At 71.9% G+C, this 57,671-nt stretch carries 48 protein-coding genes and 1 tRNA gene (2 of these 49 only partly in view); 23 read left to right on the forward strand and 26 right to left on the reverse strand.

From position 1 onward, the window contains the following. The 3 genes in view from BJY16_RS08180 to pknB are tightly spaced (at most 1 nt apart) and all read left to right on the forward strand, a layout consistent with a single transcriptional unit that may run on beyond the window. Positions 1-48: the end of a peptidoglycan D,D-transpeptidase FtsI family protein gene (locus BJY16_RS08180; RefSeq protein ID WP_185038482.1), read on the forward strand. The gene continues 1,452 nt to the left of window position 1, outside the view; 48 of the gene's 1,500 nt are visible here — the last part of the coding sequence; its start codon lies off the left edge, out of view; its stop codon occupies positions 46-48. A gap of 1 nt (position 49) precedes the next feature. Beyond that, on the forward strand, positions 50-1,405 hold the full coding sequence (locus tag BJY16_RS08185; RefSeq protein ID WP_185038483.1) for a serine/threonine-protein kinase: 1,356 nt from the start codon (positions 50-52) through the stop codon (positions 1,403-1,405). Further along, positions 1,402-3,186 (forward strand): Stk1 family PASTA domain-containing Ser/Thr kinase, encoded by a 1,785-nt coding sequence (gene pknB / locus BJY16_RS08190; RefSeq protein ID WP_185038484.1) that lies wholly within the window; start codon positions 1,402-1,404, stop codon positions 3,184-3,186. Before BJY16_RS08185 ends, pknB begins: the two co-directional genes overlap by 4 nt. A gap of 59 nt (positions 3,187-3,245) precedes the next feature. On the opposite strand, the gene BJY16_RS08195 is transcribed toward pknB, so the two are convergent. The 4 genes from BJY16_RS08195 to BJY16_RS08210 are packed head-to-tail and all read right to left on the reverse strand — an operon-like array spanning position 3,246 to position 7,442. Then, complete coding sequence (locus BJY16_RS08195; protein WP_185038485.1) at positions 3,246-3,896, reverse strand: aminodeoxychorismate/anthranilate synthase component II; 651 nt, start codon at positions 3,894-3,896, stop codon at positions 3,246-3,248. 1 nt (position 3,897) lies between these two features. Further along, a complete protein-coding gene (locus BJY16_RS08200) occupies positions 3,898-4,194 on the reverse strand; it encodes a hypothetical protein (RefSeq protein ID WP_185038486.1) in 297 nt (98 codons plus the stop codon). 3 nt (positions 4,195-4,197) lie between these two features. Beyond that, complete coding sequence (locus BJY16_RS48320) at positions 4,198-6,633, reverse strand: class E sortase (protein WP_239177477.1); 2,436 nt, start codon at positions 6,631-6,633, stop codon at positions 4,198-4,200. Continuing rightward, a complete protein-coding gene (locus BJY16_RS08210) occupies positions 6,630-7,442 on the reverse strand; it encodes a DUF881 domain-containing protein (RefSeq protein WP_185038487.1) in 813 nt (270 codons plus the stop codon). The genes BJY16_RS48320 and BJY16_RS08210 overlap by 4 nt, the downstream gene beginning before the upstream one ends. Positions 7,443-7,614: 172 nt before the next feature. On the opposite strand from BJY16_RS08210, the gene BJY16_RS08215 reads away from it, so the two are divergent. Then, positions 7,615-7,878: a cell division protein CrgA gene (locus BJY16_RS08215; RefSeq protein ID WP_185038488.1), complete on the forward strand. Its 264-nt coding sequence runs from the start codon at positions 7,615-7,617 to the stop codon at positions 7,876-7,878. Between the two features lie 158 nt (positions 7,879-8,036). Continuing rightward, a complete protein-coding gene (locus BJY16_RS08220; protein WP_185038489.1) occupies positions 8,037-10,184 on the forward strand; it encodes a (Fe-S)-binding protein in 2,148 nt (715 codons plus the stop codon). A 64-nt stretch (positions 10,185-10,248) separates the two neighbouring features. Here BJY16_RS08220 and BJY16_RS08225 read toward each other — a convergent pair whose 3' ends face one another. Beyond that, the gene (locus BJY16_RS08225; protein ID WP_185038490.1) at positions 10,249-10,908 is read right to left on the reverse strand and encodes a GOLPH3/VPS74 family protein; all 660 of its coding nucleotides are present in this window, start codon (positions 10,906-10,908) and stop codon (positions 10,249-10,251) included. Between the two features lie 86 nt (positions 10,909-10,994). Between BJY16_RS08225 and BJY16_RS08230 the strand changes: the two genes are divergently transcribed. From BJY16_RS08230 to BJY16_RS08250, 5 genes are all read left to right on the forward strand, one after another. Beyond that, positions 10,995-12,332 carry a hemolysin family protein gene (locus tag BJY16_RS08230; RefSeq protein ID WP_185038491.1) on the forward strand — a complete coding sequence of 446 codons (1,338 nt, stop codon included), beginning with the start codon at positions 10,995-10,997 and terminating at the stop codon, positions 12,330-12,332. Further along, the gene (locus BJY16_RS08235) at positions 12,325-13,362 is read left to right on the forward strand and encodes a hemolysin family protein (RefSeq protein WP_185038492.1); all 1,038 of its coding nucleotides are present in this window, start codon (positions 12,325-12,327) and stop codon (positions 13,360-13,362) included. The genes BJY16_RS08230 and BJY16_RS08235 overlap by 8 nt, the downstream gene beginning before the upstream one ends. A gap of 121 nt (positions 13,363-13,483) precedes the next feature. Beyond that, positions 13,484-14,341 carry a LamG-like jellyroll fold domain-containing protein gene (locus BJY16_RS08240; protein ID WP_185038493.1) on the forward strand — a complete coding sequence of 286 codons (858 nt, stop codon included), beginning with the start codon at positions 13,484-13,486 and terminating at the stop codon, positions 14,339-14,341. A 45-nt stretch (positions 14,342-14,386) separates the two neighbouring features. Next, the gene (locus BJY16_RS08245) at positions 14,387-14,710 is read left to right on the forward strand and encodes a PadR family transcriptional regulator (protein ID WP_239177475.1); all 324 of its coding nucleotides are present in this window, start codon (positions 14,387-14,389) and stop codon (positions 14,708-14,710) included. Further along, positions 14,707-15,567: a hypothetical protein gene (locus BJY16_RS08250; protein WP_185038494.1), complete on the forward strand. Its 861-nt coding sequence runs from the start codon at positions 14,707-14,709 to the stop codon at positions 15,565-15,567. Before BJY16_RS08245 ends, BJY16_RS08250 begins: the two co-directional genes overlap by 4 nt. Positions 15,568-15,571: 4 nt before the next feature. Here BJY16_RS08250 and BJY16_RS08255 read toward each other — a convergent pair whose 3' ends face one another. The 3 genes from BJY16_RS08255 to BJY16_RS08265 all read right to left on the reverse strand — a co-directional run bounded on the left by BJY16_RS08255 (position 15,572) and on the right by BJY16_RS08265 (position 19,917). Beyond that, positions 15,572-18,397 carry an ATP/GTP-binding protein gene (locus BJY16_RS08255; RefSeq protein WP_185038495.1) on the reverse strand — a complete coding sequence of 942 codons (2,826 nt, stop codon included), beginning with the start codon at positions 18,395-18,397 and terminating at the stop codon, positions 15,572-15,574. Positions 18,398-19,276: 879 nt separating this feature from the next. Continuing rightward, positions 19,277-19,347, reverse strand: a tRNA-Gly gene (locus BJY16_RS08260). Between the two features lie 63 nt (positions 19,348-19,410). Beyond that, on the reverse strand, positions 19,411-19,917 hold the full coding sequence (locus BJY16_RS08265; RefSeq protein ID WP_185038496.1) for a pyridoxamine 5'-phosphate oxidase family protein: 507 nt from the start codon (positions 19,915-19,917) through the stop codon (positions 19,411-19,413). 102 nt (positions 19,918-20,019) lie between these two features. Between BJY16_RS08265 and dcd the strand changes: the two genes are divergently transcribed. Then, a complete protein-coding gene (gene dcd, locus BJY16_RS08270; protein WP_185038497.1) occupies positions 20,020-20,598 on the forward strand; it encodes a dCTP deaminase in 579 nt (192 codons plus the stop codon). Positions 20,599-20,816: 218 nt separating this feature from the next. Here dcd and BJY16_RS08275 read toward each other — a convergent pair whose 3' ends face one another. Beyond that, on the reverse strand, positions 20,817-21,290 hold the full coding sequence (locus BJY16_RS08275) for a YcxB family protein (protein ID WP_185038498.1): 474 nt from the start codon (positions 21,288-21,290) through the stop codon (positions 20,817-20,819). A gap of 148 nt (positions 21,291-21,438) precedes the next feature. Between BJY16_RS08275 and BJY16_RS08280 the strand changes: the two genes are divergently transcribed. Continuing rightward, positions 21,439-21,780 carry a YciI family protein gene (locus BJY16_RS08280; protein WP_239177472.1) on the forward strand — a complete coding sequence of 114 codons (342 nt, stop codon included), beginning with the start codon at positions 21,439-21,441 and terminating at the stop codon, positions 21,778-21,780. A gap of 291 nt (positions 21,781-22,071) precedes the next feature. Here the strand turns inward: BJY16_RS08280 and BJY16_RS08285 are convergent, their stop codons facing one another. Continuing rightward, the gene (locus BJY16_RS08285; protein WP_185038499.1) at positions 22,072-22,614 is read right to left on the reverse strand and encodes a phosphoribosyltransferase; all 543 of its coding nucleotides are present in this window, start codon (positions 22,612-22,614) and stop codon (positions 22,072-22,074) included. Between the two features lie 124 nt (positions 22,615-22,738). Here BJY16_RS08285 and BJY16_RS08290 point away from each other — a divergent pair, with 124 nt between their 5' ends. After that, positions 22,739-23,866 carry a PP2C family protein-serine/threonine phosphatase gene (locus BJY16_RS08290; protein WP_185038500.1) on the forward strand — a complete coding sequence of 376 codons (1,128 nt, stop codon included), beginning with the start codon at positions 22,739-22,741 and terminating at the stop codon, positions 23,864-23,866. Here the strand turns inward: BJY16_RS08290 and BJY16_RS08295 are convergent. Beyond that, positions 23,863-24,015: a hypothetical protein gene (locus BJY16_RS08295; protein WP_185038501.1), complete on the reverse strand. Its 153-nt coding sequence runs from the start codon at positions 24,013-24,015 to the stop codon at positions 23,863-23,865. The two genes, BJY16_RS08290 and BJY16_RS08295, sit on opposite strands and share 4 nt — an antisense overlap. A gap of 288 nt (positions 24,016-24,303) precedes the next feature. Between BJY16_RS08295 and BJY16_RS08300 the strand changes: the two genes are divergently transcribed. After that, the gene (locus tag BJY16_RS08300) at positions 24,304-26,160 is read left to right on the forward strand and encodes an acyl-CoA dehydrogenase (RefSeq protein ID WP_185038502.1); all 1,857 of its coding nucleotides are present in this window, start codon (positions 24,304-24,306) and stop codon (positions 26,158-26,160) included. Between the two features lie 164 nt (positions 26,161-26,324). Continuing rightward, on the forward strand, positions 26,325-28,802 hold the full coding sequence (locus BJY16_RS08305) for a S8 family serine peptidase (RefSeq protein ID WP_185038503.1): 2,478 nt from the start codon (positions 26,325-26,327) through the stop codon (positions 28,800-28,802). A 9-nt stretch (positions 28,803-28,811) separates the two neighbouring features. On the opposite strand, the gene BJY16_RS08310 is transcribed toward BJY16_RS08305, so the two are convergent. Next, entirely contained in the window at positions 28,812-29,330 is a 519-nt protein-coding gene (locus BJY16_RS08310; RefSeq protein WP_185038504.1) for a SixA phosphatase family protein, read from the reverse strand. Between the two features lie 98 nt (positions 29,331-29,428). Here BJY16_RS08310 and BJY16_RS08315 point away from each other — a divergent pair, with 98 nt between their 5' ends. Continuing rightward, a complete protein-coding gene (locus tag BJY16_RS08315) occupies positions 29,429-29,713 on the forward strand; it encodes a DUF6458 family protein (protein WP_185038505.1) in 285 nt (94 codons plus the stop codon). Between the two features lie 102 nt (positions 29,714-29,815). Here BJY16_RS08315 and trhA read toward each other — a convergent pair whose 3' ends face one another. Further along, positions 29,816-30,493 carry a PAQR family membrane homeostasis protein TrhA gene (gene trhA / locus BJY16_RS08320; RefSeq protein WP_185038506.1) on the reverse strand — a complete coding sequence of 226 codons (678 nt, stop codon included), beginning with the start codon at positions 30,491-30,493 and terminating at the stop codon, positions 29,816-29,818. A 120-nt stretch (positions 30,494-30,613) separates the two neighbouring features. Between trhA and BJY16_RS08325 the strand changes: the two genes are divergently transcribed. After that, positions 30,614-31,366: a LamB/YcsF family protein gene (locus BJY16_RS08325; protein ID WP_185046334.1), complete on the forward strand. Its 753-nt coding sequence runs from the start codon at positions 30,614-30,616 to the stop codon at positions 31,364-31,366. Positions 31,367-31,486: 120 nt separating this feature from the next. Here the strand turns inward: BJY16_RS08325 and BJY16_RS08330 are convergent, their stop codons facing one another. From BJY16_RS08330 to pdhA, 6 genes are all read right to left on the reverse strand, one after another. Then, the gene (locus BJY16_RS08330; RefSeq protein ID WP_185038507.1) at positions 31,487-33,274 is read right to left on the reverse strand and encodes an NHL domain-containing thioredoxin family protein; all 1,788 of its coding nucleotides are present in this window, start codon (positions 33,272-33,274) and stop codon (positions 31,487-31,489) included. A 55-nt stretch (positions 33,275-33,329) separates the two neighbouring features. After that, positions 33,330-36,530 (reverse strand): hypothetical protein, encoded by a 3,201-nt coding sequence (locus tag BJY16_RS08335; RefSeq protein ID WP_185038508.1) that lies wholly within the window; start codon positions 36,528-36,530, stop codon positions 33,330-33,332. A 317-nt stretch (positions 36,531-36,847) separates the two neighbouring features. Beyond that, on the reverse strand, positions 36,848-36,982 hold the full coding sequence (locus BJY16_RS46970; RefSeq protein ID WP_260418270.1) for a hypothetical protein: 135 nt from the start codon (positions 36,980-36,982) through the stop codon (positions 36,848-36,850). 207 nt (positions 36,983-37,189) lie between these two features. Beyond that, positions 37,190-38,620 (reverse strand): dihydrolipoamide acetyltransferase family protein, encoded by a 1,431-nt coding sequence (locus tag BJY16_RS08340; RefSeq protein WP_185038509.1) that lies wholly within the window; start codon positions 38,618-38,620, stop codon positions 37,190-37,192. Between the two features lie 5 nt (positions 38,621-38,625). Further along, complete coding sequence (locus tag BJY16_RS08345; RefSeq protein ID WP_373873452.1) at positions 38,626-39,612, reverse strand: alpha-ketoacid dehydrogenase subunit beta; 987 nt, start codon at positions 39,610-39,612, stop codon at positions 38,626-38,628. After that, on the reverse strand, positions 39,612-40,775 hold the full coding sequence (gene pdhA, locus BJY16_RS08350) for a pyruvate dehydrogenase (acetyl-transferring) E1 component subunit alpha (protein WP_185038510.1): 1,164 nt from the start codon (positions 40,773-40,775) through the stop codon (positions 39,612-39,614). The genes BJY16_RS08345 and pdhA overlap by 1 nt, the downstream gene beginning before the upstream one ends. Before the next feature lie 410 nt (positions 40,776-41,185). On the opposite strand from pdhA, the gene BJY16_RS08355 reads away from it, so the two are divergent. After that, positions 41,186-42,469: a hypothetical protein gene (locus BJY16_RS08355; protein ID WP_185046993.1), complete on the forward strand. Its 1,284-nt coding sequence runs from the start codon at positions 41,186-41,188 to the stop codon at positions 42,467-42,469. 322 nt (positions 42,470-42,791) lie between these two features. On the opposite strand, the gene BJY16_RS08360 is transcribed toward BJY16_RS08355, so the two are convergent. Genes BJY16_RS08360 through BJY16_RS08370 form a run of 3 tightly spaced genes read right to left on the reverse strand, consistent with a single transcriptional unit; the run spans position 42,792 to position 47,411 of the window. Next, on the reverse strand, positions 42,792-43,994 hold the full coding sequence (locus tag BJY16_RS08360) for a hypothetical protein (RefSeq protein ID WP_185038511.1): 1,203 nt from the start codon (positions 43,992-43,994) through the stop codon (positions 42,792-42,794). A gap of 34 nt (positions 43,995-44,028) precedes the next feature. Then, a complete protein-coding gene (locus BJY16_RS08365) occupies positions 44,029-45,708 on the reverse strand; it encodes a GTPase (RefSeq protein WP_185038512.1) in 1,680 nt (559 codons plus the stop codon). Beyond that, positions 45,705-47,411, reverse strand: coding sequence for a GTPase family protein (locus BJY16_RS08370; protein ID WP_185038513.1), 1,707 nt, complete (start codon positions 47,409-47,411; stop codon positions 45,705-45,707). The genes BJY16_RS08365 and BJY16_RS08370 overlap by 4 nt, the downstream gene beginning before the upstream one ends. Before the next feature lie 384 nt (positions 47,412-47,795). Here BJY16_RS08370 and dnaK point away from each other — a divergent pair, with 384 nt between their 5' ends. The 4 genes from dnaK to BJY16_RS08390 all read left to right on the forward strand — a co-directional run bounded on the left by dnaK (position 47,796) and on the right by BJY16_RS08390 (position 52,000). After that, positions 47,796-49,649, forward strand: a complete 1,854-nt coding sequence (gene dnaK, locus BJY16_RS08375; RefSeq protein WP_185038514.1) for a molecular chaperone DnaK — start codon at positions 47,796-47,798, stop codon at positions 49,647-49,649. Beyond that, a complete protein-coding gene (gene grpE, locus BJY16_RS08380; RefSeq protein ID WP_185038515.1) occupies positions 49,646-50,245 on the forward strand; it encodes a nucleotide exchange factor GrpE in 600 nt (199 codons plus the stop codon). The genes dnaK and grpE overlap by 4 nt, the downstream gene beginning before the upstream one ends. 91 nt (positions 50,246-50,336) lie before the next feature. Beyond that, positions 50,337-51,536 carry a molecular chaperone DnaJ gene (gene dnaJ / locus BJY16_RS08385; protein ID WP_185046336.1) on the forward strand — a complete coding sequence of 400 codons (1,200 nt, stop codon included), beginning with the start codon at positions 50,337-50,339 and terminating at the stop codon, positions 51,534-51,536. A gap of 20 nt (positions 51,537-51,556) precedes the next feature. Continuing rightward, positions 51,557-52,000 (forward strand): heat shock protein transcriptional repressor HspR, encoded by a 444-nt coding sequence (locus tag BJY16_RS08390; protein ID WP_185038516.1) that lies wholly within the window; start codon positions 51,557-51,559, stop codon positions 51,998-52,000. Positions 52,001-52,051: 51 nt separating this feature from the next. On the opposite strand, the gene BJY16_RS08395 is transcribed toward BJY16_RS08390, so the two are convergent. The 4 genes from BJY16_RS08395 to BJY16_RS08410 all read right to left on the reverse strand — a co-directional run bounded on the left by BJY16_RS08395 (position 52,052) and on the right by BJY16_RS08410 (position 55,644). Further along, positions 52,052-52,498, reverse strand: coding sequence for a hypothetical protein (locus BJY16_RS08395; RefSeq protein ID WP_185038517.1), 447 nt, complete (start codon positions 52,496-52,498; stop codon positions 52,052-52,054). A gap of 186 nt (positions 52,499-52,684) precedes the next feature. Then, the gene (locus BJY16_RS08400; protein WP_185038518.1) at positions 52,685-53,893 is read right to left on the reverse strand and encodes a cation:proton antiporter; all 1,209 of its coding nucleotides are present in this window, start codon (positions 53,891-53,893) and stop codon (positions 52,685-52,687) included. 6 nt (positions 53,894-53,899) lie between these two features. After that, positions 53,900-54,397 (reverse strand): cation:proton antiporter regulatory subunit, encoded by a 498-nt coding sequence (locus BJY16_RS08405; RefSeq protein WP_185038519.1) that lies wholly within the window; start codon positions 54,395-54,397, stop codon positions 53,900-53,902. Positions 54,398-54,441: 44 nt separating this feature from the next. After that, entirely contained in the window at positions 54,442-55,644 is a 1,203-nt protein-coding gene (locus BJY16_RS08410) for a sugar efflux transporter (RefSeq protein ID WP_185038520.1), read from the reverse strand. A 144-nt stretch (positions 55,645-55,788) separates the two neighbouring features. Here BJY16_RS08410 and clpB point away from each other — a divergent pair, with 144 nt between their 5' ends. Next, positions 55,789-57,671, forward strand: the 5' portion of a protein-coding gene (gene clpB / locus BJY16_RS08415) for an ATP-dependent chaperone ClpB (RefSeq protein ID WP_185038521.1). 703 nt of this gene lie beyond the right edge of the window; only the first 1,883 of its 2,586 coding nucleotides appear in the window; its start codon is at positions 55,789-55,791; its stop codon lies off the right edge, out of view.

A 57,671-nucleotide genomic window follows, 5' to 3' on the forward strand; every position in this document is an offset into this window, starting at 1 on the left:
ATCGCCGGGCTGATCATGAAGGCCGCTGCCGGCGGGGGAGGAAACTGACATGATCCGCCCGGGGGTCACGCTCGGTGGGCGCTACCGCTTGGAGGAGCGGATCGCCGGCGGCGGTATGGGTGATGTCTGGCGCGGCACGGACGACGTGCTGGGCCGGACGGTCGCCGTCAAGATCCTGCTGCCCGCGCTGCTCGACGAGCCCGGCTTCGCCGAGCGGTTCCGCGGCGAGGCGCGCACCATGGCGACGATCAACCACCCCGGTGTGGTCGACGTCTACGACTACGGCAGCGACCAGCAGATCGCCTTCCTGGTGATGGAGTACGTGGAGGGTGACGCGCTCTCCCGGACGCTGAGCCGGGTCGGCCGGCTCACCCCGGCCCGGACCATGGCGCTGGTCGCCCAGGCCGCCGACGCGTTGCAGGCCGCGCATGCCAACGGGATCGTGCACCGCGACGTGAAACCCGGCAACCTGCTGGTCCGGCCGAACGGCACGCTCGTCCTGACCGACTTCGGCATCGCCCGGTCGGCCCTGGTCGGGCAGCTGACGGTGGCCGGGGCGGTGCTCGGCACGGCGTCCTACATCTCCCCCGAGCAGGCCGCCGGTGACGTGGCGACGCCGGCCTCCGACGTGTACGCGCTGGGCGTGGTCGCCTACCAGTGCCTCTCCGGGCACCGGCCGTTCGACGGCGCCACCCCGATCGAGATCGCCATGAAGCACGTCCGGGAGACGCCCCGCCCGCTGCCCGGCGACATCCCGCCCGCGGTGCGGGCCATCGTGGAGCGTGCCCTGGCCAAGGATCCGACCGCCCGCTGGCCCAGCGCCGCGGCGATGGCGGCGGTGGCCCGGCAGGCCGCGTCGTCGCTGACCACCACGGCGCAGCCGCCGGTGAGCCAGCCGGTCCGGGCCACCCCGACCAGCCCGGCCCCGTCGCAGCAGGCGCGTGCCTCGGTGCCGCGGCCGATCTCGGGCGCCCGGGGTGCGGCGCCGGTGCCGTCGGTTCCGCCGGTGCCCTCGGTCCCGCCGGTGCAGTCGCCGGCGCCGCCGGTGGCCACCCCGATGCCACCGCACTACCGCCCGCAGTCCGGCCCGCCGATGAACAGCGGATACCCGCACCAGGCGCCGATGGCCAAGCCGGAAGGCTCGTTCGGTCGTCAGGTGCTGATCGTGCTCGCCGTGGTCCTGGCTCTTCTGGTCCTGCTCTGTGCCGGGGTCATCTCGTTCCTGTATCGACATGGCAACGCGAACGCCGCCGCCGAAATCGCGCTGGGTGATCAGAGCAGCTCGGCGGCTATCCTCCGCATGGGCGTGGCCGCTGACCCGGTGTCGGTGGCGTCGTACCGTCTCATGAAGGCCGACCCCCAGCTCGGCCCGATCCGACCGAACGAAGGACGACAGACGCTATGACGGCGCAGGCCCGACTGCTCGGTGGCAGGTACCAGGTCGGCGAGCTGCTCGGCTACGGCGGTATGGCAGAGGTGCACCGGGGACGCGACCTCCGCCTCGGCCGGGATGTTGCGATCAAGATGTTGCGCACCGACCTGGCCCGGGATGCCACCTTTCAGGAGCGATTCCGGCGTGAGGCGCAGAACTCCGCGGCACTGAACCACCCCGCCATCGTGGCGGTCTACGACACCGGCGAGGAGACCTCGGCAACCGGTGAGAGACTGCCGTTCATCGTCATGGAGTTCGTCAACGGGCGGACTCTCAAGGAGGTCCTGGCCCAGGAGCAGCGGCTCCAGCCACGCCGGGCCCTGGAGATCATCGCCGACATCTGCGCCGCGCTGGAGTTCAGCCACCGGCACGGGATCATCCACCGGGACATCAAGCCCGGCAACGTGATGATCACACAGAACGGCCAGGTCAAGGTCATGGACTTCGGTATCGCCCGGGCTCTGGCCAGCGGCGCCACCACGATGACCCAGACCAGCGCGGTGATCGGCACCGCGCAGTACCTCTCGCCCGAGCAGGCCCGTGGCGAGTCGGTCGACGCCCGCTCCGATGTGTACGCGGCCGGCTGCGTCCTCTTCGAACTGCTCGTCGGGCACCCGCCGTTCGTCGGCGACAGCCCGGTCAGCGTGGCGTACCAGCACGTCCGGGAGGACCCGAAAGCGCCGAGTTCGATCGTCCGGGAGGTCCCGCCGGACCTCGACGCGATCGTGCTCAAGGCGCTCGCCAAGAACCCGCTGAACCGCTACCAGAGTGCCCAGGAGATGCGCGCCGACGCGCTGCGCGCGGTCTCCGGCCGTCCGGTCATGGCCACCCCGGTGATGAGCCAGGCCGAGACGATGGCCATGAACAACGGTCCGAGCCAGTGGCAGCCGCAGGGCGCCACCACCATCCAGCGCCCGGTCGCCACCACCATGGGCGGCGGCGGCCGCCCGCCGGAGAACAAGCAGTCCTGGGTGTGGGCCGCGCTGGCCGGCCTGGGCGTGCTGGTGGTGATCGTGCTGGGTGTCGCGCTGGCGCTGAACAAAGGCAACGGCAGCGGCGACTCGAATCAGCCCAAGCAGGTCGCCGTGCCGGACCTGAAGGGCTTCAGTCCGAACGATGCCCGCAACGCGCTGATCACGGCCGGGTTCACCAACATCGCGCCGCCCCAGACCGAGACGAAGAAGGGCTGCGAGGGCAACGTCTCCCAGCAGAGCCCGGCGGCGAACACCGTCCTTCCGGTCACCACCCAGGTCGGCTTCACCGTCTGCGTCGCGCCGAAGAAGGTGACCGTCCCGACCAACCTGGAAGGCAGCAGTCAGCAGTTCGCCGAGAACGCGCTGAGCGACCTGGGCCTGAAGCCGGTCGTCAAGGAGGTCAACAGCGCGTCGCCCAAGGGTCAGGTCGTCGACGTGGAGAACGCCGGCGACGAGGTCGACCCGGGCACCGAGATCACCGTGCGGGTCTCCAACAACCAGCTGGTCGTCGTGCCGGATGTGGTCGGTCAGACGGAGGACGACGCGGTCGATCAACTGCAGAAGGCCGGCCTGAACGTCAACCCCGTGGTGTACGTGCAGGGTGGCGGCGAGCCGGGCAAGGTCATCAAGCAGAGCAAGAAGCCGAAGAGCAAGGTCGAGTCCGGCACCAACATCACCATCACCGTGGTGGCCGACACGCCGACCACCGACCCGAGCGGCTCGGTCTCGCCCAGCCCGACCGACACCACCGGTGCCGGTGGCGGGACCGGGACGAACTAGTCAGCGAACGAAGAAGCCGGCGGCCCAGAAGGCCGCCGGCTTCTTTTGTCTGGGAACGATCAGGCGGTGGCGAAGGCCGAGCGGCGGCGGTGCTCGACCTCGGCGGCCAGCTCCGGGGCGCGGTCCAGGGCGGTGGGCAGCCCGCAGGTGGCCAGCCAGTTGGCCAGCATGGTGTGGCCGCCCTCGGTGAGCACCGACTCCGGGTGGAACTGGACGCCCTCGATCGGCAGCGTGCGGTGGCGCATCGCCATCACCACGCCGGACTCGGTGCGGCCGGTCACCTCGATCTCGTCCGGCAGGGTCTCCTCGAGCACCGCGAGCGAGTGGTAGCGGGTCGCGGTGAACGGGTCCGGCAGGCCGGTCAGCACGCCCTCGCCCTTGTGGTGGACCAGCGAGGTCTTGCCGTGCAGCAGCTCGGGCGCCCGGGTGACGGTGGCGCCGAAGGCCGCGCCGATCGCCTGGTGACCCAGGCAGACGCCGAAGAGCGGGAGCTTCCCGGCGTACTCCCGGATCACGTCCAGCATGATGCCGGCCCGGGTCGGCTCGCCGGGGCCGGGCGAGAGCAGGATGCCGTCCGCGCCCAGGGCGCCGGCCTCGGCGACGGTGATCTCGTCGTTGCGCCGGACCTCGCAGTCGGCGCCGAGCTGGCCGAGGTACTGCACCAGGTTGAAGACGAACGAGTCGTAGTTGTCAATGACGAGGATGCGCACGTCAGTCACCTGCTAGGCCGCCGGGGTCCGGATGGTTGGAGGTCGTGCTGTAGGGGATCACGTCGGGCGCGGACTCGTCCGGGTCGGGGGAGGCGCCGGTCGGCGCGTCCCGGTCGACCGAGTTCGGGTCGATCTGCGAGGTGTCGCCGACCTGCACGTCGTCGAAGGGCAGCAGCGGGGTCGCCCACGGGAACACCACGTACCACAGCAGCGAGCCGACCGCGGCGACCAGCACCAGCGAGATGGACAGTTTGCTCCACAGCGCACCCGGGAGCTTGCGCCAGATCCAGGCGTACATCCGCTATGCCTTCGTCTTCATCTCGGCCGGCATGCCGGCGTCGGACTTGGTCTGATCCCGCGGCACCGTCTTGACCAGCTCCGCGTGCACGATCAGCCGTTGGTAGTTGTTGAACTTCGGGTTGCAGGTGGTCAGCGTGAGCAGCGCCTTGGTGGGTTTCTCGCCCGGCTTGTTGGGCACCGGGGCGACCACCTCGACCTGGTTCGGCGTGACGATCTGGTGGCCGGTGACGCGGTAGACGTACCAGCTGTCGCGGGTCTCGACGCCGATCACGTCGCCCGGTTTCATCTCGTCGAGCCGCCAGAAGATCTTCTTGATCCGGTGACCGGCCACCGAGAAGTTGCCGACCTGGCCGGGCTTGGCGGTCTCCGGGTAGTGGCCCGGGGCGTACTTGATGTCCTGTGGGCGGACGCCGTCGACGACCACCCACTCCTTGTCCAGCTTCGGGATGTAGAGCCGGCCGACCAGGGCCTCGCCGGGCGCGGCCGGACCCTTCACTGTGCTGGTCGGGGCGACCGTCGGGTCGGCCCACGCCTGGTCCAGCTCCTGGGCCAGCTGGTCCTGCTCGGCCTGCACCTCGGCGGAGTTGCCGAAGACCTCGTAGCCGGCGAACAGCAGCACGATCAGACCGAAAGTGATCATCAGCTCGCCGGCACCGCGGATGCCGGTGCGCAGCCGGGAGGCGGTGGTCGGGCGGGTCAGCTCGGAGTAGACGCTCTTGTAGCCCTCGTCGGTCTGCTCCGGCCGCAGCTTGACCACCCGCTCACCGCGTTTCGGCGGCTCGGGCGGCTCGATCTCGGCGGGCTCGGCCGGGACGGCCGGGACGGCCTCGACCGAGGCGGCACCGACCACGGCCTCCGGGCCGGCCGCCTCGCGGGCGGCCTGCGCGGCGCTGCCGGGCGGCAGGGCGGTCAGCTTGCCGGGCAGCGGGGCGCCGACCGGCAGGGTGGGGAGGACACCGGTCGGCGCGTCGACGGTCCGGATGACCCGGGTGTCGGAGGCGATCGGGTGGGACTCCTCCAGCGGCTCGTTGCTGGCCCAGCGGGTGTTCTTGGAGCCCATCGGCGGGCCGCTCGCGGCGGGCAGCGGGCGGGTCAGGGCACCGGAGGGCTCCCAGGGTGCCGGGGCGGCCGGTTCGGCCGTCTGCGGGGATTTCCGGGCCGTTTCCGGGGTGCTGGCGAACGGCTGGCCCGCGACGGCGGCGGCCGGGGACGCGGGGGCCGGCGCCGGAGCCGAGGCGGCGCCGGAGGTGTCGATGCGGTCGGTCGCCTCCGGGTCCCACGCCGGGGCGGCCGGCTCGGCGGCGCGAAGTCCGGACACCGGGGTGGTCTGCCGGGTGGGCTCCGCCGCCCAGTTGGCGGCTGCCGGACTGCCGGGCCCGGCGGATCCGGTCGCCTGGGCGGAGGCCGCGCTCGAGCCTGCGGCCCACGCGGAAGCGGGACTGCCGGAGCCGGCGGCCCAGCCGGGTGCTGGGCTGGTGGACCCCGCTGCCCCGGGCGCGAGGCTGCTCGACTGCGGCGCCCAGGAGGGCGTGGCGGGGGCGGGGCTCTGCGGGCGGGTCGGCTCGGTGTTCCAGCTCGGGCCGGCCGGGGACAGCGCCGCGGCCGGCGACGCGGGCACGGCCGAGGAGATCGGAGCCGCGGGCACGACCGGAGCCGCTGGGGACGCGGGCGCAGGGGGAGCAGCCGGCGACGCGGGCATGGCGGAGGCAGCCGGGAACGACGTCACCGCCGGTGCGACCGGCGGGAGGGGCACGGCGGGCTCGGCCGGGCGCGCGGCGGGCACTCCGGTCGCCGGGATCTGCTGGGTGTCGTCGACGCGCGCCGGGGACGCCTCCGGACGTTTCGGCGGGGCGGAACTCTCCGTCCGTACCGCAAACGGGTGTTGATCCTCGTCGGCGCCGGCGGCGAAGAAGTCGAAATTCTGCGGCGCGGCCGGCGTGGACGGCATCGCGCGCCGGCGGGCCGCCGCGGCGGCCGCGCTCACCTCGTCGATCCCGCTCTCCCCGCGGACGGCCTGGATCCGCCGCTGGGTGCTCGCGTCCGGCTCCAGGATCGCGGTGTCGTCCCGGGCGGCCGGCGACGTGTCCGGCCGGGTCGGGTCGGGCGAGATGTCCGGGCGGGCCGGATGCGGCGAAATGTCCGGGTGGGCCACGCTCGGCGCACTGCCCGGCTGAGCCGCACCCGGCGGAAGGTCCGGCTGGGCCGCGCTCGGCAGGGTCTCCGGCAGGCGGGCGGAGCGGGACGGGGCGGCCGGGCTCGGGCTCACGTTCGCCCCGAGGCCCACCGGCGGGGTCAGCGGCCCACCGGGCACCCCGTCCGGTGACGCGTCGCTGAGCCGCGGGATGTACGCGGTCTGCGCCTCGGAGTCGGGAGCACGGTGCCGTCCCCGGCCGGTCGGGCTGCTGCTCCCCGGGTATTCCGCGGGCGTGCTCGTCACTGGGCAGCCTGTGCGGATCGGAGGTCGGTCGACCCGTCGTACGCCGGCACTGTCACGTCCTTTTCGTTTCTCTCCGCGTAACCGAGCCCGAAGTCGGTGACGGCCTCGCGGAACTGCCTGACTCCTTCTGCGGACTCCAACGCGCGATGCATCGCTGTGGGTTCGCCGATTGCTGTGATCTTGAAGGGTGGGGAGAAAACCTGGTTGTGAAGGAGCAGCGTATTGCCGACACAGCGTACCGCGCTCGTGCTGATCACGCGGACATCCATGATCGTCATGGCCTCCGCCCCACCGGCCCACATCGCGTTCACCACGGCCTGGACATCGCCCTGGTGAACGACCAGATCGTCGTTGTCCGGAGCGTTGTCGCCGAAGTCGGATCCGCGCCGCGGTGAGTCGTTCAGGACGACGGTCAGGCCGGGGCCGTGCAGGGCGGTGAACCCGGCCGGCTCGCGGATCGCGTCGGCGCGCTCGCGGGCCTCCTTGACCGGGGTGTCCACCTCGGCGAGCCGGGCCGCCTCGGCGTCGACGCCGGCGCGCAGGGCGGCGGCGCGTTTCTCGCTCTCCGCCAGCCGGTCGCGCTTGTCGGCGATCACCTGGGTCAGCTGCGGCCGCCGGTCGTCGCGCAGCGCGGTGCCCCCGGCGGTGGTCGCGGACGTGGTGAAGAGCAGGCCCGCGGCCAGCGCGATCAGCGGGACCCCGACCGACCAGACGGTCCGCCGGCCGCCGCGGCGCGGCCGCAGCCCGCGGGCCGCGCGCCGCAGCGCGAGCTGCCAGGAGGCGCCGTCGCGTCCACCTTGAAAAGCCACCCGGCCTCCCGCGAGAGTCGACGCCGGGGATTTTCTCGCCCCGGCGGGTGCCTGTCCGCACGCTGTCTTGATTACGCTAGCTGGCGAACAGTATTCGCCACGGGCAGCATTCGGAGTCCCCGGAGCCGCTCACCGGTGGTTGTTCACCACTTGTTGCCCTCAGGAGAGTTCCGTGCCCAAGTCGCAGGTTCGTAAGAAGAAGGTCTACACGCCGCCCTCGGACATCCGTCCGGCGGTCGCGGCCGCGTCCAAGAAGCCGAGCCCGGTCTGGCTGCCCGCCACCGCGGTGACGCTGATCGTGGTCGGCATCGCCTGGCTGGTCATCTACTACCTGTCCTCCCAGGAGTACCCGGTGGAGAGCTGGCGGTATTGGAACCTGGCGGTCGGTTTCGGCTGCATGGTGGCGTCGCTGGGCATTCTCTCCCGCTGGCGCTGAGCCGGGAAGTAGATTCGTCTGCACCAAGCGCACCCCCGCCCGGCGTGGGGTGCGCTTTTGGCTGAAGTGCCACAGGTCCTTGACCGGTGGCGCGCACCGGCCTATTACTCATGGGTAACATAGGCTGGCGCCCAGCCGACCGAGGAGGCACAACACACATGGGCTACGCGCAGATCATCGCCACCGTCTTGTCGGTGGCGGTCACGGTGGTGGCCGTCGCCCTGGCGGTGCGTGCCGTTCTCACGATCACCAAGGTGATCCGATCGGGCCAGCCCGCGCCCGAGCGGTTCACCGACAAGGGCACCCGGACCAAGACCCTGCTCAGGGAGTCGGTCGGGCATACCCGGATGCTGAAGTGGAGCGCCATCGGCGCCGCCCACTGGTTCGTGATGTTCTCCTTCATCGTCCTGTCGTCGCTGGTCCTCGAGGCCTACTTCGAGGCGGTGACGCCGGACGGCGAGCTGCCGATCATCGGGCACTGGACGATCTTCGGGTTCGTCACCGAGTGGTTCGGGATCCTCGGCACGATCGGCATCCTCTACCTCATCTTCGTGCGCCAGCGGCAGAAGCCGGGCGCGGTGAAGCGCAGCCGGTTCCTCGGCTCGACCATGTGGCAGGCCTACTTCGTCGAGTCGATCATCGTCGGCGTGCTGGTCTGCGGCTTCCTGATCCGCGGGCTGAAGGTGGCCAACGACACCTTCCCGTACCCGGTGTGGGCCGCCCCGCTGTCGCACGCCATCGGCAGCGTCATGCCCGCCTGGGAGGACGGCCCCACCTGGGTCGCGCTGGTCAAGCTGCTCATCTCGATGGGCTGGCTGATCACCATCTCGCTGAACCCGACGATGGGCGTGGCCTGGCACCGCTTCCTGGCGTTCTTCAACATCTTCTTCAAGCGCAGCCCGGAGAAGCCGGCCGGTTCCGGCCTCGGCGCGCTGAAGCCGATGATGAGCGAGGGCAAGCCGCTCGACTTCGAGGAGGCCGACCCGGAGAAGGACCTGTTCGGTGTCGCGCAGGTCGAGCAGTTCACCTGGAAGGGCCTGCTGGACTTCTCCACCTGCACCGAGTGCGGCCGCTGCCAGTCGCAGTGCCCGGCGTGGAACACCGCCAAGCCGCTCTCGCCGAAGCTGCTGGTGCTGTCGCTGCGCGACCACGCGTACGCGAAGGCGCCGTACATGCTGGCCGGCGGCGGCAAGGACCTGACCGGCGAGGAGAAGGCCACCGAGGCGCAGCTCGCCCACCTGGACGTGCTGTCGCTGGCCGAGGGCAACCGCCCGCTGATCGGCGGCGTCGACGAGAACGGCGTGATCGACCCGGACGTGCTCTGGTCCTGCACCACCTGCGGCGCCTGCGTCGAGCAGTGCCCGGTCGACATCGAGCACATCGACCACATCGTCGACATGCGCCGCTACCAGGTGCTGATCGAGTCGTCGTTCCCGTCCGAGGCCGGCGTCATGCTCCGCAACCTGGAGAACAAGGGCAACCCGTGGGGCGCCCCGCAGAACACCCGCGAGGACTGGACCAAGGGCCTGGACTTCGAGGTGCCGCGGGTCGGCGAGGTCGAGGACTTCGACTACCTGTTCTGGGTCGGCTGCGCCGGCGCGTTCGAGGACCGGGCCAAGAAGACCACCCGCGCGGTGGCCACGCTGCTGCACGAGGCCGGCGTCAACTACGCCATCCTCGGCGAGGGCGAGACCTGCACCGGTGACCCGGCCCGCCGGATCGGCAACGAGTTCATCTTCCAGATGCTGGCCCAGCAGAACGTCGAGACGCTCACCGAGGCGTTCGGCGAGAAGAAGGTCAAGCGGATCGTCGCGACCTGCCCGCACTGCTTCAACACCCTGGGCAACGAGTACGAGCAGCTCGGCCTGGAGGTCGAGGTGGTCCACCACACCCAGCTGCTGGCGCACCTGGTCAAGGAGGGCAAGCTCACCCCGGTCCAGCCGATCGAGGGCGACGTCACCTACCACGACCCGTGCTACCTGGGCCGGCACAACCGGGTCTTCGACGCCCCGCGCGAGGTCCTCGGCGAGGCGGCGAACCTGGTCGAGATGCCTCGTAACCAGGAGCGTTCCTTCTGCTGCGGCGCCGGCGGCGCCCGGATGTGGATGGAGGAGCGGATCGGCAAGCGGATCAACGTGGAGCGCACCGAGGAGGCCCTGGCCACCGGCGCGAAGACGATCGCCGTGGGCTGCCCGTTCTGCTACACGATGATCGGCGACGGGGTGACCGGCAAGGGCAAGCAGGAAGAGGTCGAGGTGGTCGACGTGGCCACCGTGCTGCTGCGCTCGCTCAAGCAGGAAGCCTGACGGCTCGATTCACGTGAAACGGCCGGTCTCCCGAGGGAGGCCGGCCGTTTTGTTGCACCGCTGGTCAGCCGGTGGCGGCCACCGTGGTCGCGGCGACCGCGCCGGCCATGATCGCGGTCTGCACGTCCTGGATCGCCCGGCGCACCGCGGCCGAGGCCCAGTCGCCGTCGCTGATCTGCTTCAACCGGGCCTTGACCCGCCGCCGGTCCAGGTCCGCGAAGACCTTGCGGTCCAGCTCGGTCGCGGCGACCAGAGCACAGAGAGCCGAGGTACGGACATCCACCGCCCCGTCACTCAGCACCGCCCCCCGCATCCGCTGCCGGGCGTCGGTCTCGGCCGCCGGTTCCGTCCCGTAGGCCGCCGGGTACGTCGTCTTGGGGAAGATCCAGAGCACCGTGCCGTGCTCGACCCGCAGAATCTCGGCCGAAACCAGGTGATCCAGGACACGTTGGCGTGTCCCCTTTGCGAGCTTGCTCACCCAGTGCCCGGGCTTGCGGGGGCGGGCGTCGTCGCCAATCCGCGTCAGCGCGTCGTCCACCAGCGGGTCGCCGGTCGGGCTCGCATCGACCACGACCACCTTCTTGTCGGCCACGTCGATCCGGCCGGACAGGGCCAGTTCCAGCAACAATGCGCCGCCGAGGCCGAAATCCAGACGGGTGCTGTCATGGATCTTGCGGCCCTCGTCGTCGTATGCCAGCAGGAGCAGCTCTTCGAGGAGGTTCATTCCTCGAAGTTAGATCGCGCTGTCATCCACTGGGTTAGTACCGGAAGGTCCGAGTCCGGCAGAATGAGGGCCGAGGTGAAGCGATCATGGACGGCCTGCTCCTGACCGCGGTGCTCCCGCTGGTGGCTTTCGCGCTGCTGACGGTGGGCAACGCGTTTTTTGTGGCCGCCGAGTTCGGGCTGGTCACCGTCGACCGGGCGGAGATCGATCAGCGCGCTGCCGCGGGTGACCGCCGCGCCGGGACGGTCCGCGCCGCGCTGCACGAGCTCTCCTTCCAGCTCTCCGGCGCCCAGCTCGGCATCACACTGACCGCCCTGCTCACCGGCTACCTGGCCGAGCCGGCCCTGTCCCGGCTGATCACGCCGGTGGTCGAGCCGGTGGCCGGGTCCGCGACCGACACGGTCACGCACGTGCTGGCGCTGGTCGTGGCCACCCTGGTGTCGATGCTCTTCGGCGAGCTGGTGCCGAAGAACGCGGCGCTCGCCCGGCCGATGGGCCTGGCGCTGGCCACCGCCGCCCCGCTGCGCGGGTTCTCCCGGCTCTTCAAGCCGATGATCACCGCGCTGAACGGGACGGCCAACTGGCTGGTCCGCCGGATCGGCATCGAGCCGCAGGAGGAGCTGGCCAGCGCCCGCTCACCGGAGGAGCTGGGGCTGCTCGCGGCGATCAGCGCCCGGGCCGGCGCGCTGCCCACCGACACCGCGACCCTGATGCGCCGGACCATTCGGTTCGGCGAGAAACGCGCGGCGAAGGCGATGACCCCGCGGGTCGACGTGGTCGGGCTGAAGACCACGGCCAGCGTCGCCGACCTGATCACGGTGGCCCGGCAGACCGGGCACACCCGCTTCCCGGTGTACGAGAACACGCTCGACGTGGTGACCGGCGTGGCCGGGGTCAACGACGCCCTCGGGGTGCCGCCCGAGCGGCGGGCCGCGACCAAGGTGTCGGCGCTGGCCCGGGAGGCGGTGCTCGTACCGGAAAGCCTGGGTCTCGACAAGGTGCTGGCCGCGCTCCGGGCGGCCGACGCGGACCTGGCCATCGTGGTCGACGAGTACGGCGGCACCGACGGCGTGGTCACCGTCGAGGACCTGATCGAGGAGCTGGTCGGGGAGATCGCCGACGAGTACGACACCGAGCTGGCCGAGACCGGCACCGCGGAGCTGACCGCCCCGGGCGGGGAGAAGACGTTCCTGGTCGACGGCCTGCTGCGGGAGGACGAGGTGCTCGAGCAGACCGGGTTCGTGCTGCCCGAGGGCCCCTACGAGACGCTGGCCGGCTTCCTGCTCGCCCGGCTCGGCCACATCCCGGTGGTCGGCGAGTCCCTGGAGGAGCACGGGTGGGAGTTCACCGTGATGGAGGTCGACCGGCACCGGATCGAGCAGGTCCGGATGGTCGCCCCGGCCGAGGAGCCGGCCGATGACTAACGTGATCATCACGGCCGTGCTGCTGCTCGGCAACGGCCTCTTCGTCGGTGGCGAGTTCGCGCTGATCGCCTCCCGGCGGACCGCGCTGGAGCCGCTGGCCGCCACGTCCAAGGCGGCCCGCTGGGCGCTCTCCGCGATGAACCAGATCCCGCTGATGATCGCCGGCGCGCAGCTCGGCATCACGATCTGCTCGCTGGCGCTCGGCGCGATCGCCGAGCCGGCCCTGGCCCACCTGCTGGAGGGCCCGTTCCACGCGGCCGGGCTGCCCGAGCGCGCCGTGCACCCGGTGGCCTTCGTGCTGGCCCTGCTGGTCGTGGTCTTCCTGCACACGGTGATCGGCGAGATGGTGCCGAAGAACATCACGCTGGCCGGTCCGGAGCGTTCGGCCCTCATCCTGGGCCCGTTCATGCTGGCGTTCTGCACTGCGACCAAGCCGCTGCTGGTCGCCATGCGCTGGGCGTCCCGCACGGTGCTGAAGCTGTGGAAGATCGAGGCGACCGACGCGGTGAAGACCGTCTTCACCGCCGAGGAGCTGGCCGGGATGGTCACCCAGGCGCGCAGCGAGGGCCTGCTCGGCTCGGAGCAGTACGCCCGGATCCACGCCGCCCTCGGCCTGAGCAGCCGGACCGCGGCCGACACCCTGCTGCCCTGGTCCCGGGTGACCACGGTGGCCGCCGACGTGTCCCCGGCGACCCTGGAGGCGGTGGCCACCCGCAGCGGCCGGTCGCGCTTCCCGGTGGTGCAGCGGGACACCCGCCGGGTGCTGGGCTTCGTGCACGTCAAGGACATCCTCGGCTACGCCGGCGCGCAGCGGCGCCTGCCGATCCCGGCCGAGGTGATCCGTCCCCTCGCGGTGGTGTCGCCGGAGCGCAGCCTGGCCGATCTGCTGCTCACCATGCGGCGGGACCGGCTGCACATCGTGCTGGTCAGTGACGGGCGGCGGCCGCTCGGCGTGATCACCCTGGACGACGTGCTGCACGCGGTGGTCGGCGAGCCGGCCGGGGCGGGGCATCCGGCCGGGCGGCGCTGAATCCTGAGGGGTTACGGCTTGGCCTTTCGGGTTCGGCAGTTCGGACGAACGCGTACGGGTGGTCTGTGCCGTGTCCGGAGTTTCGACACGAGGGCCAAGCGACAATGCGGACAATAGCCCCATGCTTCCCTCCCGGCGGCGTGCCCTTCCGATCGGCGCCCTGTCCACGACCCTGGTCCTGGCCGGCGCTCTCCTCCTGACCCCCCAGTCGCTCAGCGCGCCGGCCCGTGCCCGGCCGGCCTACCACCTGCTGCCCCCGCCGTCGGCCGGCGTGCTGACCACCACCACCCCCTTTCCCGCCCCGGCCGACCTGGGCCGGGTGCGGGTGGCCAGCACCCCGGTGTCGCTGCGCTACGACTTCGACCGCGGCGTCGGCGAGCCGATCCAGGACACCGGTGGGCAGCACGAGCTGCGGCCGCTCGGGCAGAACGGCGGGACGCTACGTCTCGTACCGGAAGGGGCCGGCCTGGCCGTCGCCTACCCGGACCGATGCACCCTCCCGCGGGAACGGGATTGCCCCCGGGCGATCCTCGAAGGCCAGCGGGACGACAGCCTGAACCCGGGCCGCCGCCCGCTCCGGTACGGCGCGTCCGTCCTGATGACCCACGCCGACCTGGCCGACGGGGCGAACGTGCTGCAGAAGGGCTACTCGGTCGGCGGGGTCAGCCAGTTCAAGCTCCAGGTCGACCACCGGCAGGGGCACCCGAGCTGCGTGATGGCCGGCGAGCGGGCCCGGATCTACCGTGCCGAGCCGCAGGTGGACGTGGCCGACGGGCGCTGGCACGACCTGGAGTGCAACCGCACCGAGAACCGGCTGACCATGCTGGTGGACGGCGTGCCGGCCGCCTCGGTGCCGGTGCCGCCGATGCTGTCGATCGCGAACGCGGAGCCGCTCCGGGTCGGCGGCAAGGGGCCGGGCCGGGGCAACGACCAGTTCGCCGGCGAGATCGACAACGTCTTCCTGGACATCGGCGCATAAGTAGCTGGACTACATATGTAGCCGGATTACGTATAGGGTGCCGGCATGGTGCATCCGATGCGGGAGCCGACGTACTTCATCCTGGCCGCGTTGCAGGACGAGCCGCTGCACGGCTACGCGATCATCAAGCGGGCCGCCGAGCTGTCACACGGGCGGGTCAGGCCGGCCACCGGCACCCTCTACACCGCGCTCGACCGGCTGGCCGGCGAGGGCTACGTGCGGGTGGTCCGGGAGGAGACGGTCAACGGCCGGGTCCGGCGCTACTACGCGCTCACCCCGGACGGCCTGGCCGCCCTGCGGTTCGAGGCGGCCCGGCTGGCCGAGGCGGCCAGCGTGGTGATCCCGCGGACCTCCCTGGGGTGGACATGACCACCTCGCTGGAGACGACCTATCGCCGCCTGCTGTGGCTCTACCCGGCGGACTTCCGTCGCACGCGCGGCGCCGAGATGCTGGACACCCTGCTGGAGATGGCCGAGGACGGTGGCGGCCGGCGGCACGCGCCCCGCGAGATGCTCGCGCTGACGATCACCGCGCTGCGGATGCGGGCCGCCCGGATGCCCGGCACACCGCCCCGGGAGAGCTGGCTGACCGCGATCCGGACCGGCGCCCTGATGCTGATCGTCTTCGGTCTGGCCGAGCCGTCGATCTACTACCTGTCCGCCCTGGTCCACGGCTTTCCCGCGGTCCCGGCCCTGATCCACGGCCTTCCCGCGGTCCCGCCCCTGGTTCTCGGGCTGTCCGGCCTGCTCGGTCTGGCCCTGGCGCTCCGCCGCCGGCACCTGGCCGCCGCGATCGTGCTGCTGCCCGCCGGCTTCCTTGGCTTCTGGCACTTCCTCGCGGCCGCCGCGCTGCTCGCGACCCTGACGCGACGCCGGCCGCGGCCGGCCACCGGATTGCTGGCGTACGCGCCGCTGGCGCCGTTGCTGGTCGCGATCCTCACCGCGGCGGGCGGCCAGTTCCTCCCCGAGGTGGCCGGCATCATCCGCTTCGGCCTGCTGATGGCCCTCCCGCTCGGCGGTCTGTTGTGGCTGGCCGTCGACGAGCGGGTCGCCATGGCGCTCGGCCTGCTCTACCTGTCCACCCTGCTGATCTCGCTCGGTCAGTTGCTGATCGGCGACGTCTACAGCTGGACCATGGTCGCGGTGGACCTGGCGATCACCGCCCTGCCACCGGCGCTGCTGCTCGGCCTGGCCACGGACACCGCCCGCCGCCAGGCCCGGCTCTGACCCGTCAGCGCTTGACGGTGACCGTCTTGCTGGTGGACCGGCCGTCCAGATGGCCGGCCCGGCGGGCGATCACCGTCACGGTGAGCTTCTTGCCGCGCATCGACTTCGTCAGCTTCAGCGTCTTCCCGGTGCCGACCAGCTTGCCGTTGACCCGCCACTGGTAGCGGTAGGAGTCCGCCCTCGGCGACCAGGCGCCGGCCGAGACGGTCACCTTCCGGCCGGCCTTCGCGGTACCGGTGATCTTCGGGCGGGTGGTGGCCCGGGGCGCCTTGCCCTTGGCCACCGCCGGGGTGAGCGCCGAGGACGCCGTCCCGGACGGGTGACCAGCCCGGCTCGCGGTCACCGTGACGCTCAGGCGCTTGCCCAGCAGGGCCGCGGTGATCGGGAGGTAGGCGCTGGTCGCACCCTTGATCGTGACGCCGTTGGCGGTCCAGCGGTAGGCGTACCCGGTCGGTGCCGGGGTCCAGGAGCCGGTGGCGGCGCGCAGCGTGGTGCCGACCGCGACGGTGCCGCTGATCGCCGGCGCCTTGGTCGCCTTGACCGGCGGGTTCGCCGGGGCCGGCGGCGGCGTGCCGCCGGAGAGGCTCAGCGCCGCGCCCTGCCCGTCGGCCGGCTGCGCGGTCAGCGTCCAGCCCGCCACCCCGGCGTCGGTCCAGCTCGCGGCGATCGAGCCACGGGCCTCCGAGCCGCTCAGCGTGCGGACGGTGGCGCCGGCCGCGTTGCGGAGGGTCAGCTGCCAGGACCCGGCCGGCTTGGACAGCCACCAGGTCGCCCGGCCCTCGACCAGCACCGAGTCGATCGCGGTCAGCGCGCCGGCCCGGATGCCGGTGTCCAGCACGTGCACCCGCTCGGTGGCGTCGACGTAGGCGACCCCGCCGCCGAAGCGGTCCACCGCCCAGTCGTACCCGGGGCGGCTGAACATCGGCAGCTCGGCGGCCGGGACCAGGACCCGCTCGGCGCCACCGGCGAGGTCGACGAGCTTGAGGCCGTCGGCGTCGGTGGACTGCGCCAGGAAGCCGTCGCCGAGCTGGACGTTGCCGGTCGGGGCCGGGGTGATCCCCTTGGTGACCCGGTCGTAGACGCCGCCGGACGAGGAGCAGGCGTAGTAGACGTACCGGCCGACGGCCTGCAGCTCGGCGGGCGCGCAGTCGTCCCGGGTGGTGAAGGTCTCCGCGTTGTTCGCGGTCACCTGCCCGGTCTCGGTGGCGTTCCAGACCAGCGAGCCCCAGACCGCGGTGGCGGTCGCGTTCTGCCGGGTCGACGTGGCGGCGGAGAAGTCCACCAGGTACGGCGAGCCGCCGGTCCCGGAACGGACCACGCCCCAGCGGCCGGAGAGGTCGGTCAGCTGCGGGCTGGACAGCTTGGTGTCGACGCTCGGCCCGCCGGCGGTGCTTCCGTTCGCCAGCAGCACGGTCTTGTTGGAGTAGTCGCCCTCGGTCCGTCCGTGGAAACCGGTCCCGTCGGCGAACATCCGGACGCAGCGCGGCCCGTCGTCGGTGGAACAGTTGCCGTCCCGCCCGTTGACGTAGCCGTCCACCGTGGACTTCACGATGTCCCGTGCGCCGCTGGTGGCCAGCCAGGTGCTCTGGTAGGTGCCGTACTGGTCACCGGGGTGGTAGTAGGACCCGCTGGTGGCCCTGGTCAGGATGCCGCTGCCGAGCGCCAGCCCGTAGACCCGCGCGGGCGCCGGGGCGATCTCGGCGACCCGGGTCCGGGTCACGGTGGCGCCGGGGCCCTGGGCGATCCGGTAGAAGCCCCAGTCGAGGTCACCCTCGGCGAGGTACTTCTCAGCGCCGGCCACCAGCACCGATCCGTCCGGCAGCTGGGTGATCTCACCGGCGGCCGGGTTCATCACCAGGGTCAACGAGGCGTCCGGGTCGTCGACCGGAAGGGCCCACAGCTCCCGGCCCCGGTGGTCGCCGGAGCTGGCGTGGACCGGCTCGACGGCGAGCAGCGTGGACCCGGTGAGGCCGAGCACGTTGTCGTAGACGGCCATGGAGCCGTTGTCCACGGTCCGGACCGGGGCGGACAGGTCCGAGCGTCGGTAGACGTCGAGAGAGCTCCGGCCGGTGCGTAGGCGCAGCAACGAATCCGGGGTCAGCCGGAACCCGGACACCTCCCAGTCGTCGGCCGACCCGTCGTACCGGTCGGGCAGCCGGGTTGCCGCGCCGGTGGCCACGTTGACGATGCTGAACTGGGTTTTCTCGTCGGAGCGGTACCGCAGGATGAAGTCGGCGGCGTCCGCGTCCTCGACGGAGAAGTCGGTGGCGCCGTCCGGCAGCCCGGTCACCGCGGTGTCAGCGCCGTCCCGGAGCAGGTGCCAGACCCCGGCCGCGTCGGTGGTCACCACCGTCTCGCCGAAGACCCGCTGGTACTCCTGCCCGGCCGGGATCTCCACGGTCCGCGTCTGCCCTTTCGCGGTCAGCGCGACGTGCGGCGCCGGCGCGGGGTAGTACAGCGCCACGGTGTCGGTGTGGGTGTCCGCCACCCGGAAGGTCTGGAACGACTGCTCCAGGAACGAGAAGTACCCGTTGTAGACGTCGTATTTGACGGTCGCGGACAGCCGTTGCGGAAGCGCGGTGGTGACCCCGGTCGCATACTCCGTCCAGAACAGCCGGTCGTCCCCCTCCTGAATCCACAGGAAGCCGGTCGCACCCGCGTTGAGCACCTGGGTGGCGCGCGGCACGGCCCGCTCCGCCGCCGGCACCACGACAGCGCCATCCGCCGCCACACTGCCGGACCCCGCAGCCAGCGCCGCGCTGCCTGTCCTCGTGGTCAGCGCCGCGCTGCTAGCCTCCGCGGCCAGAGCCGGGCTGCCCAGCCCACTCATGCCAACCGTCGTGACCAGCCCGAATGCCCCCGCCGCAGCCACCGCCGCCCGAAGCACTCGCCGATCCCGCCCGTTCCCCCGCACCGCGGCCTCCCCGTAGAAGACAGTCGCGCCCGCCTCGGCCGCGACGCTACTGCCCCGTTCCCACGCCAATGTCCCGCGGATCTTATCCGCCCCCAAGATCGAACGCCATGAGCGCCGCCCATCGATCCGCCCAGCGGCACCGCCCGCCGTCCATCGGTCTGCCCAGCGGCACCGCCCGCCGCCTATCGGTCTGTCCGGCCGCCCCGCCCGCCGCCTATCGGTCTGTCCAGCGGCACCGCCCGCCGCCTATCGGTCTGTCCAGCGGCACCGCCCGCCGCCTATCGGTCTGCCCGGCCGCCCCGCCCGCCGCCGCGACCTGACCACAAGCGCAGAACCGAGAAGGCGACCAGCCAGCGACGCGCGTCCAGCGATGGGTGCGGGTGGCGGCCCGGAGCGGGCTGGCCGACGGCGGCACCGGCCGGGACTGGTGCTCGCGTGACGGCTTCGCGCAGGGTGCGCCCGGCGCAGGGCGCGGGCGGTGGCGCCTGAGGTGGTGGGCGAGAGGCGCAGGCGGGGCGCAGGCGGGGCGCCGGAGGCAGCCAGTGACAGCCGGTGAAAGGAGCGAGTCCGGCGTGGTCAGACGCGCTGGGTGGCGAGGCGGGACTTGGCGGTGCTCTCCGTCGGGGTGGTGACCAGGGAGACCGCCGAGCGAAGCGAAGGCCACCAACGATCCGGAACCCGGCCGGCGAACAGTCACCGCCGTAACGCGGGGTCTGGGGGCTCGGCCCCCAGGCAAGAAATGCGAGGAGGGCCCCAGTCCGCGCTCTCCGCGGACACAGGACCCTCGCCACTCCGAGCGGGTGACGGGAATCGAACCCGCGCTGTCAGCTTGGGAAGCTGATGTTCTGCCATTGAACTACACCCGCAGCGGGCATCACTGTACCCGATTATCCGACTCTGTGGCGGAACCACCCCACGATGTGCCCGCCTCAGCCCGCCATGGCGAGGGTGCGCGGTAACTTGCTGGGTGCCCGCCAGGTCTGGGCGATCGGAATCGGTAGCGGGGCGGCGGCGAGCGGCACCGCGCCGGACGGGCCGTGGTGGCGCAGGGTCGCCGACTCGACGCTCAGCTCGAACAGCCGCCAGTCGACATCCGGCGAGGCGCGCAGCGCTCCGGCGATCGCCGTGATGGTGCGCGGGTCGCGGACCGGCATGGCCCGGCCGGACAGATAGGCCTCGTCGTCGCTCTCCTCCGGCGGATAGGAGTGCAGCGCATAGCGGGGGTCGCGCTCCAGGTCGCGGCGTTTCGGCGAGTTGACCAGGAAGCAATACAGCCCCGCGCCGGCGAAGACCGGCGAGATCGGGTGCACTCGCGGGCCGCCGTCGGGACGGATGGTGGCGAGGTAGCCCATGCCGGGGCCGTACTGCTGCAGGAGCGCACGGATGCCGGCGGCGAGCGACGGCTCGGCGGCGGCGAATTCGGACCAGGAAGCCATGCGGCCATTCTATCGAACATACGTTCGAGACGGCCAGCGAACGCGCCGATCGGGGGACAACCACCGAAACGACGGCAAAGCGCAGGTCGGTATGGTGTTGCGATGCTGCTCTCCGACCGTGACCTGGTGGCCGAGATCAAATCCGGCAGCCTCTCGCTCGAGCCCTTCGAGCCGTCGCTCATGCAGCCGTCCAGCATCGATGTGCGGTTGGACCGCTTCTTCCGGGTTTTCAACAACCACCTCTACACCCACATCGACCCGGCCGAGCAGCAGGACGAGCTGACCGCCGAGGTCGAGGTCGAGGACGGTCAGCCGTTCGTGCTGCACCCGGGCGAGTTCGTGCTGGCCTCCACGCTCGAGGTGATCACCCTCGGTCAGGAGCTGGCCGCGCGCCTGGAGGGCAAGAGCAGCCTGGGCCGCCTCGGCCTGCTCACCCACTCCACGGCTGGCTTCATCGACCCGGGCTTCTCCGGTCACGTAACGCTGGAGCTGTCCAACGTGGCGAACCTGCCGATCAAGCTCTGGCCGGGGATGAAAATCGGTCAGCTCTGCATCTTCCGGCTCTCCAGCCCGGCCGAGCACCCGTATGGCTCCGCCGTCTACGGCTCCCGCTACCAGGGCCAGCGCGGCCCGACCCCGAGCCGCTCGTCGATGAACTTCCGCACCTGGCCCACCCGCTGACCCCGCGCCGTGCGGGTTGTCGCCGGCCCGCACGGCCAGCCCGTCCTCCGGACGGATGAACTTCGCCTCCCGCTCACGGTCCGCTCCGGCACGAGCCGCCCACGACGATTTCGGTACGCCGTGAGCACGCTCGCCCGCAAGCGTGAACGCACACCGCCCGGAGGTGAGCGGTGTACGCGGAGTCCCCGGAAGTGAGCGGTGCGGCGGAGGCCGGCGGATCAGCGGTGCACGCGGAGGCCCTGGGCGAACGCGGTCCCGAGGACCTGCTCCACCTGGGCCGGGCTCAACCCGGTCGTCGGCACCCGCACCCACCGGCCGCCGCGCAGCCCGAACATCAACTGCCCGGACAGCGCCTCCACGCTGCGGAACGCCCGCCACGCGTAGGCGTGCCGCCCGGCCTCGCTGGACCGCGCCACCCCGCCGTCGCTGATCTCATAGGTGGTCAGCCGGCCGTGCCGCAGTGACCGTCGCGCCGTCCGGTTCAGCAGGACCACCGGCACCAGCACGGCGAGCACCACCCCGCCCGCCAGCAGTCCCGGCTGCAGCAGCCCGGTCGCCACCTGAACCAGCACGGTCACCGCCAGCAGGGCCCACCCCGCACATCGGGCGACCAGCACCGGAGTCCGCAACCGCCGCCGCGTGGCCGCCGCGACCAGCCCCGGATCCGGCGCCGCGATGATCTGGATCTGCACCCCGGAAACCTATCCCGATCATCCCAAAACTGAACCATCCGGACGGCCACCGGTCCGCTCCGCTCGGAGCTTGCCGCGCCTCTTTCGTATCGCGGAACTCCGCGGGGCCGTATCGGGCGGCTGGCGCAGGCTCCGGACGGGTCTGCGGGTGAGCTTGGTCGCGGGACGGGAGGTGGCCGGACGGGCGATCTACGATGACGCGGTGTATCTGATGATTTCGACGTACCAGAAGCCGCTTGCTGAGGTTGACCAGGCTCGGGAGGCGCATCTCGCGTTCGTCGCCGGGCTGGAGGAGCGGGGGCTGTCGGTCACCGCGGGGCGGCAGGATCCGCCGGTGGGCGGCATCATCCTGCTGGATGTGGACACCGAGGCCGAGGCGCACGAGGTGATCGCTCAGGATCCCTATGTGCAGCAGGGCCTGGCCACCTACGCCGCGGTCGGCTGGCAGATCAGCCGCGGTGCCCTCGCCGGCTACCAGCGCAAGTACTGACCGCCCGGCGCGGCCGCCGAGCACCTCGCCGACGGCCGCGTCCGCGCTGAGCACCCCGCCGACGGCCGCGCCCGCTCTGAGCGCGCCCCGACCCGGGCATGCCGCCGGCGAGCGACTCGGCTTGGTGACGACTCGGCTGCTGAGCGCGCCGGGGAGCAGGGCTGACGCCGGCATCCTGCTTCCCAAGTGGATGGTCGAGGTGGGCGGGTGCTCCGGTCGTACCCAAGCCGGGGTCCGGTGGGGCGCGGCGGGCTGGAAGCGCGCCGCGGTCCGGGGTCGGGCGGTGTCGCGTCAGGGGTCGAGGTCGGCGCCGGACAGCAGGCTGCGGATGGTGAGCTCGGCGGTGACCGGCGGCGGGCACTCGTCGACGATCGCGGCGGTGCCCAGATAGCGGTCGCCGAGCAGGGTGCGCAGGCCACGCGCCTGGGCGCCGGTCGCGGCCCAGTCGTCGACCACCAGGACGCGGTCGTCGTCGGCCAGCAGCCGGCGGCGGACGCCGAGCTGCTGGACGTCGCCGCGGTGGTCGGCCGGGACCTCGGCCCAGATCATCGGTTCGGCGATGGCCCGGCGGGCGCCGGCCCGGTACGCCTCGACGAACCCGACTCCGAGGGCGCGCGCCACGAGCGGGCCGAGCAGGAATCCGGTCACCTCGGGCGAGACCACCACGGTCGGCCGGTCGGACCGGAAGAGATCGGCGAGCGCCGGTCCGAGCCCGTCCAGGATCACCGGGTCACGCCACCAGCCGGACCGGTCGCTGACCAGATAATCGCTGGGTGGGCCCGGGTCGGTCCAGCGGAAGGCGCGGCGCAGCCGGTCACGGAGATCGTCGGTCACCGGGCCATCGTGTCACCGTCGCGCCGCCCCTCGTGGACCGACCGAATGACCCCGCACCTGACAGGTGGTCAGAACCTGATCGGACAACGGGTCAAGTTGATGCCCGATGTGACCTCGATCGGGCATGCTGTTCGGCGGAACCATGCCTACCAACGCGCCGGGCCGCCGCCCGATGAGTTCAGCGAACCGCACCGGACTCGGTGCGGCCTTCGTGCTGCTCGTGATCGTGTCCGCCGTGGAGTCCGCGGACCGGACCCAGGTCGGTTACGCCGGCCTGCTCGCCCTCGCGCCGGTGCTGGCCGCCCTCTTCGCCGCCTGGCAGTACGTGCTCGGTGTCGGCGTGATCGCCACCCTGGTCAGCGCGATCTTCGTCGGCCAGTCCGGCACGTCCGGCTCGGCCGGGATGGTCTACCTGTTCGGCATCATGCTGGCCACCGGGATCGCGGTGGCCGGCGCGATGAAGCGGCAGCAGCAGGCCGACCGGATCACCGAGCTGCGGCAGCTCGCCTCGGTGGCCCAGCAGGCGGTGCTGCGCCCGATCGGCCCGCAGGTCGGCGCGCTGGCGGTGGCCGGGCGGTACATCTCGGCGACCGCGGCCGCGGACATCGGCGGCGACCTCTACGAGGCGCTGAACACGCCCTACGGGGTCCGGATCATCATCGGTGACGTGCGCGGCAAGGGGCTGGACGCGGTCCGCCTGGCCAGCATCGTCCTGGGTTCCTACCGGCACGTCGCCTACGAGCGGGCCGACCTGAAATCGATCGTGGCGGACCTGGACCGGGCGGTGGCCCGCAGCGTGGGCGACGAGGACTTCGTCACCGCCGCCCTGGTCGAGGAGCGGGGCGGCACGCTCACCATCGTCAACTGTGGACATCCGGCGCCGCTGCTGCTGCGCCGCGGGCTGGTCATCCCGCTGGAGCCGCCGGCCCCGGCGCCGCCGCTCGGGTTCATGCCCGAGGTGAAGGCGCGGGTGGAGCGGCTGGAGCCGGGCGACCGGCTGTTGCTCTTCACCGACGGCCTGGGTGAGGCCCGCCGGGAGGGTGAGTTCTTCCCCACCGCCGACCGCGCCTGGCGCCTGCTGGGCCACGGCACGGTCGGCGACGGGCTGGCGTCCCTGGAGACCGCGCTGGTCGACTGGGTGCACGGCCGCCTGGAGGACGACATTGCTCTGGTCCTGCTGGAGTACGCCGGTCCGGACGCCGGTGCGTCCGTGCCCGTACCCAGCTGGGAAGTCGGCGCCGCCGGGAGTTAGGCGGCGTTGTCCTCGGGCTCGCCCGGGGCCGGCGAGGTCGGCGCGGGCAGCGGTGGGACGGGCTCGGGCAGACGGTGCCGGCCGATGTAGTTGCGCGGCTGGCCCGCCTGACGCGGCTCGGGAATCAGGCTCTTGATCGTGGCGAACATGGCAACGCCCCCCTCGATGCGTGCGGCGAAATGTTCTCCGCTGTCTATTCGGAGCAACGAGCCTCATCGGTGGGCGATACGTGGTTCCCGTGTCGAAGTAGGCAAATGGCCGAACGGCTGTACTGGTGACCACCTGATCGGAGACGTTTGGCCCTCGATCCGACGGACAGGGTCCCCTGGCAGGTGAGTTCGACACAAAACGCTGCCCGGGTTGTCGGTGCCTACCGATCAGTAATACAGTGCTAGTTACTGACGGGTAACTCGCGTTCGGAGAGCGGGCCAGACACCATGACTCACTACCAGAGCAACCTTCGGGACCTCCAGTTCAACCTGTTCGAGGTCTTCGGAGCGGACAAGGCGTTCGGTCAGGCGCCGTTCGACGAGATCGACGCGGACACCGCACGTGACGTGCTCGCCGAGGTCAACCGGCTGGCCCGCGAGGACCTCGCGGCCAGCTACACCGACGCTGACCGGAACCCTCCGGTCTTCGATCCGGCGACGCACACCGCGCCGCTGCCGGAGTCGTTCAAGAAGTCGTACGAGACCTTCATGGCCTCCGAGTTCTGGCGGCTGGACCTGCCCGGCTCGCTGGGCGGCACGTTCGCCCCGCGCACCCTGTGGTGGGCGATCGCCGAGCAGATCCTCGGCTCGAACGCCCCGATCTGGATGTACGCGTCCGGCCCCTCGTTCGCCCACGTGGCGCACACCGAGGGCACCGCGGAGCAGAAGGAGTGGGCCAAGCTCTTCGTCGAGAAGCAGTGGGGCTCGACCATGGTGCTGACCGAGCCGGACGCCGGCTCGGACGTCGGCGCCGGCCGCACCCGGGCGATCCCGCAGCCGGACGGCTCGTGGCACATCGAGGGCGTGAAGCGGTTCATCACCTCGGGTGAGCACGACCTGACCGACAACATCATCCACTATGTCCTGGCGCGTCCGGTGGGCGTCGAGGGCGTGGGCGGCCCGGGCACCAAGGGTCTGTCGCTGTTCATCGTGCCGAAGTACCACTTCGACCCGCAGACCGGCGAGCTGGGCGAGCGCAACGGCGTCTACGCCACCAACGTCGAGCACAAGATGGGCCTGAAGGTCTCCAACACCTGTGAGATGACCTTCGGCGAGCACGGCACCCCGGCCAAGGGCTGGCTGCTCGGCGACAAGCACGACGGCATCCGCCAGATGTTCATGATCATCGAGTACGCCCGGATGATGGTCGGCACCAAGGCGATCGCCACCCTCTCCACCGGCTACCTGAACGCGCTGGAGTACGCGAAGAACCGCGTCCAGGGCGCCGACCTGGTCTCCAACGGTGACAAGGCGGCCCCGCGGGTCACCATCACCCACCACCCGGACGTACGCCGCTCGCTGATGCTGCAGAAGTCGTACTCCGAGGCCCTGCGCGCCCTGGTGATCTACACGGCGTCGTGGCAGGACAAGGTCGCGATCGCCGAGGCGGCCGGCGACGAGAAGGCCGCGAAGATCGCTGCGAAGGTCAACGACTTCCTGCTGCCGCTGGTCAAGGGCGTCGGCTCGGAGCGGGCGTACGAGCTGCTCGGCCACGAGTCGCTGCAGACCTTCGGTGGCTCCGGCTTCCTCCAGGACTACCCGCTGGAGCAGTACGTCCGGGACGCGAAGATCGACACCCTGTACGAGGGCACCACCGCGATCCAGAGCCTCGACCTGATCTTCCGCAAGATCGTCAAGGACAGCGGCCGGGCGCTCGGCACGGTCGCCTCGGAGATCCAGGGCTTCGTGGAGAGCGAGGCCGGCAACGGCCAGCTCAAGGACGAGCGGCTGGCGCTGGGCAAGGCGCTCGGCGAGATGCAGCAGATCCTCGGCGTGGCGATGGGCTGGCTGGCCGCGGTGCAGGGCGGCGAGGCCCGCGAGCTCTACAAGATCGGTCTGACCTCGCGCCGGATCCTGCTCGCCCTGGGCGACGTGATCCTCGCCTGGCTGCTGCTGCGCCAGGCCGAGGTGGCGCTGCGGGCGCTGAACGGCGAGCTGTCCGAGGCCGACAAGAACTTCTACACCGGCAAGGTGGCGGCGGCCCGCTTCTTCACCCGGGAGATCCTGCCGCGGATCGGCTCCGACCGCCGGATCATCGAGAACACCAACCTGGACCTGATGGACCTGTCCGAGGACGTGTTCTGACCTAGAGCTTTTCCCACTCTCCTGAAAAAGACGTAGGCCGGCGGACAAGGGCGTCCGCCGGCCTTCGTCGTGCCCAGATCTTTACCGTACGGGGTTACGCCACCGTCACGACGCAAACGTATGATCTTGGCAAATACTCGTGTCGATCGATTGCGGGGGCATCGGTGCGGATCATCTCGTCATGTCTCGTCGCCGGCCTGCTGGTCGGCATGGCAGCCGCTCCGGCCGCCGGCGCCGAGGAGGCCGTACGGCTCAACATCGGCCTGGTGGATACCGCGGACGCCGCGGCGGTCCTGGCCGCGCTGGGCGACAAGGCGCTCAGCCACAAGTCGATCACCGCGCTGCGGGCGATCTCCGTCCAGGTGCCGGCCAGCGCCGCCACGGGCATGATCGAGAGCCTGACCGCCGATCCGGCACACGTCCGGTACGCCGAGGTCGACGGCGTCGTCCGGGCCAACGAGGAGACCATCAGCGCGCCGATCGTCACGTCCTACCTCCCCGAGGCGTGGACCTGGACGTCCGGCAGTCCCGACGTGACCGTGGCCGTCGTGGACACCGGTGTGACGGTCAACCGCGACCTGCCAGTGTCCCGGCTGACCGCCGGGTACGACTTCGTCGACGGCGACACCGACGCCTCGGACGACGACGGCCACGGCACGATGGCCGCCACTGTCATCGGCGGCACCCGGGGCAACGACTTCGGTGCGCCCGGCGTCTGCGGCGAGTGCCTGATCATGCCGGTGCGGGTGCTGCACGACAACGGCGCCGACCCGGCCGTCGGGACGACCGCCGACACGGCGGCCGGCATCGCCTGGGCGGCCGACCACGGCGCCCGGGTGGTCAACGCCTCGCTCAGCACGATGACCGAGAGCCAGTTGCTGCGGGACGCGGTCGAGCACGCCTCGGCGAAGGGCGCCATGGTGGTGGCCTCGGCCGGCAACAACTCCACCACCGCCCGGAACTATCCGGCGGCCTACGAGCCGGCGCTCGCGGTCAGCACGGTCAGCGCGGCCTACCCGCGGAACAGCCCGACGGACCACTGGGTCGACGTCTCGGTCAACGGGATGGCCCGCGCGGTGAACGCGGCCGGCGAGCCGACCTACCTGGCCGGCAGCTCGGCGGCGACCGCCGTGGCCGCAGGCATCGTCGCCCTCGGCTTCTCGGTGAAGCCGGACGCGTCGCTGACCGAGGTGCGCAAGGCGGTGGAGGCCAATGCCCTGCCGCTGACCGCCGACTACCCGGCCGGTCACGCGCCCCGGATCACCGCGCCCGGTGTGCTCACCGACCTCGGTGCGACCGACACGGTGGCGCCGGTGCTGACCTCGACCGGCCTGACCGAGGGCCAGCTGGTGCCGGCTCGTGGGGTGCTGGTCACCCCGGCCGCGACCGACGACCACGCCGTCGACCGCGTCGACTATCTGATCGACGGTCAGGTGGCGGCGAGCGTGCACACCATCGGCTCCGGGACCGTCTTGACGCCGCCGGCCGGCTTCAACGGCGCCCTGCCGATCACCGTCCGGGTGTCCGACCACGGCGGCAACACCGCCGAACACGTCGTCACCGTCCAGGTGGACACGGCCGCCCCGGTCGCCACGCTGCTCACGCCGACGCAGGACGGCGATCTCGTGGCCTCTCCGGCCGATGTGGTCGTCACCACGACGGACACCGACATCGCCACGATGTTCGGCCAGGACGGCGCGACGCTGCAGCAGCTCCAGGGCACCACCCGGTGGGTGGGCAAGATCAAGCCGAACGCGGGCTACCTCGCCGTCGTGGTCCGGGACAAGGCCGGCAACGACACCACGCTCCAGCGGTCCGTGCGGGTCGACGCGCAGGGTCCGGTCATCTACGGGTTCCGCCCGGAGGCGGGCGCCGTCCTGGGCGGCGACTTCACCACCACCGCCGAGGGCACCAGCGACGCCAGCGGCGTCGCGACCGTCGAGCTGCTGGTCAACGGCGTGCCGGCCGGCAGCTCCAGCACCGCGCCCTACGAGATCCCGGTGACCGGCGTGCCCTCCGGGCCGGTCCAGCTGACCTGGCGGCTCACCGACAAGGTCGGCAACCAGTCGACTACCAGCAGGACGGTGACGGTCGACCGGGACGGCCCGACGGCCACGTCCTTCGCGCCGGCGGCTGATGCCCGGGTCCGCGGCACGTTTACCGCCACCCTGAACGGGGTCCGGGACGCCTCCGGTTACGCCGCGGTCGAGCTGTTCGTGAACGGCCGGTCCTACGGCTCCGACGTGGCCGCGCCGTACTCGTTCCGCGTGCCGACCACCGCGGCCTACAGCTACGCCTATCTGACCTGGAAGCTGACCGACTCGTTCGGCCACACCCGCGTCTACAGCCAGCGGCTGATCGTCGACAACCGCCCTCCGTCGGTGTCGATCACCAAGGCGCCGAAGAACAAGGCCAAGGTCAAGGGCACGGTCAAGGTCTCCGTGAGTGCCTCGGACGCGTCCGGGATCGCCCGGGTGGAGCTGCTCGTCAACGGCAAGGTGGTCGCCACGGACACCAAGGCCGGCTACGTGCTCAGCGTCAACGCCAAGAAGCAGAAGAAGACCATCAAGGTGCAGGTCCGGGCCTACGACAAGCTCGGCAACGTCAAGTACACGACGACCCGCACCTGGTACCGCAAGTAGCCGGAGGGCTCAGCCTCGGGCGGTGTGCCGGCGGGACAGGCGCATTCCCTTCGGCTGGGCCTCGGACCACGGGGCCTCGCTGGTGTGCACGGCGAGGCCCGCGGTCTTCAGCTCGACCGCGAGGCCGTCCCACTGGTCGTCCGGGATCAGCAGGGCGGACACTTCGGACACTGTCGGGTTGTGCCCGACCAGCAGGATCGTGCGGGTCGTCTCCGGCACCGCGTGCAGCAGGTCGAAGACCTCGGTCCGGCCGCCGTAATAGAGCTGGTCGGCGTAGTGCACCTCGGGCGCGCCGTGCGCCCGGTCGCCCTGGGCCAGCGCCACCGACGCGGCCTGCCAGGTCTGCCGGGTGCGCTTGGCCGGGGAGCAGATCACCAGGTCCGGGTGCAGTCGCTCGTCGACCAGCCAGGCGCCGGCCGCGTCCGCGTCGGAGGTTCCCCGCTCGGTGAGGCTCCGGTCGAAATCGGGTACTTCGCCGGGAGTCTCCGCTTTGGCGTGGCGTAGCAGGATCAGCGTCCGCAAGGTCATTAGGACAGCTTGCCTGATTGGGAACTCACACGTACGGGTATGCCTCGATCGACGTATTCACCGTGGTCGTAGAAACGGCACCAACCGAGGAGGGCCCGATGGGCATCGGCGCAAGCATCTTCCTGCTCGCTCTGGGGGCGATCCTGGCGTTCGCCGTCAACGCGGACATCAGCGGCCTGGACATCAGCGTGATCGGCTGGATCCTGATGGCGGCCGGGCTGGTCGGGCTGGTCACCACGTTGTGGTTCTGGAACAGCCGGCGGCGCACGGTGGTCACCCGGACGACCGGCGGCGCGCCGGTGGCCGGTGCGACCTACGCCAGCGAGTACCGCGAGATGCGCCAGGACGACGTCCCGCCGCCTCCGCCGCCGGCGTACCGCTGACCTCCGGCGGGCGAGGCCGACGAGGATCGGCGCTTACCCCGTACGCAAAAGGCGCAAAAAACGGCCCGGCGGCGAACCGCCGGGCCGTTTGCCGCAGCGGCCCTAGGCGTAGAGAGCGAAGTAGATCGCGATGTGGTGGCAGATCGCGGCCACCAGCGTGCAGGCGTGGAAGAACTCGTGGTGTCCGAAAACGGTCGGCCACGGGTTGGGCCGGCGCAGCGCGTAGAACACCGCGCCGACCGTGTAGATCAAGCCGCCGACCAGCATCAGCACCAGGCAGGTCACGCCGCCGACGTGCAGCACGTCAGGGATGATCGCGACCGCGACCCAGCCGAGCGCGACGTAGAGCGGGGCGCCCGCCCAGCGGGGCAGATGCGGCCAGATCACCTTGAGCGCCACCCCGCCGATCGCCCCGCCCCAGACCAGCCCGAGCATCCACTCGGCGGTGCGGGTGTCCAGGAGGGACACGCAGAACGGGGTGTAGGTGCCGGCGATGAAGATGAAGATCATCGAGTGATCCATCCGGCGCATGATCTGGTAGCCGCGCTCGCTCCAGACCCGGCGATGGTAGAGCGCGCTGGTGCCGAACAGGCCGCAGACCGTGATGCTGTAGATCAGGCAGCTGATGAACGGCGCGATGCCCGGGCGGCTGAGCGCGATCGAGCACAGGACGATGCCGCAGACCGCGGCGACGAAGAACGCGTACTGATGCAACCGGCCGCGTAGTCGCGGCTTGCCGAGGTCGGTCGGCTTCATCCGGAACGGGGCTGAGGTCGTCACGCGCTCCAGGTTACGACACCGTAGGTTACCAGCGGGTAGTGATGCCGGATACGGTTGGCCAAGGACGAGGGTTTCCACCGGTCAGCGAGGTGCCGACTACGGTGAGGTGCCATGAGCTCGATCGACCTCAACGCGGACCTCGGCGAGGGCTTCGGCGCCTGGCGCCTGGGCGACGACGACGCCCTGCTCGACATCGTCACCTCGGCGAACGTGGCCTGCGGCTTCCACGCCGGCGACCCGTCCACCATGCATCGGGTCTGCCGGGCGGCGATCGGGCGGGGCGTCGCGATCGGCGCCCAGGTCGGCTACCGCGATCTCGCCGGGTTCGGCCGCCGGCGGATCGACTACGAGTTCGGCGAGCTGCGCGACGACGTGCTCTACCAGATCGGCGCCCTGGAGGCGTTCTGCAGGGCGGCCGGCGACCGGGTGCGCTACGTCAAACCGCACGGCGCGCTCTACAACACCGCGGCGGTCGACGAACGCCAGGCGGACGCGGTGGTCGCCGCGGTGACCGCCTACGACCGGGCGCTGCCGGTGCTCTGCCAGCCCGGATCGGTGCTGTTCCAGCGGGCCGCCGCGGCCGGGCTGACCGCGGTCGCGGAGGGGTTCGCGGACCGCGGGTACCGGCCGGACGGGCGGCTGGTGCCGCGCTCGCAGCCGGACGCGCTGGTGCACGATCCGGCCGCGGTGGTCGCCCGGGCCACCCGGATGGCCGCCGACGGCGAGGTGGTCGCCGCCGACGGCTCGGTCATCGCCTGCCGGGTCCGGTCGATCTGCGTGCACGGGGACACCCCCGGCGCGGTCGAGCTGGCCCGGGCGGTCCGGGCCGGGCTGGCCGAGCGGGTCACGGTCGGCGCCTTCGCCCTCGGGTGACCGCTCAGTCGGCGGGTCGGCGCTTTCGCTTCGGGTGATCGCTCAGCCGGCGGGTCGGCGCCTTCGCCTTCGGGCGGCCGCTCAGTCGGCGGGTCGGCGCTTTCGCCCTCGGGCGGCCGCTCAGCCCGCGTCCAGGCCGCGCAGCACCAGCGCCAGCCGGTCGGGCGCGTCGCTGTCGACGACCACCGGCACGCCCCAGTCCTGCCGGGTCAGGTGACAGGCGCCGAACTCGGCGTCGACGTCACAGGTGGCGGCTTGCGCGACGACCTGCAGGACCCCTTTCGGTACGGCGGGGTTGAGCACCAGCGTGCGGGACAGCTCGGTGGTGGTGCCCTCGCCGTCGAGCAGCAGCTCGGCCGGCGAGGCCGAGACGGTCAGCCGCACCGGCGAGCCGAACTGGCTGTCCAGCTTCTGCCCGGGCGCCGGCGTGAAGATCACGTCGAGGGTGACCTGGCCGGGGGCCAGGTGCGACGGCGGGCGCTCAGTCTTGTGCCGCTCACCGGCGACCGTCGTGACCGCGCCGGGGGCGAGCCGGGTCAGCCGGTGCGCGGCCGACTCGACGACCAGCACCTCGCCCGCCGCGGTGACCAGGATGTCGCTCGGCTCGGCCAGCCCGGAGTCCACCGTGGAGACCTGCCCGGAGGCCGGGTCGAAGCGCCGGACCGCGCCGTTGTAGGTGTCCGCGACCAGCACCGAGCCGTCCGGCAGCACACCGACGCCGAGCGGGTGCTGGAACAGCGCCTGGTCGGCCGGGCCGTCCACGTGACCGAAATCGAACAGCCCCTGGCCGACCGCGGTGTGCAGCACGCCGGCCTCGATGTAGCGCAGCGCCGAGGTCTCGCTGTCGGCGATCCACAGGCGGTCGCCCTGGACGGCCAGACCGCTCGGCTGGGCCATCCAGACATCCGGGATCGGGCCGTCCCGCAGCGCCTCGACCGTGGTGCCGGCGTAGACGCCGACGGTCCGCTGGATCGGGTCGAACCACCACAGCTGGTGGATGCCGGCCATCGCGATGATCACCTTGTCGTCGAACCAGGCCAGGTCCCAGGGCGAGGACAGGTCGGCGGCGAGAGCGTCGTGCGGGTGGTCGTCAACGGTGGATCGCCACGGGCGGCCGGAGCCGGCCACCAGCGTGATCTCGCCGGTGCTCAGGTTCAGGCCGCGCAGCTGGTGGTTGACCGTGTCGGCGATGACCACGTCGTAACCGGCGATGGCGGCCGTCTCCGGCGGCAGGAGAGCCAGGCCCTGGGGCTCGTTGAACGGATCTTTCCGGGCGTCGCCGAAACGGCGGATCAGGGTCTCGCCGTCCGGGGCCAGCTCGACGATCGAGTGCCGGGCCGAGTCGGAGACCAGCAGGTTGCCGTCGGGCAGCTCGATCGCCTTGCCCGGGAAGTGCAGCAGGCCGGCCGGGGCGGGCGGCGGCACGTACGGCCCGTCGCCGCGGTGCAGGGTGCCGTCCGCCTCGTGCTTGGCGACCAGCTCGTCGATCAGCCGGGACAACCCCTCGGCGTGGCCCTCGCCGGCCATCGAGGCGACCAGGTAGCCGGTCGGGTCGACGACGGCCAGGGTGGGCCAGGCCTTCGCGGCGTACTGCTGCCAGATGTGCATGTCGCCGTCGTCGACGACCGGGTGGTGCACGCCGTAGCGCTCCACCGCCGCGGCCAGCGCCTGCGGATCGCGTTCGTGCTCGAATTTCGGGGAGTGCACGCCGATCACCACCAGGGCGTCGCCGTACTTCTCCTCCAGCGGGCGCAGCTCGTCCAGGACGTGCAGGCAGTTGATGCAGCAGAACGTCCAGAAGTCCAGCAGGAGGATCTTGCCCCGAAGGTCGGCCAGGGTGAGGGCCTTCCCACCGGTGTTGAGCCAGCCGCGGCCCTTGAGTTCGGGCGCACGTACGCGAGAAGTCATCCGACCATGGTGCCTCAGCGCGCGGACCAGCTTGCGGGCTGGTCCGCGCGTCAGGTCAGTTGGCCGTCGGCTTGGCCAGGCAGTAGACCTTCTTGCCGGCCACGATCACCGGCTGCGCCTTGTCGGCGCACTGGTCCTTCGCGTCGGCGATCTGGGTGACCTGGTAGGCGCCCTGCTCGGTGCAGGCCACCTTGACCACCTTCTCGCCGTTCTTCACGCACTCGCCCTGGCCGAGCTTGAAGTCGCTGTCGTCGCCACCGGAGGAGATCAGCCAGGTCAGGCCGAACACCACGGCCAGCAGCAGCGCGGCGCCGAGCACCACGAACAGCGCCACCGGGCCGGTCTTCACCTTCGGTTTCGCCGGCGCGGGCGGCTCCTCCGCCTTGAACTGGTCGAACTTGCCCTGGTCGGCCGGACCGGGCCAGCTGGTGGTGTCCTCCGGGCTGGGCGGGGTCACCGTTGCCTGGGGCCCCGGGCCGTTGCCGAACGGGTCGGAACCCTGCATCGGCGAACCCGGGCCGTTGCCGAACGGGTCGGAACCCGGCATCGGCGGCAGGGCCGGGGCCGGGACGAACGGCGACTTGCCCCGGCCGGAGACGTCCGTGGTGTGCTCGTTGAAGTGGTCCGCGCCGGGCGGCGCGGCCGGAGCCCCGCCCGCGAAGTCACCCCAGGCCGGGGCGCCCTGCGGCGCACCGAACGGGTTCGGCGTGGCCGGGCCGCCCGGGAACGACGAGGACGGCGGCGGGAAGGTCGGCTCCTCCGCGCCGAAGCCCGGGCCCGGCGGGAACGACGGGGCGGGCGGCGGGAAGGACGGGCCGTTGCCGGGGATCGCCGGCGAACCGGGCGGTGCGAACGGGTTGGCGCCGTCCGGCGGAGCCACCCGGGCGCTGCCGGAGGTGGGGCTGGCCGGGCCCGCCGGGTGTGCCGGGGCGCCCGGCTCCGGCGGGGAGACCCGCGCGCTGGCCGAGGCCCGTGCGGTGGCCCGGGCCGGGGACTGCGGAGCCGGCCCGGGAGCCTCACCCGCCGGGAAGGCGGCGGGCTCGTCGCGCTGCGGGGCGAAGGGGGAGTGCTCGTCGCGCTGCGGGGCGAAGGGGGAGTGCTCGTCGCGCTGCGGGGCGAAGGGCGAGTGCTCGTCGCGCTGCGGCGTAAAGGGCGAGTGCTCATCGCGCTGCGGGGCGAAGGACGCGTGCTCGTCGCGCTGCGGCGGCGGGAACGCGGCGAACCCGCCCGAGTGCTCCTCCGGCTGCGACGGCGGCGGGAACGCGGCGAAACCGCCGGAATTCTCCTCCGCCCGCTGCGGCGGCGCGAACGAGCCGAAACCGTCGGAACGGGAGGTGGGCGGCGGGAAGCCGCGGTCGTCAGTGCCCTCCGGGCCGAACGTCTCCGGGGCACGGGCGCCGGGGAACGGCGGGTTCTCCCCGGACGGCGGGAACGCGGGCGACGCCGGGGCGGCCGGCGGCTCCGGGGTCTCGTCCGCGCTGGGGGCGGGACGTCCGTAGACCCGGGCCTGCGGCGCGGCGCTGGGCGGCGGGACCTCGGCCGGGTCGGCGGGCGGGGTCACCCGGCCGGGCACCGAGACGCTCGCGGTGACCGGGCGGGCCGAACCGCTCGCCGGGCGGGCCGCGGCGGCGTCCCGGGGCTGCGGGACCGCGCCGGAGACCGGCACGGACGCCGAGCCGGCCGGCGACACGGACGCGGAGGCGGACGGCGCCGAGACCGGGCCGACCGGCGGCACCGACGCGGATCCGGCCGGCGGGAACGACTGCGACGGCGGCGGAAAGTCGGATCCGGCGGGCGGGAACGACTGCGACGGCGGCGGGAAGTCGGACCCGGCGGCCGAGAACGACTGCGACGGCGGCGGGAAGGCGACGGGCGCCGGGGCCGACGCGGCGCCGGCCGGCGGCGGGACCGAACCCGAGGTGGGCGCGGCCGGCGGCAGCGCGCCGCCGGTGCCGAGCGCGGCGCCGGGCACCCGCTGCGGGAAGCCGGACGGGTCGGCCTGCTGCTCCGGCGCGGCGGAACCGAACGACGGCGCCGCCTCACTCCCGTACGAGGGTGCTTCGCTGCCGTACGAAGGAGCGGCGGTCCCGAACGAGGAGGATGGCGCGGTGCCGAACGACGGGGTGCCGGCGGTGCCGAACGACGGCTCGGCCTCGGCCGGCGCCGGGTAGCCCGCCGAGCTGCGGATCGGCAGGTCGAGGGCGGGCGTCGACCCGCTCGGCTCCTCGGTCGTGCTCGGCCCGGCCGGCGCCCGCAGCGGGAATCCGCCGCTGTCGCCCTGCCGGGTCGGGAAGGTGGTGGACGGCGGCCCGCTGGGCGCCTCGCCGGCCGGGCGGGCGGCGTTGCCGAGCCAGCTGTTCTCCGCCGGGCCGGTAAGGCCGGTGGGACCAGGGCGCCCGGAGGCGTCCGGAAGATCGGTGAGGGTGGCGCCGGGCACCCGCGCCTTCTGCTCGCCGAAGGCGGAGAAGGTCGACTGGTCGGCAGCGGCGGCCGAGGCACCCGGAGTCCGGGTGGGCAGCCCGCTGCTGGTGGTCGGCGGCGGGAAGGCGGGCGCGTCCCCGGCCGGCGGCGGAGAGGACGCGGCCTGTCCCGCGGGCGGCGGGAAGGATGCGGCCTGTCCCGCGGGCGGCGGGAAGGATGCGGCCTGTCCCGCGGGCGGCGGGAAGGAAGCGGCCTGTCCGGACGGCGGCGGGAAAGATGCGGCCTGTCCCGCGGGCGGGGGGAAGGATGCAGCCTGTGCGGACGGCGGCGGGAACGACGGGGCCTGACCGGACGGCGGCGGGAAGGCCGCGGGACCGGAAGGCTGCGGCACCGCCGCGGAAGCCCGCCCGGGCGGGGTGAACCCGGCCGGCCCGAACGGCGACTCGCCCGGCGGTGGACCCGGCTCGGCGGGAGCCGGCGGCGCCCAGGCGCTTTCGGCGGGCTGCTGCGGGTAGCCGGAACCCGGCCCGTACGGCGAAGCGGTCCCGGGGGAGACCGACCCGTACGGCGAGGCCTCCTCGGGCTGCGGCACGCGAGCCGACCCGTACGGAGTCCCGGTCGGGTTGGAGCCCGACCCGAAAGTGGAGACGGCCGGCACCACGAACGGCGACCCGCCACCCGGCGTGGCCTGCGGCGGTGGCCCGTACGACGTGGGAACGCCCTCGGCCGGAGGCACCGAAGCCGATGCCCGGCCCGACACTCGCTGACCGTCCGGATCGGGTCCGCCCGACGCGGCCTCGGCCGGCTGCCCGGCGTAGTGCCCCTCGGACGTCATACGCGCCTCCTCATCGATGCGGCCGTGCCAGCTTTGCACGGACGCGACCCCGTCGGCGACCTTCCGCCGAGAGCCGTGCCAGCTTTCAGGCCTGGCCGTGCTGGGGCGCACCGGCGAGGTCGCCGTCGAGAGCCCCGGTCACCGCCCCGACCGGCCGTGCCGGGTTGGGGACCAGTGCCCCACCGTACCGGGCGTTGGCGGCGGAGAAAATCCCGGTGTACGCCACTGAGGGAAAGCCACGTGGGGTGCCGGCACGGTCGCCGATACGAAACAGCCCGCCCGGGTGATGCGGGCGGGCCGATTGGTGGGCGCTCTGCCTACAGCGGCTGGCGGCGCTGGGCGAACAGGTTGATCTCGTCGCGCATGGCCTGGGTGGGCGCGGCCTGCCAGGCGCGGTCGATGGCGCGGTTCTGGCGGGTGGTCTGGCGACGCTGGCGGAGGCGATCGATCATGCTCACGACACTTGCTCTTTTCCCCGGGGTGGTGGCCGGTATCACGATGTGCCACTGCCGGGACCGCTTGTGGCGGACACCGTCGGCGCACATCTTCGGTGTGCCTCCAGTGTCCGCCTCAGCGGTGGATCATGCCAACTATTTGGAGGGTGATCCGGGTCATCTGCCTAACAATCAAAGGTCATTCGGCCGATAGGCCGAAAGTCCTCAGGTCCAGGCCAGGATGGCCGCCTCCGGGTCGGTGAGGAACGCGCCGATGTCCCGGAGGAACTTCGAGCCCAGCTCGCCATCGATGATCCGGTGGTCGAAGGAGAGCCCGAGGGTGGTGACCTGGCGCACCTTGATCTTGCCCTTGTGCACCCAGGGTGTCGGCCGGATGGCGCCGAAGGCCAGGATCGCCGACTCGCCGGGCGGCAGGATCGGGGTGCCGGTGTCGACGCCGAAGACCCCCACGTTGGTGATCGACAGCGTGCCGTGCGCCATGTCGGCCGGCGGGGTCTTCCCCGATTTCGCCGTGCGGACCAGCGCGTTCAGCGCCTCGGCCAGCTCCACCAGGCTGAGCCGCCCGGCGTCCTTGACGTTCGGCACGATCAGCCCGCGCTCGGTCGCCGCGGCGATCCCGAGGTTCACGTACTCCTTGACCACGATCTCGCCGGTCGCCGCCGACCAGGACGAGTTGACCATCGGGTGCCGCTTGACCGCGAGCAGCACCGCCTTGGCCACCAGCAGCAGCGGGGAGATCCGCAGGTCGGCGAATTCCGGCCGGGTCTTGAGCTTGTCCAGCGCCTTCATCGACCGGGTGACGTCCACGGTGAGGAACTCGGTGACGTGCGGCGCGGTGAACGCCGAGGCCACCATGTTCTCCGCGGTCAGTTTCCGCACGCCCTTGACCGGGATGCGTTGCTCCCGGGACGCGTCGAAGACCGCGGTGGGCACGGCCGCGGCGACCGGCGCCGGTTTCCGGGCGCCTTCGGCGGCTTGGTGTACGTCGTCCCGCGTCACCGACCCCAGCGGCCCGGTCCCGGCGATCGTGGCGAGGTCGACGCCGAGGTCCCGGGCGAGTTTCCGGACCGGCGGCTTGGCCAGCACCGGACCGCTCCGGACCGGGGCCGCCGGGGGGACGGCCGGGGCCGGAGCCGGCGTGACAGCCGGAGCAGGGGTGGCAGCCGGAGCAGTGACAGCCCGAGCGGCGGCGGCCGGCGTGCTCACCCGGGGACGCCGCTTCGCGCTCGCCTCCCGGACGCCGTAACCGACCAGCACCGGGGTGCGCCCGACACCGGGGGCGGCCGGCGCCGGGCTGCCCACCATGCCCGGCTCGATGGCGCCCTCGCTGGGCGCGATCGAGACCGCGGCCAGCGACTCGGCGGACGGCTCCGGCAGCTCACCGGCGCCCGGCTCGGTGTCGATCGAGATGATCGGCTGGCCGACCTCCACGGTGACCCCGGCCTCGTGGAAGATCTTGGTGACCACGCCGGCCCACTTCGCCGGGATCTCGACGGCCGCCTTGGCCGTCTCTACCTCGACGATCGGCTGGTTCAGCTCGATCGTGTCGCCGACCTTGACCAGCCAGGCGAGGATCTCGCCCTCGGTCAGGCCCTCGCCCAGGTCGGGCAGGTTGAACTCCTTGATCCGCGACATCGGCGTCACCAGCCGAAGGAACGGTCGACGGCGTCCAGCAGCCGGTCCAGATCGGGGAGGTAGTCCTCCTCGACCCGGGCCGCCGGGTACGGGATGTCGTACCCGGTCACCCGCAGCACCGGGGCCTCCAGGGAGTAGAAGCACTCCTCGGTGATCCGGGCGGCCAGCTCGGCGCCCAGGCCGAGGTTGCCCGGGGCCTCGTGCACCACGACGGCGCGGCCGGTCCGCTTGACCGACTCGAAGATCGCCGGGTGGTCCATCGGGGAGAGCGTGCGCAGGTCGATGACCTCCAGGTTGCGCCCGTCCTCGGCGGCTGCCGCGGCGGCGTCGAGGGCGACCCGCACCATCGGGCCGTACGCCAGCAGGGTCGCATCGGTCCCGGACCGGACCACCCGCGCCGCGTGCAGCGGGTAGGCGCCGCTCAGCGGCGCGTCCAGGTCGACCTCACCCTTCTCCCAGTAGCGGCGCTTCGGCTCGAAGAACACCACCGGGTCGTCGGAGGCGATCGCCTGCTGGATCATCGTGTACGCGTCGGCCGGGTTGGAGCAGGTCACCACCTTGAGGCCGGGGGTGTGCGCGAAGTACGCCTCGGGCGACTCGGAGTGGTGCTCGACCGCGCCGATGCCACCGCCGAACGGGATCCGGATCACCATCGGCACCCGGACCTTGCCCTTGGAGCGGTAGAACATCTTCGCCACCTGGGCGACGATCTGGTTGTAGGCCGGGAAGACGAAGCCGTCGAACTGGATCTCGCAGACCGGCCGGTAACCGCGGATGGCCAGGCCGACCGCGGTGCCCACGATGCCGGCCTCGGCCAGCGGGGTGTCGATGACCCGGTCCTCGCCGAAGTCCTTCTGCAGGCCGTCGGTGATCCGGAAGACGCCGCCCAGCTTGCCGACGTCCTCGCCCATGATGACGACCTTCGGGTCGTTCTCCAGGGCGCGGCGCAGGCCGTGGTTGAGGGCCTTGCCCAGGGTGATCTTCTCGGCCATCAGTGCCCACTCCCCTCGAACGACGCGTGGTACTCGGTGAACGCGGCGCGTTGCTCGTCGAGTTCCGGCGATCCGCTGGGATAGACGTGGTCGAACATGGTGACCGGCTGCGGATCGGGCATCGCCAGCACCCGCTCACGCAGGTCCAGGGCGAGCTGCTTGGCGGCCTCGTCGACCTCGCCGAAGAAGTCGTCGTCGGCCAGCTTCTGCTTGGCCAGGAAGGCCTTGACCCGGGCGATCGGGTCCTTCGCCTTCCACGACTCGACCTCGGAGGCGATCCGGTAGCGGGTCGGGTCGTCCGAGCTGGTGTGCGCGCCCATCCGGTAGGTGTACGCCTCGATCAGGGTCGGGCCCTGGCCGTTGCGCGCGTTGTCCAGCGCGGCGCGGGTGACCGCGTAGCTGGCCAGCACGTCGTTGCCGTCGATCCGGATGCCCGGGAAGCCGTAACCGGCCGCGCGGTTGTACAGCGGGATGCGGGTCTGCCGCTCCAGCGGCTCGGAGATCGCGTACTGGTTGTTCTGACAGAAGAAGACGATCGGGGCGTTGAACACCCCGGACCAGACGAACGACTCGTTGACCTCGCCCTGGCTGGTCGCGCCGTCGCCGAAGTAGGCGATCACCGCCTCGCCGTCCGGGCTGCCGGTCTTGCCGTCCATGGTGACGCCCATCGCGTAGCCGGTCGCGTGCAGCGTCTGCGAGCCGATCACGATGGTGTAGCTGTTGAACTTGTGCTCGTTCGCGTCCCACCCGCCCTGGTCGACGCCGCGGAACAGGCCGAACGGCATGATCGGGTCGATCCCGCGGCAGTACAGCACGCCGTGCTCGCGGTAGGTGGGGAAAGCCATGTCCTGCGGGCGCAGCGCCCGGCCGGAACCGACCTGCGCCGCCTCCTGGCCCAGCAGGCTGGCCCAGAGCCCGAGCTCACCCTGCCGCTGCAGGGCGGTCGCCTCGGCGTCCAGCCGGCGCACCGTCACCAGGTCACGGTAGAGCCCGCGGTACTCCTCGTCGGTGAAGTCGACCGAGTACGTGGTTCCGTCCGCCGTGGTGACGCTGCCCAGGTGCTCGCCGTCGGGCGTGAGCAGTTGGACGAAGCCGCCTGCCGGCGCGTCGGCGCCGCCTCCCGAGGGGGGCACCGCCCCGGCTTTGCGTTCGCCTTTCGCCATCCGTGTCTCCCTGTATCTCCTCTGCGCCCGCGGCGGGTGTCGCCCGGCCACGCGGCGGAACCACTGATCGCCACGCATGTGCCGGGTGAGGCTGCCGCGCGACGTTCCGGCCGGGACTGCGCCCCTACCGAGACGGCCCGCCGTTGCCCCGCTGGTCGGCGGAAGGCGACGGCGGCGGTGCCGTCGCCCCCATCCTGACAGAGGGAGTGAGGGACGTTACAGAGTGCGTGGATCACGAATAGAGATTTTCTGTCGACACATCGTTAAGGATATTTGCCCGATTTGCTCGTTTTTGTGCAATCACTACCGTACGAATGGCCCGGCTTCGCCGCTGCCGAACGGCCGATGCGTCGTTCACACCTTTGACCGAGACGGATCCAGGTTGATCTTTTGGTTCGGAGGACATCGCAGTGCCGCACCTGCCCGACGACGACGGCTACGCGCCGCCCCTGAAGGTGCTCCGGAAGCGGCTCAACGGTGTGTACCGCGAGGACTACGGCCTGTCCGGTCCGACCCGGCGATACATCCTGATGGTCGCCCTGCTGGTCGGCCTCGCCTCGATCCCGACCCTCGCCGTGGTCACCGCCGGCACCAGCGAGATCGCCGGCAACCAGCGGGACGGCGCGATGGACGCCCCGTTCCTGCCGCCCCCGGCGACCGGCCCGGTCCGGCCCTCACCGGACCCCGGAAACCATTCCCGGTACGACGGTCCGGAGCGGTCACCGACGCTTTCCGGTACGACATCGCCGCCGGGCGTGTCGCCCACCGTCCGTACGGGTGACGGCCTCCCCGCGATCCCGGACCTGCCCACGGTCCCGGCCGACCCGCCGCCCTCCGATGTGGATCACGGCGCGGCGTCCCGGCCGGTCACGGCCTTCCCGACAGTGCCCGGGCTGCCTGTGGTGCCGGACGAGGAACCGGCCGACGACTGGGCGGGCGGGCCGCTGGGCCGGCGGGCGCCGCAGGCTGGGGACGGCGGGATCTGGGATTCACCGGAGTTCCCGGAGGTCCCGGCTGACTCGCCCGAGATCCCAGCGGTCCCAGAGGTCCCGACTGACTCGCCCGACGTCCCGGAGGTCCCGGCTGACTCGCTGGACGTCCCAGAGGTCCCGGCTGACTCGCCCGACGTCCCGGAGGTCCCGGCTGAATCGCCGGAACCCGCGGAGCCCCTGGCGCCCACGGGTGCCGCCGACTCCCCGCCGTCCGCGGATGGTCCGGGCTCTCCGCCGTCCGCGGACGGCGCGGATGATCAGACGTCCGCGGGTGACTGGTCCCCTTCGGACAATTCGGATTCTTCAGATGATGCTGATTCCGCTGGCGAGGCATCCGGCCGGGACCCGTCCGACAACTCCGACGACTCCTCGCACCACGAGTGCGAGGCTGCTCTCCGTTCCACCGTCCTCGACCGGCGACGCAGCCGGTCCCGCTCCAGCCGGAGGTCAGCAGTGACCGAACGCCCGCACATCAACGCCGCCCGGGTCGTCGCCTACAGCTACGGCGACAGCCGCAACGTCCGCCGCTCGATGAGCCAGCCCCGCTCGGACGAGAACCGGATCACCAACCGGCCCTACCGCGGCCACCACCGCGCCGAACACACCCGCCACGACGAGAACACCCCGGCCCGCCACCGCAGCTCCCGGGTCGGCCGGCACCACGCCGACCCGGCGGACGCGCACCACCTCAACCACCGCTGAGCCGGGGACTGCGGCGTCACGAACGGCCGCTTCTCCCGCGCTGTCCACATTCCGCGGTCATCCACAGGCCCGCCGGCGGACCCCGCCCGTTTCCACCACACTGACCAGCGGGGGCTCCCCCTGGGAAGGGCGGGCTCTGTCGATCTTGCATTTCTCCTGGTGGACAGGGTTTGCGGGATGTTTCAGGAGCCGAGGGGCGCGCCGCCCGCAAGCGGATCGCGTGACAGCGGGATCGCCCGCAAGCGGATCGCCTGACAGCGGGATCGCCCGCAAGCGGATCGCCTGGCAGCGGGCCATCCGCAACCGGACCGTACCCGGGCAGTCAGTCGTCGGTGAGGCGATCGCGGTTGGCCTGCAGCCAGGCGTCGATCGCGTCCGAGTCGTTCGGGTCGACGCCCTCGGCGATCAGCTGGGCGACCGCGGCCGTGGCCGGGCTGCGGCGCTCGCCGGTGGAGTAGAGCCGGACGAACTCCGGGACCAGTTTCTCCACCTCGGCCGTGGTCTCGGCGATCGCCGCCGGGGGCAGGCCGCGCCGCCACGTCGCGTACTCCGACCAGGCGCGCACCACCCGGGGCAGCATCGCGGCGTCGTCCATGTCCAGGACCGCGCGGCGGTGCACCCAGTCGAGCAGGAACAGGCCCGCCACCGACGGGCTCCAGCGCAGCGGGTCGCCGCCGGGCAGGGTGGCCGCGTGGTCCAGCAGCAGGCCCAGGCAGAACTGCAGGGACGGCTGGTCGGCGTCGGGTGCGGCCAGCCCGGCCCGGGTCGCTTCCGGGGAGGCGAGGAAGTCGCGGATCAGCTCGGGCACGTTGTGCCCGGCGGGCTCGGCCAGCGGCGGCGTGGTCGGCGCCGGCAGCAGCGCCAGCCGGGCCGCGGCCAGCGCCCGGTCGGTGGCCAGCGAGCCGTCCGCCGGCAGGTCGCTGAGCTCGTCGGTGACCCGCAGGTGCCGCTCCACCTCGTCGCGCAGCAGGCCCGGGTCCTCGTCCCGGAACCAGGTCAGCTCGTCGTGCTCGCACAGCGACCGGACCTGGTCGAGCAGCCGGTCGGCGGAGGCGGCGACGAACACGTCCTTGACGATGCCGATGTTGTGGTCGACCAGGGTCACCACGGCGTGCTCGGGACCGCCGCCGGCTTCCTCGTACGCGTAAGTGACCAGATAGGACGTCTGGTCGCCGTACACATCGCCGTAGGCATGGCAGCCGGTGGCCCGGACCCGCCCCAGCTCCCGGGTCCACGACGGACCCTGCGGGTGGTGTCCGACCTGGCCGGCGCCCGGCGCGTCCGGGGTGAGCGCGGCGAACACCTCGCGGATGATCGCCGCGGCCGGCTCCGGCCGCTGCCCGGTGGCGGCGAGGAACTCACCGACGAACTCCCGGACGGCGGCCGCCCGATCGCCGTCGGCCACCGCGTAGACGCTGCCGAGCAGCGCGGTGCCGAGCATCTCGGCCTCCAGCGCGCTGCCCAGCCTGGTCACGTCGCGGGCCGCGTGCAGCACCGCCTCATACACGCTCTGGGGTGCCGGCATGTCGCGAGCCTACCGCTGACGGCAGGCGCTGGTACTACTCCGTGCGCACCACGCCGAGCGCTTCCCGCGCCTGGGCGTACGCGTTGAGCACCTCCCGGACCGGGGCCACCACCAATCCCCGGCCGACCTCGGTGACCGAGGCCCGCAGCCGCTGCTCGGCCCGGCGCCGGGCGCGTCGCCCGCCCGCCTCGACGAGCGGTTTCAGCAGCAGCCAGAGCAGCAACCCGAGGAACAGCCCGCCGAGCAGCAGCAGGGTCGGCAGCGGCACCGAGCCGATCTTGGGCGTGGCCGGGTCGGGCAGCCCGAGGGCGCGCAGCGCATAGCCGGCCACCAGCCAGCCCAGCCCGGCGACGGCGGCCGCGAGCAGCAGCCACTGCAGGATCCCGACCACCCGCCACCAGACCGGTTTGCGGTCGGCGCCCAGGTCGGTCTTGGCGATCGCGCGGTCCAGCGCGTCCGGCAGGTCGGCGGCCTTGGACCGGGCCGCGGTGGTCAGCGCCGGCGCCCACACCTCGGGCAGCGGCGCCGCGGCACGCGCGGCGACCGCGCGCACCGACAGACCGACCGCCGACTTCTGCGCCGCGTCGGCGGCGGGCAGCGAGGTCCGGGGTACGACGTCGGTGGACACCGCGTCGGTCTTCACCGGCTCGCCCAGGTGCAGTTTGCGCAGCGGGTCGGGGCGCAGCCGGCGCAGCCCGCGGACCAGCGGCCAGCCGGTCGCCGCGGCGGCGCGGTGCCGATAGGCGGCGGCGGTGGCGTCGGCCACCGCGGGCACTCCGGCCGAGGCGGCGAGCGCGTCGGTCAGCTGCCGGACGGTCGCCCGGTCCACCTCGTCCTCGGCGGCCGGCGGGCCGATCATCTCGGCCAGTTCCTCGCCGGCCGCGTCCAGGTCGGCGGCGAGCCGGCGCAGCGCGGCCTGCCGCTCGGCGACCGTGCTCTCCAGCGCCTCGCGCAGCTCGGTCAGCATGCCGGGCTGTTTCGCCGAGGTGGCCAGCACCGGCGCGCCGGTCAGCCCGTCCTCGTCGAGCAGCCGGCGCAGGTCGGTGAGGACCGCGTCGGTGTCCGCGGTGCTGAGCCGGTCGGCCTGGTTCAGCACCACGATGGTCACCCCGGCGTGCGTGGCGAACTGGGAGAGGTAGGCGCGGTGCAGGATCCGGTCGCCGTACTTCTGCGGATCGACCACCCAGACGATCTGGTCGACCAGCCCGAGCAGCCGATCCACCTCCAGCTGGTGGGCGCGTTCCACCGAGTCGAAGTCGGGCAGGTCGAGCAGGACCAGGCCGCGCAGCGAGGCCTCGTCGTCGCCGTCCAGCGCGCTCTCCCGGACGAACCGCTGCCGGGGCAGCACGCCGATCCAGTCGAGCAGCCGGCTGGCCGGCTCCAGCGGGCCCCAGACCACCGCGTGCGCGGTGCCGGTGGTCGGCCGGCGCACCCCGACCGGCGACAGCTTGAACCGGGCCAGCGCGTTGAACAGGCTGGACTTGCCGCTGCCGGTGCTGCCGGCGAGCGCCACCACGGTGTGGTCCAGGGACAGGGTGAGCCGGCCGCTGGCCCGCTCCACAATGGTGTGCGCGGTGACCAGCTCACTGTCCGGCAGGTAGGGGTCGACCAGCCGGAGGAACCGGCTCAGTGCTTCCAGCCGCCGGGTCAGCCCCTCGGCGTCCACCGGATCGCCCCCGGACGGGGCATCCCGCAGCTTGTCCACCAGACTCATGACCCCGATCCGGTCAACGCGATGTCCTTCCTGGCGCTCTCCACCTCAGCGGCGGCATGGCGCAACAGTGTGCCGGGTTCCGCCTCGCGGCGCACGGCGGCGGTCCGGTCGGTGAACCGGGCGGCCTCGGTGTCCAGCAACTCGTCGAACTGGGCGATCAGCTGGGTGCGGGCGCGGGTGGCGAGGGAGCGGATGGCCTGGTCGCCGAAGACGGCCTCGAGCACCTTCTGTGCGGCGACCGTGGTGCCGGCGCCGACCGCCACCTCCAGGCCGGTCGGGATGAAGGCGGTCGCGGTGAACACCGCGATCATCACGGCCAGCCCGGCGCCGTTCACCGCGAACGCCGCGCCGCGGGCCACCGCCCGCTTGTCGCCGGTCTCCCGCCGGACCAGGTCCAGCACCCAGAGTTGCCACTCGCGGACCATCCGGTCGGCGCGCTCCGGCAGCGAGGCCGAGGCGATTCTCAGGTCGTCGTCCAGCAGCGCGTCGCCGGCCGGGTGCGCGTGCCATGAGGCGTAGGCCTGCTCGGCGGCGTCCGTCGCCACCCCGCGCATCAGCGTGACCAGCTGCGACTCCAGCGCCACCTGCAGGCTGCGGCTGGCGGCGGGCCGGCCGGTGACCGCGGCGACGAGCTTGTCGCGCAGCTGCCCGACCCGCGACTCCAGGCTGCGGGCGAACTCGCCGGTGCCGACGAACGCCTGCCAGCGGGCGAGCACCTCGCCGCGGAGCAGCCGGCCGTCCTGCAGGCCGTCCCGGACCGTCCGCTTGGCGGTCTGGTAGGCCGTGCTGACCCGCTCGTCCAGCGCCTGCGCCGTGCTGGTCTGGTCCTCGGCCGCCTCGGCCAGGCCCTCGACCGCCGGGGCGAGCGCGGCGAGCGCGCCGTTGAGGGTCTGCCGGACCACCGCGTCGCGGGCCGCCGGGTCGGCGGAGAGCTGGGCGAACCACTGCTGGATCGGCTGGATCACCGGGGCCGGGAGCAGACCGCGGCTGTCCAGCTCGCTCTCCGGCAGCACGAACAGCGGGGCGTTGCCCAGGTCGTGCTCGGTGAGCATCTCGCCCAGGTGGGCGGCGATCTCGGCGGCGGCGTCCAGCGGCACCCGGTCGAGCACCAGGGCGATCACCGTGCCGCGCAGCCGGGCGGTCTTGAGCAGCTCCCACGGGACGGCGTCGGCGTACCGCGCGGCGGTCGTGACGAATAGCCACAGGTCGGCCGCGGCCAGCAGCTGGGCAGCGAGCTTGCGGTTGTGGTCGACCACCGAGTCGACGTCCGGCGCGTCCAGCAGGGCCAGGCCCGGTCCGATCCCGCGGGCCCCGACGACCTGCAGCGAGTTCGGATCATTACTGCTTTTCACGGTACGGATTAGGCCGGGCAGCAGGTGTGGTTGCTCGAACCAGCCGAGATTTTCCGGGTGCGCGACCAGCACCGGCGAGCGGGTGGTCGGGCGCAGCACGCCGGCAGTGGTCACCGGCTCCTGGACCAGGCTGTTGACCAGCGTCGACTTGCCGGCGCCGGTGGAGCCGCCGACGACCACGAGCATCGGCGCGTCCAGCCGGGCCAGCCGGGGGATCAGATAGTCGTCGAGCTGCGCGAGCAGCGCGGAGCCGACCCGCTTGGCCTCTTCGGCGGAGGGCAGCACCAGCGGGTACGACACCGTGCCGAGCGCCGCCCGCAATCGGCTCAGTGCCGTCGCGAGCCTGCCCACGGCGGACGGGGGTTCGACCGGTGCGGTGATGGCGTTCTCCTTGTTCGCCAGACGGGCCGGGACCGTCCCCGTACCATCGGAAAGGTCTGCGCGCGCCGAGCTGACCTGGTCTTTCGTGTTTGATGCGGCGGGGACGGCGGATAGGGCCGACGGACCGACCGCGTCTCCGTGCGTAGTCACGGAAATAGCGTGCACGATCTATCCAGGCCCGGCAACGGGAACCGGTATGCCGTGACCGGACAGGTATGTAGGTGATTAGGCGCGCAGCGTGGACTTGCGTCGCTCCGGCTCAACTTCGATTTGACGGTTAGCGGACCCGTGGCATCATTGAGTCGGTTCCACTCAACCCTGTACGGACCAGCCGGTAACGAAGCGAGGAACACCATGGCACGTGCGGTCGGCATCGACCTCGGCACCACGAACTCCTGCGTCAGCGTTCTGGAAGGAGGCGAGCCCACCGTCGTCGCCAACGCGGAGGGCTCGCGGACGACGCCGTCGATCGTCGCCTTCGCCCGGAACGGCGAGGTGCTCGTCGGCGAGGTCGCCAAGCGTCAGGCAGTGACCAACCCGGACCGGACGATTCGCTCGGTGAAGCGGGAGATCGGCACCAACTGGTCGATCGACATCGACGGTAAGAAGTACACCCCGCAGGAGATCTCCGCGCGGGTGCTGATGAAGCTGAAGCGCGACTCCGAGGCGTACCTGGGCGAGACGATCACCGACGCGGTGATCACCGTCCCGGCGTACTTCAACGACGCGCAGCGCCAGGCCACCAAGGAGGCCGGCGAGATCGCCGGGCTCAACGTCCTGCGGATCGTGAACGAGCCGACCGCGGCGGCGCTGGCCTACGGCCTGGACAAGGGTTCCAAGGAGCAGACCGTCCTGGTCTTCGACCTGGGTGGCGGCACCTTCGACGTCTCGCTGCTGGAGCTGGGCGACGGCGTCATCGAGGTCAAGTCCACCTCCGGTGACAACCACCTCGGTGGTGACGACTGGGACCAGCGGATCATCGACCACCTGGTGAAGACGTTCCGTGGCGAGCACGGCATCGACCTGTCCCAGGACAAGATGGCCCTGCAGCGTCTGCGCGAGGCCGCGGAGAAGGCCAAGATCGAGCTGTCCGCCGCCACCACCACCAGCATCAACCTGCCCTACATCACCGCCGGGGCGAACGGCCCGCTGCACCTGGACACCTCGCTGTCCCGGGCCGAGTTCCAGCGGATGACGCAGGACCTGCTGGACCGCTGCAAGGGCCCGTTCGAGTCCGCGATCAAGGACGCCGACGTCAAGCTCGCCGACATCGACCACGTCATCCTGGTCGGCGGCTCGACCCGGATGCCGGCCGTCGCCGAGCTGGTCAAGAGCATGACCGGCAAGGACCCGAACAAGGGCGTCAACCCGGACGAGGTCGTCGCGGTCGGTGCGGCGCTGCAGGCCGGTGTGCTCAAGGGCGAGGTCAAGGACGTCCTGCTGCTCGATGTCACCCCGCTGTCGCTGGGCATCGAGACCAAGGGCGGCATCATGCACAAGCTGGTGGAGCGCAACACCACCATCCCGGCGCACCGCTCCGAGGTCTACACCACGGCGGACGACAACCAGCCCTCCGTGCTGATCCAGGTCTACCAGGGTGAGCGCGAGATGGCGGCGTACAACAAGAAGCTCGGCACCTTCGAGCTGTCCGGCATCGCGCCGGCCCCGCGCGGCGTGCCGCAGATCGAGGTCTCCTTCGACATCGACGCGAACGGCATCGTGCACGTGTCCGCCAAGGACCTGGGCACCGGCAAGGAGCAGAAGATGACCATCACCGGCGGCTCCGCGCTGCCGAAGGAGGACATCGAGCGGATGATGCGCGACGCCGAGTCGCACGCCGAGGACGACAAGAAGCGGCGTGAGGACGCGGAGGCCCGCAACCTCGCCGAGCAGCTGCAGTGGCAGACCGAGAAGTTCCTGGCGGAGAGCGGCGACAAGCTCCCCGAGGACAGCAAGAACAAGATCAGCGAGGCGCTCGGCGAGCTGCGCGGCGCGCTCGGCGGTACCGACATCGAGAAGATCAAGTCGGCGCACGAGCGGCTCTCGCAGGTCTCCCAGGAGGCCGGCTCGCTGCTCTACTCGCAGGGTGAGGCCCCGCAGGCCGGTCCCGAGGGCGCCGGCGCCCCGGGTGGCGCGACCGGCGCCGGCCCGGCCGCGGGCGGCGACGACGTGGTCGACGCCGAGATCGTGGAGGACGACAAGAAGTGAGCGTCAAGGACGACGAGAACGGCGGTCCGGCGACCGAGCGGGAAGTCATCCAGGGCGAGATCGACTCGACGGCCGACGAGGCTCCCAAGAAGCGTGGCGCGCACCGCGCGCCCGACGAGGAGGACGCGGTTCAGGTGGTCGAGGAGTCCCAGCCCGGCCTCGGTGCCGAGTTGACGGCCCTGCGCGGCGAGCTCGACGAGCGGACCCACGACCTGCAGCGGGTGACGGCGGAGTACGCCAACTACCGCAAGCGGGTGGACCGGGACCGGGGTGCGGCTGCCGAGCAGACCACCGGCGCGGTGCTCACCGCCCTGCTGCCGGTGCTGGACGACATCGACCGGGCCCGCGAGCACGGCGACCTGGTCGGGCCGTTCGCCTCGGTGGCGGAGCAGCTCACCGCGGCGACCGGCAAGCTCGGCCTGGTCGCGTTCGGCGAGAAGGGTGACCCCTTCGACCCGAACCGGCACGAGGCGGTCGCGCACCAGACGTCCGCGGACGTCACGGAGCCGACCTGCGTCGAGGTGATGCGCCGCGGTTACACGCTGGGCGAGCGGCTGCTGCGCCCGGCGATGGTCGCCGTCGCCGACCCCGAGTGAGTTTCCGATCCTGTCCCGCCCGCCGGTCCGCCGGCGGGCGGGACAGAGCCCATCAGCGGGAAACCCGTCATCTGTCGAGGAGGTGGACCAACTGAGCTCGAAGGACTGGCTCGAGAAGGACTTCTACGCCGTTCTCGGCGTGAACAAGTCCGCCTCAACCGACGAGATCAAGAAGGCGTACCGGAAACTCGCCCGCGACCTGCACCCGGACCGCAATCCGGACAACAAGGAGGCGGAGGAGAAGTTCAAGGCCGCGTCCGAGGCCTATGACGTGCTGGCCGACGACAAGAAGCGCAAAGAGTACGACGAGATGCGCTCCCTGTTCGGCTCCGGCGCGTTCCGCCGTGGCGCGGGCCGTCCCGGTGGCGGCGCCCAGTTCGACCCGTCCGACCTGTTCGGTGGTTTCACCGGGGCGGGCGCGGCGGGTGGCGGGGCGGACCGCCGGTTCGGCGGCACCGGCTTCTCCGACATCTTCAGCTCGATCTTCTCGGGTGGCGGCGGCGCCGGCACCCCCGCCGGGCGGCGCGGCCCGCAGCGCGGCCGGGACGTGGAGACCGAGGTGACGCTGGACTTCGCGCAGGCCGTGCGGGGCACCACGCTGCCGCTGACGTTGCGCACCCCGGGCGCCTGCGACACCTGCCACGGCTCCGGGGCCAAGCCCGGCACCACCCCGCGTTCCTGCGCGAAATGTCACGGCACCGGCCTGGTCTCCAGCAACCAGGGTTCGTTCAGCTTCTCCGAGCCGTGCCGGGACTGTCAGGGCTCGGGCAGCATCGTCGACGAGAAGTGCCCGGAGTGCCGGGGCACCGGCGGGGTCACCAAGACCCGGACGATCAACGTGCGCTTCCCGGCCGGCGTCGCCGACGGGCAGCGGATCCGGCTCAGCGGCCGGGGCGAGCCGGGCGACCGCGGTGGTCCGGCCGGCGACCTGTACGTGCAGGTCAAGGTGCGTCCGGACGAGCTGTTCGGGCGCAGCGGGGACGACCTCACGCTGACCGTCCCGATCAGTGTGGCGGAGGCCGTGCTCGGTACCGACCTGCGGGTGCCGACCCTGGACAGCCCGGTCACGCTGCGGGTGCCGGCCGGCACGCCGAGCGGCCGCAAGCTGCGCGCCCGGGGCAAGGGCGTGGTCCGCAAGGAGGGCCAGGCCGGCGATCTGATCGTCACGGTCGACGTGCAGATCCCGTCCGGCGTGACCGGCGAGGCTCGGGACGCGCTGGAGAAATTCGCGAAACTCACCCCGCCCGCGGGGCGGGAGCGGCTTGAGGCGCGCGTGCGCAAGGCCGGCTAGGGAGCCTTCGGAGGTGGCACATGTATGAGGAGATCCACATCTCGGTCGAGCAGGCCTCCGACGCGAAGGTCCTGATCATCTCGGTGGCCGCCCGGCTGGCCGGGATGCACCCGCAGACCCTGCGCCAGTACGACCGGCTCGGCCTGGTGCAGCCCGGTCGTGCCGGTGGCGGCGGCCGGCGGTACAGCGAACGGGACGTGGCGCTGCTCCGCGAGGTGCAGCGGCTGAGCCAGGAGGACGGCGTCAACCTGGCCGGCATCAAACGGATCATCGGCCTCGAGCAGATGGCCGGTGACCTGCAGCAGCGGGTCGCCGAGCTGGAGCAGCAGCTGGCCGACGCGTACGCGCGGATCGCCCAGCTGGAGGCGATGAACCCGTACGCCGGACGGGGTGACCTGGTCCGCCAGGAGAACCACTCCACGGCGCTGGTGGTGTGGCGCCCGCGCCGATCCCCGGACAGATAGCGACGGCGGCCCCGATGAGGGCCGCCGTCACTACTTGTAGTTACCTGCCGATTACCGCCGGTTGAAAAGGCCGAGCCGGCGCGGGTTGCGCACCAGGCCGCCCTCCATCCAGTCGTGGTGGTCGAACAGCTCCGGCCGGGTCATCAGGACCCGGGTGTTGTGCGCCCAGATCTGCATCGGCTCGTCGCCGACCTCCTCGGCGCGCTCCACCCACTTCTTGAGCCGCCGCTTGCGCTGGTTCGTCGCGTTCTGCCGGACACCGTCCGCCGCGTAGATGTACATGCAGTGCTGTGCGAACCGCCTGGCCGGGCACTGCCGGTCCATGGCCAGCTCGAACAGCGTCGGGCCGAGCACGTCACCGGAGATCAGCAAATCCCAGTCCCGTGGCATCGTGCTCAGCGGTACCGACTCGGGGTGGTAGGCCCACGCCTCGATCTCACCCGGCCGGGGATCGACGGGGTTCTGGAACCCCAGGAAAGTCGCCTCACGCACGCTCAACGCCGCCGCCTCATTCATCCGTCCGAGCGCGATCCGGGTCACACCGTGCGTCGCGCGTGTCGGACGTCCCAATACACAGAGTTGTCGCGGCGCAACGGTAGCGCGATCAACCAGTGAACGGAAGTGTCAAGAGTTCACATTCAGATACTGGACAGTAACTTTTTGCGGGCAGCGCTGTTGTCCGGGTCACTCGGCGCTGGGCAGGGGTTTCTGTGTCGTACGTCGCGCCGCCATCCGGCGCCGGACCAGGTTCTTGAACCAGGCGTAGTCCGGGAGACGGGCCAGCATCGGCCCGGAGACGACGGTGATCAACACGTACGCGGTGGCGAGCGGGGCGAGCTTCGGCTCCACCCCGGAGGCCACCGCGAGCCCGGCGATCACGACCGAGAACTCGCCGCGCGGGGTGAGCGCCAGCCCGGCCCGCAACCGGCCGGGCAGCGCGATCCAGGCCCGCCGGGCGGCGAGGTATCCGGTGGCCACCTTGGTCAGCATGGTCAGTACCGCCAGGCCGAGCGCCGGCAGCAGCACCGGCGGCATGTCGGCCGGGTCGGTGGAGAGCCCGAAGAAGACGAAGAACACCGCCGCGAACAGGTCCCGCAGCGGCGACAGCATCTCGGTGGCGTGGTGCGCGACCGGCCCGGACAGCGCGATGCCGACCAGGAACGCGCCGACCGCCTCGGAGACCTTCAGCTCGGCGGCCACCCCGGCCACGAACAGGGTCAGCCCGAGGACGCTGAGCAGCAGCGCCTCCGGATCCTTCACCGACATGAACCGGCTGATCGTGCCGCCGTAGCGGATCGCCACCACCAGCACCGCGATCACCGTGACCACCGCGACGCCGAGCGTGCTCAGCCCGCCCAGCAGGCCCACGCCGGCCAGCACCGCGGTCACGATCGGCAGGTAGAACGCCATCGCCAGGTCCTCGATGACCAGCACCGACAGGATCACCGGGGTCTCCCGGTTACCGAGCCGGCCCAGGTCGCCGAGCACCTTGGCGATCACCCCGGAGGAGGACACCCAGGTGATCCCGGCGAGCACCAGTGCCGCCTTCAGATCCCAGCCGAGCAGCACCGCGAACAGGGCGCCGGGCAGCGCGTTGAGCAGCATGTCGAGCACGCCGGCCGGCGCCGCCGAGCGCAGGTTGCCGACCAGCTCGTCGGCCGAGTACTCCAGACCGAGCATGACCAGGAGCAGGATCACCCCGATCTGGGCGCCGATCGCGATGAACTCCTCGCTGGCCGACAGCGGGATCAGGCCACCGTGCCCGAAGAACAGCCCGGCCAGCAGGTAGAGCGGGATCGGGGAGAGCCCGAAACGGCGTCCCATCCGGCCGAGCATGCCGAGGCCGAACAGCAGCGCCCCGATCTCGATGAGCAGGACCGTGGAGGCATGCACGACAACTCAGCCGTCGGTGTCGCCGGCCAGGATGGCGGTCACGCCGTCCAGCCCGTCGCGGGTGCCGACCGCGACGACCACGTCGTTCGCCTCGAACAGGAAGGTCGGGCCGGGGGACGGGATGACTTCGCGGTCGCGCAGCACCGCCACGATCGACGCGCTGGTGCGGGTGCGGGCCCGGGTGTCGCCGAGCCGCCGGCCGACGAACGGCGAGCCGGCCGGCAGCGCGATCTGCTCGGTCAGCAGGCCGGCCGCCTGCTGGCGCAGCCCGGCCAGCTGGCCCAGCATCAGCGACGCGCCGAGCACGTCGGCCAGGGCCTCCGCCTCGTCGTCGGTCAGCGGGATCGAGGCGAGGCAGGAATCCGGGTCGTCCACGTCGTAGAGGACCAGGTCGCGACGACCGCTGCGGTGCGAGACCACCCCGACGGTCCGCCCGGAGGTCGTGACCAGGTCGTGTCGGACGCCGATTCCCGGCAGCGGAGTCTGTTCCACCCGTACGCGCACGATCTCCACGTTAGCCCGGCGGGCGTGACTTTCGTCGCAGTCGGTCAGTCCCGGTCGGCGTTCATCTCGGCGAGCGGCGCGGCCGCCGGGACCGCCGGTGGCTTGGCCACCAGCAGGAGGATCAGGCCGAGGACGGCCAGGACCAGATTCATTCCGTACGCCAGGCGGTAGCCGTGCTCCTGCGCGATGCCGAAGAGCGGGGCCGCCAGGATGTTCCCGAGCGGGAAGGTGTTGGTGAACATCGTGGTCACCCGGCCCGGGTGCGCCGGCATCATCTCCTGGACGTAGGAGATGCCCATCCCCGAGGTGGCCGCGATGAACAGCGCGTTCAGCACCTGGCCGGCGGCCAGCATCCCGATCGACTGGGCGGTCGCCGCCACCACCTGGTAGGCCACCGCGCACACCGTGCCGGCCAGGATCAGCCGGCGCAGCGGGATCCGGGTGCTGAGCGCGCCGAAGCCGAGCATCAGCGGGATCTCCAGGGCCGCGCACAGCCCGAGGATCAGGCCCGCGTCACCCACCGAGCCGTGCAGGTCGGTGCTGACGAACAGGGACATCGCCTGCACGCCGAGCACCATCGTGGTGGTGAGCAGGACGAAGCCGCCGATGATCGGGTAGATGGCGCGGGGCGGCCGGACCCGGACGCCGTCCTCCGCCGGTGCGCTCGCCGGCGCCTCGATCTCGGGCAGCCAGCGCACGGCGATCAGAGCGGCGACCAGGTAGAGGACCGCGGCGGTGCCGTAGACGTACCGGAAATCGGTTTTGTCCAGAAGAATCGCGGCCAGCGGCGGACCGCCGACCCAGGCGATCGAGAAGACCGTGCGCAGCGCGCTGATCCCCATCGCGGCGCGGCCCGGGTCGTCGCTGGCCAGCACCTGGCGGGCATAGGCGAAGGACTGCGGGTAGAACGAGCCGGCGAAGGCCGTCGCGGTGACGGTCAGCGCCAGCAGCACCCAGTAGTCCCGGATCATCGAGGTGAGCCCGCTGCCGGCCGCGCCGGCCAGGGCGGCGGCGATGAGCAACATGCGCCGGATCGGGCGGCGGTCCGAGATCCGGCCGATCACCTGCGACATCGCCACCCCGGAGAGCGAGGCGACGATCAGGAACACGGAGACCTGGAACGGGTTCGCGTGCACCGCGGTGCTGAGGAACAACCCCAGGAACGGGCCGACCACCGCGGTTGCCACCCCGGAGGCGAGAAAGATGAAGCCGAGCGGGAGCAGCCGCCGCGACAGGAGGCGCGTCACCAACCCAACCTACGGCTGATCAGGGGAGAGCGCTTTCGCAGGTGGTGACCATCACGCGGGGTTGCCACCGGCGAGTTAAAGTTGAGTGGATTAGGCTCAACTCTCGTGGGGTTACACCCGGTGGGAAGTCGATCAGGGGAGCTCATGAACGCCGAACGTTTGACCACCAAGAGCCGCGACGTGATCACCGGCGCGGTGGCCAATGCCGCCCGGAGCGGACACGCCACGGTGGAGCCGTGGCACATGTTGTTGTCGCTGCTGGACACCGCCGGGTCCACCGCGCCCGCACTGCTGCGCGCCGTCGGGTCCAACCCGGCCGACGTGCGCCGGGCCGCCGCCCGCGCGATCGAGCAACTGCCCAGCGCCCGCGGGGCGAGCACGGCTGAGCCGAGCCTGTCCCGGGAGTTCGTCAACGCGATCGGCGAGGCCGAGCTGATCGCCAAGCCGCTCGGCGACGAGTACATCTCGACCGAGCACCTGCTGGCCGGCCTGGCCCGCACCGGCGGCGCGGTGAGCCGGGCGCTCAAGGACGCCGGCGCCGGCGAGGAGACGCTGGTCGCCGCGTTCCCGCAGGTCCGTGGCGGGGATCGGAAGGTGACCAACGCCGACCCGGAGCAGACCTACAAGTCGCTGGAGAAGTACAGCGTCGACCTGACCGCGCTGGCCCGCGAGGGCAAGATCGACCCGGTGATCGGGCGGGACGCCGAGATCCGGCGCGTGGTGCAGGTGCTGTCCCGGCGTACCAAGAACAATCCCGTCCTGATCGGCGAGCCCGGTGTCGGCAAGACCGCGATCGTCGAGGGCCTGGCCCAGCGGATCGTGGCCGGCGACGTGCCGGAGACGCTGCGCGACAAGAAACTGGTCTCCCTCGACCTCGGCGCGATGGTGGCCGGCGCGCAGTACCGCGGCCAGTTCGAGGAGCGGCTCAAGAGCGTGCTGGAGGAGATCCGCAGCTCCAACGGCCAGGTCGTGACGTTCCTCGACGAGCTGCACACGGTGGTCGGCGCCGGCAAGGGCGAGGGCTCGATGGACGCCGGCAACATGCTCAAGCCGATGCTGGCCCGCGGTGAGCTGCGGATGGTCGGCGCCACCACGCTGGACGAGTACCGCGAGCACATCGAGAAGGACCCGGCCCTGGAGCGGCGCTTCCAGCCGGTGGTGGTCGGCGAGCCGACCGTCGAGGACACCATCGGCATCCTGCGCGGGCTCAAGGGGCGTTACGAGGCGCACCACCGGGTGCAGATCACCGACGCCGCGCTGGTCGCCGCGGCCAGCCTGTCCGACCGCTACATCAGCGACCGGTTCCTGCCGGACAAGGCGATCGACCTGATCGACGAGGCCGCCTCCCGGCTGCGCATGGAGATCGACTCCCGGCCGGTCGAGCTGGACCAGCTGCAGCGGCAGGTCGACCGGATGCGGGTGGAGAAACTCGCGCTGGAGAAGGAGACCGACCCGGCCTCGATGGACCGGCTGGCCCGGCTGGAGCGCGACCTGGCCGACCGCGAGGAGGAGCTGACCGCGCTGAACGCGCGCTGGGAGCGCGAGCGCGGCGGGCTGAACCGGGTCGGTGAGCTGAAGAAGCAGCTCGACGAGGCCAAGGCGGCCCAGGAGCGGGCCCAGCGCGACGGCGACCTGCTGGAGGCCTCCCGGCTGCTCTACGAGGTGATCCCGGCCCTGGAGAAAGGGATCGAGGCGGCCGCCGAGTCCGAGGAGGAGAGCGCCGAGCCGCCGATGGTCAAGGAGGAGGTCGGCGCCGACGACATCGCCGAGGTGATCTCCTCGTGGACCGGCATCCCGGCCGGCCGGATGATGGAGGGCGAGACCGCCAAGCTGCTCCGCATGGAGGAGTCGCTGCAGGCCAAGGTGGTCGGGCAGAGCGAGGCGGTGGCCGCGGTGGCCAGCGCGGTCCGGCGCGCCCGGGCCGGCATCGCCGACCCGGACCGGCCCACCGGCAGCTTCCTCTTCCTCGGCCCGACCGGCGTCGGCAAGACCGAGCTGGCCAAGGCGCTGGCCGGATTCCTCTTCGA

This window comes from Actinoplanes octamycinicus (genome assembly GCF_014205225.1).
Taxonomy (GTDB): Bacteria; Actinomycetota; Actinomycetes; order Mycobacteriales; family Micromonosporaceae; genus Actinoplanes; species Actinoplanes octamycinicus.

Coding starts and splice junctions, on each gene's coding strand:
- BJY16_RS08185 (WP_185038483.1), top strand. CDS start 50: ATGATCCGCCCGGGGGTCACGCTCGGTGGGCGCTACCGCTTGGAGGAG.
- pknB (WP_185038484.1), top strand. CDS start 1,402: ATGACGGCGCAGGCCCGACTGCTCGGTGGCAGGTACCAGGTCGGCGAG.
- BJY16_RS08200 (WP_185038486.1), bottom strand. CDS start 4,194: ATGTACGCCTGGATCTGGCGCAAGCTCCCGGGTGCGCTGTGGAGCAAA.
- BJY16_RS08220 (WP_185038489.1), top strand. CDS start 8,037: ATGGGCTACGCGCAGATCATCGCCACCGTCTTGTCGGTGGCGGTCACG.
- BJY16_RS08225 (WP_185038490.1), bottom strand. CDS start 10,908: ATGAACCTCCTCGAAGAGCTGCTCCTGCTGGCATACGACGACGAGGGC.
- BJY16_RS08230 (WP_185038491.1), top strand. CDS start 10,995: ATGGACGGCCTGCTCCTGACCGCGGTGCTCCCGCTGGTGGCTTTCGCG.
- BJY16_RS08235 (WP_185038492.1), top strand. CDS start 12,325: ATGACTAACGTGATCATCACGGCCGTGCTGCTGCTCGGCAACGGCCTC.
- BJY16_RS08240 (WP_185038493.1), top strand. CDS start 13,484: ATGCTTCCCTCCCGGCGGCGTGCCCTTCCGATCGGCGCCCTGTCCACG.
- BJY16_RS08245 (WP_239177475.1), top strand. CDS start 14,387: ATGGTGCATCCGATGCGGGAGCCGACGTACTTCATCCTGGCCGCGTTG.
- BJY16_RS08250 (WP_185038494.1), top strand. CDS start 14,707: ATGACCACCTCGCTGGAGACGACCTATCGCCGCCTGCTGTGGCTCTAC.
- BJY16_RS08255 (WP_185038495.1), bottom strand. CDS start 18,397: ATGAGTGGGCTGGGCAGCCCGGCTCTGGCCGCGGAGGCTAGCAGCGCG.
- BJY16_RS08265 (WP_185038496.1), bottom strand. CDS start 19,917: ATGGCTTCCTGGTCCGAATTCGCCGCCGCCGAGCCGTCGCTCGCCGCC.
- dcd (WP_185038497.1), top strand. CDS start 20,020: ATGCTGCTCTCCGACCGTGACCTGGTGGCCGAGATCAAATCCGGCAGC.
- BJY16_RS08290 (WP_185038500.1), top strand. CDS start 22,739: ATGCTGTTCGGCGGAACCATGCCTACCAACGCGCCGGGCCGCCGCCCG.
- BJY16_RS08295 (WP_185038501.1), bottom strand. CDS start 24,015: ATGTTCGCCACGATCAAGAGCCTGATTCCCGAGCCGCGTCAGGCGGGC.
- BJY16_RS08300 (WP_185038502.1), top strand. CDS start 24,304: ATGACTCACTACCAGAGCAACCTTCGGGACCTCCAGTTCAACCTGTTC.
- BJY16_RS08310 (WP_185038504.1), bottom strand. CDS start 29,330: ATGACCTTGCGGACGCTGATCCTGCTACGCCACGCCAAAGCGGAGACT.
- BJY16_RS08315 (WP_185038505.1), top strand. CDS start 29,429: ATGGGCATCGGCGCAAGCATCTTCCTGCTCGCTCTGGGGGCGATCCTG.
- BJY16_RS08330 (WP_185038507.1), bottom strand. CDS start 33,274: ATGACTTCTCGCGTACGTGCGCCCGAACTCAAGGGCCGCGGCTGGCTC.
- BJY16_RS08335 (WP_185038508.1), bottom strand. CDS start 36,530: ATGACGTCCGAGGGGCACTACGCCGGGCAGCCGGCCGAGGCCGCGTCG.
- BJY16_RS46970 (WP_260418270.1), bottom strand. CDS start 36,982: ATGATCGATCGCCTCCGCCAGCGTCGCCAGACCACCCGCCAGAACCGC.
- BJY16_RS08340 (WP_185038509.1), bottom strand. CDS start 38,620: ATGTCGCGGATCAAGGAGTTCAACCTGCCCGACCTGGGCGAGGGCCTG.
- BJY16_RS08345 (WP_373873452.1), bottom strand. CDS start 39,612: ATGGCCGAGAAGATCACCCTGGGCAAGGCCCTCAACCACGGCCTGCGC.
- pdhA (WP_185038510.1), bottom strand. CDS start 40,775: ATGGCGAAAGGCGAACGCAAAGCCGGGGCGGTGCCCCCCTCGGGAGGC.
- BJY16_RS08360 (WP_185038511.1), bottom strand. CDS start 43,994: ATGCCGGCACCCCAGAGCGTGTATGAGGCGGTGCTGCACGCGGCCCGC.
- BJY16_RS08365 (WP_185038512.1), bottom strand. CDS start 45,708: ATGAGTCTGGTGGACAAGCTGCGGGATGCCCCGTCCGGGGGCGATCCG.
- dnaK (WP_185038514.1), top strand. CDS start 47,796: ATGGCACGTGCGGTCGGCATCGACCTCGGCACCACGAACTCCTGCGTC.
- BJY16_RS08390 (WP_185038516.1), top strand. CDS start 51,557: ATGTATGAGGAGATCCACATCTCGGTCGAGCAGGCCTCCGACGCGAAG.